This is a genomic window from Thioclava sp. F1Mire-8 (assembly GCF_002213165.1).
Taxonomy (GTDB): domain Bacteria; phylum Pseudomonadota; class Alphaproteobacteria; order Rhodobacterales; family Rhodobacteraceae; genus Thioclava; species Thioclava nitratireducens.
The window spans coordinates 56,486-110,293 of record NZ_NBNY01000004.1 but is presented as its reverse complement, the minus strand read 5'-3'; the positions used below and the strand labels follow the sequence as shown (position 1 = coordinate 110,293).

Genomic DNA, 53,808 nt, shown 5'->3' with positions numbered 1-53,808 from the left:
GAAGGTTTCGAAGTGCTGGGCGTCACCAGCTATGGCGACCTGTCGCAATTCGCCCAACAGCAGAGCCGCGCCTCGGCCTTCGTGCTGGCGATCGACGACGAGGAATTCTCCGCCGGTCCCGAACTCGACCCGGCGGTCGAGAAGCTGCGCGCCTTCATCGAGGAAGTGCGTTGGAAAAACGCCGATGTGCCGATCTTCCTGCATGGCGAGACGAAGACCTCGCGCCATCTGCCCAACGACATCCTGCGCGAACTGCACGGCTTCATCCATATGTTCGAGGACACGCCGGATTTCGTGGCCAAACACATCATCCGTGAGGCGAAAAGCTATCTCGAAAGCATCCAGCCGCCTTTCTTCAAGCAGCTTCTCGACTATGCCGAGGACGGCTCCTACTCGTGGCACTGCCCGGGGCACTCGGGGGGCGTGGCCTTCCTGAAATCGCCCATCGGGCAGATGTATCACCAGTTCTACGGTGAGAACATGCTGCGCGCCGATGTCTGCAACGCCGTAGAGGAGCTGGGCCAGCTGCTGGACCATAACGGCGCGATCGGCGCGTCCGAGCGCAACGCCGCGCGGATCTTCAACTCCGATCACTGCTTCTTTGTGACCAATGGCACCTCGACCTCGAACAAGATGGTCTGGCACCACACGGTGGCCCCGGGCGACGTGGTCGTGGTCGACCGCAACTGTCACAAGTCGATCCTGCATGCGATCATCATGACCGGTGCGATCCCGGTCTTCCTGAAACCCACGCGGAACCACTGGGGCATCATCGGCCCGATCCAGCGCTCGGAATTCGAGCCCGAGGCGATCAAGGCGAAGATGCGCGCGAACCCGCTTCTGGCCGATTACGACATCGACGCTGTGCAGCCGCGGATCATGACCCTGACGCAGTCGACCTATGACGGCGTGCTTTACAACACCGAGGTGATCAAGGGGCTCCTCGACGGCTGGGTAGACAACCTGCATTTCGACGAGGCGTGGATCCCCCATGCCGCCTTCCACCCGTTCTACGGCCAGTATCACGCGATGGGCCGCAAGCGTGAGCGCACGGCCAAGTCGATCACCTATGCGACGCAATCGGTGCACAAGCTGCTCGCCGGGATTTCCCAGGCGAGCCACGTGCTGGTGCAGGACAGTCAGGAGGAAAAACTCGACCGGCACCTCTTCAACGAGAGCTACCTGATGCACACCTCGACCAGCCCGCAATATTCGATCATCGCAAGCTGCGACGTGGCGGCGGCGATGATGGAGCCTCCGGGCGGCACCGCGCTGGTGGAGGAAAGCATCGTCGAAGCGCTCGATTTCCGCCGCGCCATGGTGAAGGTCGAAGAGGAATACGGCCCCGAGGACTGGTGGTTTCAGGTATGGGGCCCGACCGATTTCCGCGCGGATGGCGACGGGATGGCCGAGACCCGCGACTGGGTTCTCAAGAAGACCGATGCCGAGGGCGTCGAGACTACCGGGTCGGATAGCTGGCACGGCTTTGGCGACATGGCGCCGGGCTTCAACATGCTCGACCCGATCAAGGCCACGATCATCACCCCCGGCCTCGACATCGAAGGGCATTTCGACGACAGCGGCATCCCGGCCTCGATCGTGTCGAAATATCTCGCCGAGCATGGCGTCGTGGTCGAGAAGACCGGGCTTTACAGCTTCTTCATCCTGTTCACGATCGGCATCACCAAGGGCCGCTGGAACACGCTCCTGGCGGCTCTCCAGCAGTTCAAGGACGATTACGACAAGAACCAGCCGCTGTGGCGCGTGATGCCGGAGTTTTCCGCGAAATTCCCGCGCTACGAGCGCATGGGGCTGAAAGATCTAAGCCAGCACGTCCATTCGCTTTACGCGAAATACGATGTCGCGCGGCTCTCGACCGAGATCTACCTGACCGATCATCACCCCGAGATGACGCCGTCGGAGGCCTTCTCGCATATCGCGCGGCGCAAGACCGAACGTGTCTCGATCGACGAGCTGGAAGGTCGGATCACGACGAGCCTCGTGACCCCCTACCCGCCGGGCATCCCGCTGCTGATCCCGGGCGAGGTCTTCAATTCGAAGATCGTCGAATACCTTCGCTTCAATCGTGAATTCGCGCATGAATGCCCTGGCTTCGAGACCGACATCCACGGCCTCGTGACGGAGACCGGCGAGGACGGCAAGACGCATTACTTCGCGGATTGCGTGGCGCGCTGAGGCGGCACGCCTAAGGTCGAACGAACAAAGGGCGCGGCTCGGTTTATCCCGACCGCGCCCTAACTCATTTCACAGACGGATCGTTTTCGAGAGGAAAGCAGCATGAGCGACATCCCGAAGAACACGATGATGGCCGTGGTCACGACCGGCACGGGTGGCTACGAGCGGCTCGAATACCGCGAGGTTGCGATGCCGGAGCCGGGGTCCGGCGAGGTGCTGCTGCAGGTGCTGGCGGCGGGCATCAACAACACCGACATCAACACCCGACTGGGCTGGTATTCTTCTGAGGTCAAATCCGGCACGCGGGACTCGCGCGAGGATGCGGAACATACAGATGGCGGCTGGAGCGGGGCCACGCCTTTCCCGCTTATCCAAGGCACCGATTGTTGTGGGCGAGTCATCGCGGTGGGAGACGGTGGCGATGAAGCCCTGATCGGCACTCGCGTACTGGTGCGGTCCTGCATGCGCCAAAACGGTTTCTCCTCGATGGACACCGTCTGGCTCGGCTCGAATTTCGACGGGGCCTTCGCGCAATACGTCAAAGTGCCCGCAGGCGAGGTCTTCGCCATCGACAGCGACTGGAGCGACGCCGAACTCGCCACCCTGCCCTGCGCATATGGCACCGCCGAGAACATGATCCACCGCGCAGGCGTCACCGCGGGCGAGCGCGTGCTGGTGCCAGGCGCCTCGGGCGGCGTTGGCTCGGCGCTGATCCAGCTTCTCAAACGGCGCGGCGCGGAGGTGATCGCTGTCACCAGCGCCGCCAAGCGCGAGATGGTGCTGGAGATCGGAGCGGATCAGGTGCTCTGTCGCGAAGACGATCCCGTAGCGGCAATCGGCGAAAGCTGCGTGGATGTCGTGATCGACAACGTCGCCGGGCCGGGTTTCGGGACGATGCTGAAACTGCTCCGGCGCGGCGGGCGCTATGCCTCCTCCGGCGCGATTGCGGGACCAATCGTGGAGCTGGACATGCGCGACATGTATCTCAAGGACATCACCCTGATCGGCTGTACCGCATGGGACGAACCCGTCTTCGGCAACCTGATCTCCTATGTCGAGAAGGCCGAAATCCGCCCCTTGCTGGCGGCCACCTACCCGCTCGATCAGATCGCCGAGGCGCAGAAGGTGTTTCAGCAAAAGCGACACGCCGGGAAGATCGTGCTGATCCCGGGGCCGTAAAGTGTCGGAACCGCAGACCTAGGCCGGAATCGGCTGTTCAGATATTACCCGGTATCGGTCGTCACTTGCCGGGATCGGGCGGATCGGTGAACACCCGCACGAGCATCGTGCCGACGATCCACACTCCGAAGGTCAAGACGATGGTGGCGCCGGTGCTCAGGTAACCGCCGACAAAACCGGCCAGCGCGATCACGACGCCGATGGCGCCGACGAGCCCGACCAACTCATGTCTTTTCTGGCGAAAGCCCATCGGTCTGCCCCCGTCCTCATGCTCTGCCAGGCCGTCCGGTCCGGCCCCTACGCGTTCTTCTGATCGTCCTCATCGGGCTCCTTGACCCGCTCGATCTCCACCTTGACCCGGGTGACGAGCCCCGCGATCACGCCAAGGACGGCCAGCCAAGGCGCGGCGAGCACCACGACCCCGCTGACGGCGAGGCTGAGATTGAGGGGTGCCTCCACGAAGGGATCCCCGTCGGCGGAGCTGATACGCAGCTGGCGCACGCTCCCCTCTTTCGCCAATTCCTTGACGCGATCGACGAGTTGGCTTCCCGCGACCTCGATTTCTTCCCAGGCGGTACGGTCGGACTTCTTGTCGTCTTCCATCGAACTGTTCCTCTTCAAGGGGTAACATAGAGGCGATTGTAGCAGCGCACTTGCCACAGGTTGATGCGACAGCGCGATCACAGGTGACCGCTTCCCGCTGCGCAGATGGAGAGAAACACGATTTTGCGACTTCCGCCTTGATCTTCGTCAGGCAAGGCCGGAAAGGGCCACTCGCAGATCGGGAGATCGCAGTCACTCTCCCTCCGGAACGGCCCCGCTGCCCGGTCAGATTGCGGGTTTGCATGCAAGTGGCGGAGGAGGTGGGATTCGAACCCACGGTAGGCTTTCACCTACGTCGGTTTTCAAGACCGGTGCATTAAACCACTCTGCCACTCCTCCGACGGGTCTCGCTTAGACCGCTTCACGCGATTCTGAAAGTCTCGCGCGCCGATTTCCGCGCGTGGGCGTTGGGGCCGCTTTTCACGGGCTCTGCAAATCGCTAGGATCGCGCGCAAGGCATGGCGCAAGCGGTGCAGACGCGCAGGCAAGAGGCGGGCGAACCGCGCGAGAAGGGGCACAGGATGAGTGAGCAGACGGGAATGACGCGCAAGCGTGTAACGGGCTTTGCCCTTATGCTGGGCGCGGGGATCGCGCTGGCGGGCTGTCAGGAGAGCGGCGGCTCCCCGTTCGGGCTTTTCAAGAAGAAGCCGACCGATGAGACCGCGGCGCCCGGTGCGGCCGAGGCCGTCACCGAGAACGGCCAGAAGATGATCGAGCGAGATGTCGAAGCGCCGCAGGTCTTCTCGGTCGACGAGAAGGGCCTGTGGGACGGGCGTCCCTCGCTCGGCGGCGTCTGGGTCGCGCATCCGAACGTGAAGGATCCCGAGCGGGTGATCATCCGCAACCCGTCGAACGGCAAATTCGTGATCGGGGCCCTGTTCAAGCGCGAAAACGACAATCCGGGACCGAAACTGCAGGTCAGTTCCGACGCGGCCAATGCGCTGGGACTTCTGGCGGGCGCGCCGACCGAGCTGTCCGTGGTGGCGCTGCGCCGAGAGACGGTTCCGGTCAAGCAAGACAACCCCGCGCCGCTCGTCGACAAGCCGGTGATCGCGGCCCCCGAGGCGGTGGAACGGAAGTCGCTCGACGAGGTAACCTCGACTGCCGCGGCCGGGATCGCCAAGGCGCAGGGCACGCCGAAGCCCACGGCCAAGCCGGTCAAACCCGCGATCGGCGCGCCGCCTGCCCCGGCACCGGCCCCGGCGGCACCGGTGGCCGCAGCGGCTCCACAACCCAGCACGCCGAAGATGAGCACTGGCGCTGGTTATATCCAGATCGGTATCTTTTCCGCCGAGGCGAATGCGAAACGCGCCCAGAGCCAGATGGCGAAGGCCGGCGTGATCGCCGAGATCGTAAAGGAACAAAGCCATTCCAAGACCTTCTGGCGCGTGATCGCGGGCCCTGCGCCCACGAAATCCGACCTCGACGCGCTCAAGACCAAAATTCACGGGCTGGGCTACCCCGACGCCTATCCCGTCTCGAAATAGGACTACGCAGAAGATATGACCTTCATTCGCCTGATCGCCGCCACACTTGCAGCCTGCCTGTTCGCCCTGCCCGCCGCCGCTTTCGACACCAAGGCTCATGCCGCTTGGGTCTATGACCTCTCGACCAAGACCGTCTTGATGGCGAAGAACGCGGATATCCCGCTGCCGCCGGCCTCGATGTCGAAACTGATGACGCTCGATCTGCTGTTCGAGGCGCTGGAAGACGGTCGGGTGACGATGGACACAACCTTCCCGGTGTCCGAGCATGCGCAGTCGATGGGCGGCTCGACGATGTTCCTCAACACGACCGATCGCCCCACCGTGCGCGACCTGATCCAGGGCATCATCATCAACTCGGGCAACGACGCCTGCGTCGTGGTGGCCGAGGGGCTGGCGGGCTCGGAGTCCTCCTTCGCCGATCTGATGACCAAGCGCGCGCATGAACTGGGCATGAAGAACTCGATGTTCGCCAACTCGAATGGCTGGCCCGACCCCGGTCAGCGCATGTCGGTCCACGATCTCGGGATCGTCGCAAGCCGGATCATCACCCATTTCCCGCAATATTATCACTTCTTCAGCGAGACCCATTTCAACTACAAGGATCGCGCCCCGGCCAATGCCGAGAACCGCAATCCGCTTCTGGACATCCGCGCCGCCGACTGGAAGGCCGACGGCATGAAGACCGGTCACACGCAGGAAGCGGGCTACGGCCTCGTGGGCTCCGCCGTGATGGGCGAGCGTCGCATCGTCTTCGTCCTCGCGGGCATGGATTCCGAACAGGCGCGTCGCTCGGAAGGCGAAGCGGTCGCGAACTGGGCCTTCCGTCAGTTCGTGATGAAGGATGTTGCGAAAGCGGGCACCAAGCTCGCAGAAGCGCCGGTGTGGCTGGGCGGGAAGTCGACCGTCGGTCTCGCGCCGAAAACCGATCTGTCGCTGCTGATCCCCGCCGGCGCGAAGGACAAGGTCAGCGCCGAGGCCGTGTTCAAAGGCCCGCTGCAGGCGCCGATCAAGCAGGGTCAGGAGGTGGGCAAGCTGGTGATCACCGTGCCCGGCCTCGACAATGCCAACGAAATCCCGCTGGTCGCCACCGAGGACGTCAAGAAGGGCGGCTTCGTCGTGCGCGTGAAAGCGGCTCTGGCGCGGCTCTCGGGCAAGGCGTTCGAAGCGGCGATGGAACGGGTGAACAGCTAAACGCGCATGTTCATCAGCTTCGAGGGGATCGACGGATCGGGTAAATCCACACAGGCGCGGATGCTGGCCGAAACCCTGCGGGCTGCGGGGCGCGAAGTCGTTCTGACGCGCGAACCCGGTGGCTCCCCGGGGGCCGAGGAAATCCGTCGGCTGGTGCTCGAGGGCGATCCCGACCGCTGGTCGGCCGAGACCGAGATCCTTCTGTTCACTGCCGCGCGCCGCGACCATCTGGAGCGCGTGATCGAACCGGCACTGACCGCCGGAAAGGTCGTGATCTGCGACCGCTTCGCAGATTCGACCCGGATGTATCAGGGCCTCTCGCGCGGGGATCTGCGCGCGGTGGTCGATCAGCTGCACGCCCTGATGATCGGGCGCGAGCCGGACCTGACCGTGCTGATCGACATCGACCCCGCCACCGGCCTCGCCCGCGCCAAGGGGCGCCAGGGCACCGAAGAACGTTTCGAGGATTTCGGCGTCGGCTTGCAGGAAAAGATGCGCGCGGGGTTCCTGTCTCTGGCCGAGGAATTCGCGGACCGCTTCCGCGTGATCGACGGTGCGCGACAGGCGGATGAAATCGCCGCCGATGTGCTGAGCGCCGTGCAGGCGGAACTGCAAAACTAGGGGCCGAGGGGGTGCGACCCGGGGCTGCTCGCCCCGCGCCGATAGCCGAGCCCCCGAGCCTTACGCGAAAACCCCGCTGGAAACCGCCCGCGCGCGCATTTAGAGTGCCGCCATGAGCCTCGCCGATCTCCCCGATCCGACCCTTGCGCCCGGTGCGCGACACCCGCGCGACACGCTGCGTCTGGTGGGTCAGGCGCGGGCCGAAGAGGGCTTTCTCGACGCGTACAACATGGGACGGCTGCATCACGGCTGGCTGCTGACCGGACCGCGCGGCGTGGGCAAGGCGACGCTGGCCTGGCGGATCACCCGCTTTCTGATGACCCAACCCGAAGAGGATGGGCCGGGCCTGTTCGGCGAACCGGAACGCCCCACCAGCCTCGAGCCCGATCCGAACCACCCGGCGCTCAGTCGTATCCACGCCGGATCGGAGCCCGGTATCTTTGTGCTCAAACGCGGGCCCAACGCCACCGAATCCGCGCTGTCGCAGGACATCCGTGTCGACGAGGTGCGCAAGCTGCGTTCCTTCCTGCATCTGTCTGCCGCCGAGGGCGGGCGACGCGTGGTGATCGTCGATGCTGCCGACGAGATGAACACGCAGGCCGCTAACGCGCTCCTGAAACTACTCGAAGAGCCGCCGCCGCGGGTGACCTTCCTGTTGATCGCGCATCAGCCGGCGCGGCTGCTGCCAACGATCCGCTCCCGCTGTCGCGAATTGCGACTGGGCACGCTCTCGGCCGAGCAGATGGAAGCCGCGATTGCCGCCGCCGAGGAAGATGGCGAGCCGCCGGACCTCGACCACCACGCGCTGGCCGCGCTCTCGGGCGGCTCCGTCGGCACCGCGATCCGGCTGATCAATCAGGACGGCATGACGACCTACGCCAAGCTCGTCGACCTGATGGGCACCCTCCCCCGGCTCGACCGTCTGGGCGCGCTGGCGCTGGCCGAAAGCTGCGTGGGCAAGGCGAACGAGAACCGCTTCATCCTCGTCCTCAACCTGATCGACCTCTTTCTCTCGCGTGCCGCGCGCGCGGGCGTGATGGGACCGCCCCACCCCGAGGCCGCCCCCGGCGAGGCACAGCTTCTCGCACGATTGTCGCCCGACGATCAGGCAGCGATGAAATGGGCCGCCCTTCATCAGAGCATGGGCGCACGCGCCGCCCACGGTCGGGCGGTCAACCTTGACCCTGCCGCGCTCGTGATGGATATCGTCTTGGAGATCACAGCCGCCGCCTCCTGATGCGGCGCGAAAGGAGCCGATTTTGACCCTCCCGCCCGAGATCACAGACAGCCATTGCCATCTCGATTTCCCCGATTTCGACGGTGAGCGCGATGACATCATCGCCCGCGCGAACGCCGCCGGCGTGACCCGGATGGTGACGATCTGCACCAAGCTGAAGAACGAGCCCACCGTGCGCTCCATCGCCGAGGCGCATAAGGGCGTCTTCTACGCCGCGGGCACCCACCCGATGAGCGTGGCCGAAGAACCGATGGCAACCGTGAACGAGTTGGTGGCGCTGGCGAAGCACCCGAAATTCGTGGGTATCGGCGAGACCGGGCTCGACTATCACTACACCGCCGAGAGTGCCGAGGTGCAGAAAACCTCCCTGCGCCTGCATATTGAAGCCGCGCAGGAAACCGGCCTGCCGCTGATCATCCATTCGCGCGACGCCGATGAGGACATGGAAGCGATCCTGACCGAGGGGATGAAGGCCAAGCCCTATTCCTGTGTCATGCATTGCTATTCGTCGGGGCCGCGCCTCGCGCAGGTCTCGGTCGATCTGGGCTTTTACCTGTCGATGTCCGGCATCGCGACTTTCCCGAAAAGCCAGGAAGTGCGCGACATCTTCGCCGCCGCGCCGCTCGACCGGATCCTCGTGGAAACCGATAGCCCCTATCTCGCGCCGCCGCCCTATCGCGGCAAGCGCAACGAGCCCGCCTATACCGCCCACACCGCCAAGGTCGGCGCCGATGTATTCGGCCTGCCGCTGGAGGAATTCGCCGCCGCGACGCAGGCCAATTTCGACCGTTTGTTCTGGAAAGCCGCCGAACATGGCGAACGCGGGAGCGTCGCTGCATGAGCCGGATGCGCTTCACGATCCTCGGCTGTGGCTCCTCGGGGGGCGTGCCGCGCCTTGGCAACAACTGGGGCGAGTGCGACCCGGCGAACCCGAAGAACCACCGGCTGCGCTGTTCGATGCTGGTGGAGCGTGTGTCGCAATCGGGCACGACGCGGGTTCTGATCGACACCACGCCCGACATGCGCCAGCAGCTTCTGACCGCGGGCGTGGGCGAGCTGGACGCGGTGGTCTACACCCATAGCCATGCCGATCACGTCCACGGGCTCGACGATCTGCGCCAGATCGTCTTCAACATGCGCACCCGCCTGCCCGTCTGGGCCGATTCCGATACCGAGACCGCGCTTCTGGACCGCTTCGCCTATGCCTTCGTTCAGCCCTCGGACAGCAATTACAAACCAATCTGCGAGTTGAAATCGATCCATCGCGAGCGGCCTTTCCAGGTCACCGGCGCGGGCGGCTCGATCGAATTTCAGCCCTTCCGGGTCGAGCATGGCAATATCGACGCGCTCGGCTTCCGGATCGGCGGGCTGGCCTATCTGCCCGACGTCTCGGACATCCCCGAAGAGGCGTGGAAACATCTCGACGGTCTGGATTGCTGGGTGCTCGACGCGCTGCGCCGCAAGCCGCATCCGACGCACGCCCATCTGGCCCGCGCGCTGGAATGGATCGAACGAGCCCAACCCGCGAGCGCGGTGCTCACCAACATGCATATCGACCTCGACCACGATGCGGTCGCCAACGAGACGCCCGATCACATCCGCCCTGCCCATGACGGAATGGTTCTGGATTTCGGTCTCTAATGAGCGTCCTGATCAACGTCATCCTGCCGGTCTTCCTCGTGATCGGCTTCGGCTATGTCGTGGCCTTGCGCGGGCTGTTTTCCGAGGGCGCGGTCGACGGGCTGATGCGTTTCGCGCAGAATTTCGCGGTGCCCGTGCTTCTGGCGCGCTCGATCGCGAATCTGGACCTGACGCAGAGCTATAACTGGTCGATGATGGCCGCCTTCTACGCGGGGGCGCTGATCTCTTTCGCGATCGGCATCACTGGCGCGCGCGCGATGGGCCGCAACGGCCCCGAAAGCGTCGCGATCGGCTTCGCCTGCCTGTTCTCGAATTCTCTGCTGCTGGGCGTCCCGATCACCGAGCGCGCCTATGGTACCGATGCGCTGTCGGGCAACTTCGCGATCATCTCGGTCCATTCGCCCTTCCTCTACACGATCGGCATCCTCGCCATGGAGATGGTGCGGTCGTCCGGCACCGGCACGTCGCTCGGGCGCGTCGGCCTCAACGCGCTGATCGGGGTGATCCGGACGCCGCTGGTGATCGGCATCCTGACGGGCTTCGTGATCAAGATACTCACCACATTGACAGGTCAGCCCCTGCCCCATCCTCTGATGGAGGCGATGAACATGATGGCCCGCGCGGCCCTGCCAGCGGCCTTGTTCGGGCTGGGCGGCGTGCTCTATCGCTACCGCCCAGAAGGCGACGCGAAAGCCATCGCGATGATCACCGGCCTGTCGCTGGGTCTGCATCCGGCGATCACCTACGGCCTTGCTCATTTCGGCTTCGGCGTCGACACCGCGTCGCTTCGCTCGGCCACGCTGACAGCGGCGATGGCACCCGGTGTGAACGCCTATCTCTTCGCGAATATCTACGGGGTAGCGCGCAGAGTCGCGGCCTCGGCCGTGCTGATCGCGACGGCATTGTCGATCCTGACGATCTGGGGATGGCTCGCGATCCTGCCGTGAGGTTTAGGGCGACACAATACAGGGGCTCTGCCCCTCTGGCCTACGGCCATTCACCCCGGGATATTTTCGCCAAGAAGAAGCGGCAATCAGGCCTTGCGGACGCGGATCACGACGTCGACGCGGGTAATCTCGGCGCCTTCCGGGGCTTGCGGGATCGAGGCGAGTTTCAGTTCCTCGGCCGGCGCATCCGACAGGCGATTGTCGTCTTCCCAGAAGAAATGCGGGTGATCGTCCATGCGCGTATCGAAATAGCTGCGTGCGCCATCGACAGTGATCTCATGCATCAGCCCGGCATCGCAAAACGCCTTGAGCGTGTTGTAGACGGTCGCGAGCGAGACCTTTTCGCCAGCGTCGCACGCGGCCGCGTAGAGGCTTTCGGCGGTGACGTGACGATTTTCCCCATCGCCCACGAGCAATGTGGCCAGCGCCAGTCGCTGACGGGTGGGACGCAGCCCGCCACGGGTCAGCCATTCCTGTCCGCGGCGCTGTTCGGTCGAATTCGTCACAGCCATGTCATGTCTCCTCGGTACCTATATGAGACTTTTCCACTCAGGTTTCAATGCAACCGCGCGAGCGCGGGCCCGAGCGCGCGACCGACGACCGTCGCCCTTGCGCCGCGCGGCCACGCGGTGATAGAGGGATGCAAAAGCACGCCAAAACCGGGAAGGAGCGCCGATGGCTGGGTTTCCGACGAGCTTCGGGAAAGAAGATCTTCTGAAATGTGCACGCGGGGAGCTGTTCGGCCCCGGCAATGCGCAGCTACCGGCGCCGCCGATGCTGATGATGGATCGCATCACCGATATCTCGGGCGATGGCGGCAAGCACGGCAAGGGTCACGTTGTCGCCGAGTTCGACATCACCCCGGATCTGTGGTTCTTCGAATGCCACTTCCCCGGAAATCCGATCATGCCCGGTTGTCTCGGTCTCGATGGCCTTTGGCAGCTCACCGGTTTCAACCTGGGGTGGCGTGGCTGGCAGGGTCGCGGCTATGCTCTGGGCGTGGGCGAGGTCAAGCTCACCGGCATGGTCCGCCCGGATCGTAAAATGCTGACCTACAAGGTCGATTTCACCAAGGCCGTTCAGACGCGTCGCTTGACCATGGGTGTCGCCGACGGGATCGTCGAGGCCGACGGTGACGTGATCTACGAGGTCAAGGACATGAAGGTCGCGCTCTCCGACAGCTGACCCCCATAGACAGACAAGACAGGAGGCCCGCATGCGCCGCGTCGTCATCACCGGTTTGGGCATCGTCTCGCCCATCGGCAACAATGCCGAAGAAGTCACCGCCAGCCTGAAGGCCGGCAAATCCGGCATCGTATTCGCCGAGGATTATGCCGAGCGCGGCTTCCGCAGCCAGGTCAAAGGCCAGCCGAAGATCACGCTCGAGGACCATATCGACAAGCGCAACCTGCGCTTCATGGGTCCGGGCGCGGCCTATAACTTCATCGCGATGGAGCAGGCTCTGGCCGATAGCGGCCTCGAAGAGAGCGACATCTCGAATCCGCGCAGCGGCCTGATCATGGGCTCGGGCGGTCCGTCCACCTCGAACTTCTTCGAGGCGCATCGCATCGTCATGGAGAAGGGCTCGCCCAAGCGGATGGGGCCGTTCATGGTGACCCGCTGCATGAGTTCGACGAACTCGGCCTGTCTGGCCACGCCGTTCAAGATCAAGGGCGTGAACTACTCGATCACCTCGGCCTGCTCGACCTCGGCGCATTGCATCGGCAACGGCACCGAGCTGATCCAGATGGGCAAGCAGGACATCGTCTTCGCCGGCGGCGGCGAGGAGTTGGACTGGACGCTGAGCTGTCTGTTCGACGCGATGGGTGCGATGTCGTCGAAATATAACGACACGCCCGAGCTGGCCTCGCGCGCCTTCGACGCGACCCGTGACGGCTTCGTCATCGCGGGTGGCGGCGGCGTCGTCGTGCTTGAAGAACTCGAGCACGCCAAGGCACGCGGCGCGAAGATCTACGCGGAAGTCACCGGCTACGGAGCGACTTCGGACGGCCACGACATGGTGGCCCCCTCGGGCGAAGGCGGCGAGCGCTCGATGAAGCTCGCGGTCGGCACCCTGCCCGAAGGCCGCAAGATTTCCTATATCAACGCGCATGGCACCTCGACGCCCGCAGGCGACGTGACCGAGGTGCAGGCCGTGCGCCGCGTCTTCGGCGAGGAAAGCGTGCCGAAGATTTCTTCGACCAAATCGCTCACCGGGCACTCGCTCGGCGCGACCGGCGTGCATGAGGCGATCTATTCGCTGCTGATGATGGAAAACAACTTCATCGCGGCCTCGGCCAACATCACCGAACTCGACCCGGCGATCAAAGCCGAAGAGATCGCGATGGAGCGGATCGACAATGTCGAGTTCGACTCGGTCCTGTCGAACAGCTTCGGTTTCGGCGGCACCAACGCGTCGCTCGTGATGAGCAAATATTTGGACTAACGAATTTATAACGGCGGCAGGGACGGGAATGGCGGAACTGATGAAGGGTAAGCGCGGCCTCGTGATGGGGGTCGCCAACGAGCGTTCGATCGCTTGGGGGATCGCGAAGGCACTGGCCGAGCAAGGCGCGGAACTCGCGTTCTCCTACCAAGGAGAGGCTTTCGGCAAACGGGTCGAACCGCTGGCCGAGAGCGTGGGCTCGAAATTCCTGCTGGATGTGGACGTGAATGACGACGCCTCGATGGACGCCGCCTTCGCCAAGCTGAAAGAGGAATGGGGCTCGATCGATTTCGTCGTTCACGCCATCGCCTATTCCGACAAGTCCGAACTCGCGGGACGGTTCATCAACACCACCCGCGAGAACTTCAAGAACTCGCTGACGATCTCCTGCTACAGCTTCATCGACGTGGCCAAGCGTGCCTCGGAACTGATGAACGAGGGCGGCTCGATGATCACGCTGACCTATATGGGCTCGCAGCGCGTGACGCCCTATTACAACGTGATGGGCGTGGCGAAGGCGGCGCTGGAATCGGCGGTGCGCTATCTGGCGGCCGATCTGGGCCCCGACGGCATCCGCGTGAACGCGATCTCGCCCGGCCCGATGAAGACGCTGGCCGGGGCCGCAATCGGCGGCGCGCGCAAGACCTTCCGCCATACCGAGCACAATTCGCCCCTGCGCCACAACGCGACTCTGGAAGCGATCGGCGGTACGGCTGTCTATCTGCTCTCGGATTATGGTGCCTGCACCTCCGGGGAGATCATCTCGGTCGATAGCGGCTATCACGTCATGGGCATGCCCGCGGCGGAGAACCTGTAAGCTCAGCCAATCGCAAGCAGGGCGCGCGCCGGCCCGTGGGGTGGCGCGGCTCACACTCTGTGCGGCAGCGCTTTATCCAAGCCACATACCTTGAACATGGCTGCGTTTCGCGCGGTTGGCCAACGCGCCAGCCCGCGGGGACGGGCCGGCGCGCGCCCTGCGGCTTCGCCGCGTTCCGGGCGCAGTCTCGTGTTTGAAGCGGACCTCCCTCCCTTCCCCCATCCCCTGCCCCGCGCTAGGCTGCCGCGAACACGCAGGGAGGCGCGCATGGCACTCGATTTCTCCATCGGCATCATCGGTTCGGGCATGCTCGGCGCGGCAATCGCGGAGGCGCTTTGGCGCGCGGAACCCAGGTCGCTTCTGATGGCCAACCGCTCCGGCACCGTGCCTGGCATTGACGGCTTCCCACCCCAGAACGTGCTGACCGATCCGCAGGCACTGGCAGAGGCTTGCGACGTGGTGATCCTCTGCGTGCCGCCCGCCGCCGCCCGAGACCTCAGGATCGATGCGAAAGACAAGCTGGTGATCTCCGTCATGGCGGGCGTGCCTTTGGCCGACCTCACCCGCATCAGCGCCAGCCCCCGCGTGATCCGCGCCATGTCGAGCCCCGCCGCCGCAAAGGGCCTTGCCTATTCGCCGTGGTTCGCGAGCGACGCCGTGACCGAGGAAGACCGCACCCGCACCCGCGCCCTCTTCCAGGCCTGCGGGCAGACGGACGAACTGCACGACGAGGCACAGATCGACTTCTTTACCGCGATGACCGGCCCGGTGCCGGGATTCGTCGCCGCCTGCGCGGCTGCGATGGCGCGTCATGCCGAAGATCAGGGCGTCCCGCCCGAGATCGCAGACCGCGCGGTGCGCCAGCTATTTCTCTCGGCCGGAGAGATAATGGCCGAGGGTCCGCCCCCTCAGGCCCATGTGCAGGAGATGATCGACTACGCGGGCACGACCGCCAAGGGCCTCACCACGCTGCGCGACAATGGCTTGGCCGAGCGTCTCGCCGAAGGGCTCGTCGCCGCGACGCAAGCCTCGCGCGACATCTACTGACCCTTGCACCCGACCCCACCGACGCTAGGGTGAAGCTCGGGAGGAAATATCATGTCCATTCAGCTTTGCGTCTTCGACGCCTACGGCACGCTCTTCGACGTCGACGCCGCCGCGCGCAATCTGGCCGCCGAGGAACCACGCCTGACCGAGATCTGGCCGCGCCTCGCCGCCGATTGGCGCCGCAAACAGCTCGAATATAGCTGGCTGCGGGAGGTGATGGGCGATTACGTCGATTTCTGGCAGCTGACCCGCGACGGGCTCGATTGGGCGATGGCGGCGCAGGATCTCGACGATCCCGATCTGGCCGAGCGGCTGATGGCACTTTACCGCGAATTGCCCGCTTTCCCGGAAGTGCCCGAGATGCTCGATGCGCTGCACCATCGCGGTGTCGGGCGTGCGATCCTGTCGAATGGCGCGCCCGACATGCTGGGGGCTGCGGTTCATGCGGCGGGCGTGGGGCATCTGCTCGACGAGGTGCTCTCGATCAACGAGATCGGCCATTACAAACCGCGCGCCGCCGTCTACGACATGATCGCGCAGAAGATGGGCGTCGAACCGGAGAAGACCTGTTTCATCTCGTCGAATGGCTGGGACGCGGCGGGGGCGGCGAAGGCGGGCTTCCGGGTGCTGTGGGTCAACCGCGCAAACGCTCCGGTCGAACGGCTGCCCTATAAACCCGCGGCGATCCTGACGGACCTGCGCGCGGTGCCCGACCACCTTTGAGCCGCGCTCACTCCTCCATCTCGCGCAGCGCGCGCCGCAGGCGCATCGTCTGCGCCTGAAACCCTTCGGCATCCGTGTATTCCACGAAATCGCGGTAGCGCAGATGCGGCCCCTTCACCCGGTGCGCGTGCTTGATCGGGCACCAGTACTGCTCGGTCCGGCCGGCGATCTCGCGCACATAGCTCAGAAGCCCGTTGCAATAGCCGCAATAGACGCAGTTCAGCTTCTGCAGCGCGTTGAGATAGGCCAGATGCTGACGGTCGACCACGATATGATCGGAGCGCTTCACCTTGGCGATACGGTAGATCGGAAAACAGATTGCCTGATAGAGGCTCACGAAAAGATCGAGCAGCACGAAGGGCACGATCAGCGAATAGATCACCGGAGCCGTCAAAATGACCATCGGGCGCGCGTAGGACAGAAAGCGCAACAGGCCCACACGCGCCTGCCGGTGCGCATCGCGCACGCCCGCCTCGAACACCACCCGGTTATGATCGAGCCGGAACGCCATCGCCTCGCGGCGACGGTCCCATTCCGCTTCGATCTCGTCTTCGAGCGCGCTCAGTCTTTCGTGTAATCTTTCCAGCGTGTCAGCCATGGCGATCTCCCTCTGACGCACTATGATCGCGGACAGGTCAGCAATCCAGAGAGGAGCGGCGTAATGGATTTCTTTACCGCGGATGATGGTGCGAAGATCGCGTATCGCGACAGCGGCAGCGGCGTGCCGATCCTGGCTTTGTCCGGTCTGACGCGGAACACCCGAGATTTCGACTATGTCGCCCCGCATCTGAAGGACGTGCGGCTGATCTGCATGGATTATCGCGGCCGCGGCGAGAGCGACTGGACCGGACAGGAAACCTACACCGTGCCGCGCGAAGCGGCGGATGCGCTCCAGCTTCTCGATCATCTCGGGATCGAGAAGGCCGCGATCCTCGGCACCTCGCGCGGCGGGCTCGTAGGCATGTATCTCGCGCTGACCGCGAAAGAGCGGATGACCGGGCTTGCGCTGAACGACGTGGGCCCCGTTCTCGACGAGACGGGGCTGAACAAGATCTTCGACTATATCGGGCGCAACCCGGCGGCGAAGAGCTACGCGGAAATGGCCGAGAAGCTGCCCGAGGCGATGACCGGCTTCGCCGATGTCCCACCCAACCGCTGGGCGATGGAGGTCCGCCACCATTACGTCGAGACCGAGACGGGGCTGAAAATCAATTACGACCCCGCCCTGCGCGAGGCTTTCCTCGGCGCCTTCAAGGGGGGCGTGGAGCCCGCCTGGCCGCTCTTCGAGGCGACCGAGGGGCTGCCGCTCGTCCTGATCCACGGCGCGAATTCCGATCTGCTGAGCGACACCACCGTCGAAGAGATGCAGCGCCGCCGCCCGGACATGATCTATGCCCGCGTCGCCGACCGCGCCCATATCCCCTTCCTCGACGAGCCCGAGGCGCTGGCCGCGCTGGAAGCGTGGATCGAGCGGATCAAAGGGTGAGCGAGGCCCGCCTCACCCTCATCGCCAGCGCGATCACGCTGATCACGGGCGCGCTTTGGGGGCTTTACTGGCTGCCGGTGCGCGCGCTGGACGGCCATGGTCTGGCGGGCGCCTGGGGCACGGTCGCGATCACCGTGGTCGCCTGCGCGGCAATGGCGCCGGTCGCATGGGCCAAACGCGCCGAGCTTGCCACTGCGACGCCCGCAGCGCTGGCCTCGGTCGCGCTCGGCGGTGCGGCCTTCGCGCTCTATTCGATCGGTTTCCTCTATGGCCGCGTCGCGCTGGTGATCCTGCTGTGGTTTCTCACCCCGGTCTGGTCGGTGCTGATCGGACGGTTCGTGATGGGCTGGCCGGTCTCGCGGCTGCGGATGGCTGCGATCGTCGTGGGTCTCTCCGGGCTCGGTCTGATGCTGGGCGCGGGCGGCGGCCTGCCCCTGCCGAGCAGCCTCGGCGAATGGATGACCCTCGTCGGCGGCGTGATCTGGTCGGTCGCGACCACCGGGATGCGCACCAGATCGACGCTCTCGCCCGGCCCGGCCACCTTCACCTTCGCGGCTGGCGCGGCCCTCACCGCGCTTTGCCTCGCGCCGTTCCTCGCGCCCCTTCCCGCGAGCGGGGTCGATTGGGCCGCCGCACTCGGGCTCACCATCTCCGCCGGGGTGTTCTGGTGGGGCGCTGCGACGGCAGCTCTGATGTGGGCCACCGTCCGGCTCGAACCGGCGCGGATCGGAATCTTGCTGATGAGCGAGGTCCTGGTCGGCGCGGTCTCCGCCGCGCTGATCGCAGGAGAGCTGCTCTCCGCTATGGAGATCGCAGGCGGCGCGCTCGTACTCGCAGCCGGTCTGCTGGAAGTCTGGCCCGCCCGCCCCGCGCAACGCCCCGCCTGACCTACACTTCCCATCCGTAAACAAAAAAGGCGCCCGGAAGGGCGCCTTTTCTATCAGATCGCTGCGAGGATCAGTCCTTCGCGCGCTCCACATAGGTGGTGTCTTCGGTGTTGATCACGATGCGCGTACCGACTCCGATATGCGGCGGCACCATCACGCGGATCCCGCCGGTGCAGATCGAGGGCTTGTAGCTCGACGAGGCGGTCTGCCCCTTCACGACCGGCTCGGTCTCTTCGACCTCGACGGTGACTTTCTGCGGCAGGTCGATCGCGATCGCGTTTTCCTGGAAGGTCTTGAGATGAACGCGGATCCCGTCGCGCAGGAATACTTTCGCATCGCCGATCACGTCTTCCTGAACCGCGAGCTGCTCGTAGGTCTCGGGGTCCATGAAGTGGTAGCCTTCGCCATCCTCATAGAGGAAATCGTATTCACGCTCTTCGACATGGGCGCGCTCGACCTGCTCGGTCGTGCGCCAACGCTCCGACACCTTGGTGCCGTCCGAGATGCGGCGCATGTCGACCTGCGTCACGGGCGTGCCCTTGCCGGGATGGATGTTCTGCGCGGTGATCACGACGTAAAGCTTGTCGTCGATTTCTAGCACGTTGCCCTTGCGGACAGAGGAAGCGATGACTTTCGCCATGAAAGGACCCCTTTGAATTCGGATAAAACAGGCTCTGGCGCCCGGATTGCAGAGCGCCTAAACCATTTGCGCCCCGATTTCCAGCCTGAAAGGCCTTCCATGCCCCCGTTCTGGACGCCCGAGCGCCACGCCGACCGCCGCCCTGCCCTGCTCGCGCGCAACCGCATTCAGGCCGCGATCCGCGGCTGGCTGGCGGCAGAGGATTTCGTCGAAGTCGATCCCTGCGCTCTGCAGGTCTCCCCCGGCAACGAGGCGCATCTGCACGCCTTCGCCACCGACATGATCGGCAATGACGGCGCGGCGCGGCGGATGTATCTGCACACCTCGCCCGAATTCGCGATGAAGAAACTGCTGGCGGGGGGCGAGCCGCGCATCGCCGCCTTCGCCCATGTCTGGCGCAACCGCGAGGCGGGCAAGCGCCATTCGCCCGAATTCACCATGCTCGAATGGTATCGCGCGGGCGAAGACTACACCGCGCTGATGGCGGATTGCGCGGCGATGCTGCGGCTGGCCGCGGAGGCAGCGGGATCGCCCGTGCTGCGCTATGGCACCGCCGAGTGCGATCCCTTCGCCGAACCTGAGCGGTTGTCGGTGGCCGACGCGTTCGAACGCCATGCCGGGATCGACCTGCTCGGCACCTGCGACGGAGCGGAAACGGACGTGGCGGCCCTGCGCGGGCAATGCGAGGCGATCGGCTTTGCGGTTGCCGATGCGGATAGCTGGTCCGACATCGTCTCGAAACTGCTGGTCGCGAAGGTCGAACCGCATCTGGGCCATGGCCGCGCAATGATTCTGGACCGCTATCCACTGGCCGAGGCCGCGCTGGCCCGCCCTGCCCCGGATGACGCCCGCGTGGCCGAACGGTTCGAGCTTTACGCCTGCGGGGTAGAACTCGCCAACGGCTTCGGCGAGCTGACCGATCCGGTCGAGCAGCGCCGCCGCTTCGAGGCCGATATGGACCTGAAGGAACAGCTTTACGGCGAGCGTTACCCGATCGACGAAGACTTCCTCGCAGCGCTCGAGATCATGCCCGAAGCGTCGGGCATCGCGCTCGGCTTCGACCGCCTGGTGATGCTCGCGACCGGCGCGCCGAAGATCGAGGATGTGCTCTGGGTTCCGGTGGGCGGCGCGACGGGTTGAGCCTCAGCCCTTCCCGCCCTTCTTCTCGGCCGCATGATCGGCCAGCACCTTGAACGGCACCACCCGCAGCGCATCGCGATGGGTCGAGGCCAGCATCACCTCGGGCGCGCAGCCCTCCTGCACCGCCTGCAAAAAGCGCGAGGCGCACAGGCACCAGCGGTCGCCCGGCTTGAGCCCCGGAAAGTCGTATTCGGGGCGCGGCGTGCTCAGGTCGTTGCCGAGATATTTCGAGAAGGCGAGGAACTCCGACGTCATCACCGCGCAGACCGTATGCGAGCCGCTATCCTCCCAGCAGGTGTTGCAGCTGCCATCACGGAAAAACCCGGTCCGGGGCTTGAGCGAACAGGGTTGCAAGGGGCCGCCCAGAACGTTGATCGCCTCATACATCTGCATCGCGCGGCCCTCCCCTTTCAGGAAACCTCGGCGATGCGGCGCAACATGGCAAGGTTTTCCTCTTCGACGCCCTCCTCCTTGAAACGCCAGTCGGCGGCGTTAATCGCGATCACCGCGTCGGTCGCGGGGCTGACATAGATATGCTGGCCATAGATGCCGCGCGCGAAATAGTCGCCGCCGTGATCCGCCGTGTCGACGGGCACCCACCATTGATAGCCGTAGCCCTCGCCCTTCGGCGCCTGCAGCGCGGTCGATTTCGTAACCCAGTCCTCGGGCACGATCTGGCGGCCGTTCCAGAAGCCCTTTTGCAGGAACATCTGGCCGAAGCGCGCATAGTCGCGCGTCCGCAGGTTCAGCCCGCCAAGTACGAAGCTGACGCCCAGCCCGTCGGTCAGCATCACGGGCGCGGCCTCCAGCCCCATCGGCACGATCAGCAATTCGCCCATCACCTGCGCCGGGTCGGCCCCGGTCGCGCCCGCAATGACCATGCCCAGAACATGCGTGTCGATCGAGACATAGAGCATCCGCGCCCCCGGCTCCGCCTCGCGGATCTTGAGCGAGGCTGCGAAGGCGTCCATCGACCGCCCCATCGCCAGTACACGACCCATCTTGTTGATATCCGAATGGAAATCCAGATAGTCCTCGTTGAACGCCACGCCCGAGGACATCACCAGCGCATCTCGAATCGTGACGCCGTCATAGCCCGACCCCTTCAGCTGCGGTGCAAAGCGGGTGAGCGGCGCGTCGAGATCGGGGATGACACCCTGATGGTGCAGGATCCCCAGCGTGGCCGAGAGGAAGCTTTTCGCCATCGACCATGAGATCCGCAGATCCTCTGGCGCAGTGCCGCGGAAATAGCGCTCATGCGTGATCTGCCCATGGCGCAGCGTCACCAGCGCGGTGATCCAGCGCCGCTCGATCCAGTCGTCGACACCATCGGGCAGCGCATCCTCCGCCCCGCGGGGCAGGTCCGACACCGGCCCGTCGCCACGCGCAATCTCGCGCGAATGAAACAGCGCGGGCATGTTGGAGAAATTGCCGACGATCCGGTCGGGCTCGAACAGCCGGTTCACCGCGCGCAGCCGCGCGATCTCGTCGCGCTTCCACCAAGCGAGCCCCGCAATCGGCAGCGCCGCCGCCATGCCGACACGGATCGCTCCGCGCATCGCCTTTTGTCCAAGCTGTTTCATCGCACGTCCCCTCACCGCATGTCGTCACGGCAAGCAAGCACGCAGCACGCCGCCGCGGCAAGGAGAACCGGGCGTCATCGCGCAAACGCGACCTGCCCAAGGGTCAGTAGATATAGCGGATCTGGTCGGTCCAGTAGCGCTCCATCCGGCGCAGCGTGTGGTTCATTTCTTCCATCGCTTCGAAGGTGATGACGCCGCGCGTCTCCATCCCGCAGGCATGCCGCTCGAACAGGGCCGCGACATTGTCGCGCAAGCCCCGTCCTTTCGGCGTCAGGCGCACCCGGACCGAGCGGCGATCGATCTCGCTGCGCTGATGGTGCATATAGCCCGCCTCCACCAGTTTCTTGAGATTGTAGGAGACGTTCGAGCCCTGGTAATAGCCACGGGTCTTCAACTCTCCCGCGGTCACCTCGTTTTCGCCCACGTTGAACAGCAACAGCGCCTGCACCGGGTTGATCTCGAGGATGCCCAGCCGCTCGAACTCGTCCTTGATCACATCGAGCAGCAAGCGGTGCAGCCGCTCCAGCAGCGATAGGCTGTCCAGATATCCCGCCATCAGCCCCGGGCTCGCCGGGACGGACGTCATGTCGCTTGCAGATTTCTGCACGGTCATAGCACTCTCCGCCAGTTGCGCTGCCCCTCAGGCAGGACAGTGGCGGGAAATGGAAAAGATACCGTTAATCGGGCCGAAATCTCTGAAAATTCGCGGAAAACCCGATAAAACCCGGGGTTTCCGCGCGGTTTTCAGCTTTTGGTAATGTGGCGCTCGCGCGCGAATTGGCCGATTTCGGAGAGCAGATCGAGATATTGCGGCGGGCAAGGCTGCGCGCCGGACACCCACGGGTAGAGGTCCTGATCGTTCTCTTCGAGCAGCTGATCGTAGAGTTCGAGAGTGTCGGCATCCAGCTCGGGCAGCCGCGCATCCGCATAAGGCCCGAGGATCAGGTCCATTTCCTTGATCCCGCGCCGCCAGCTGCGCATCTTCATCCGTTTCAGCCGCGCCTCTCGCGTCTCTGCCATCAACTCTCTCCTGCCACCAAACGCTTCTCCAGCCGTGCCAGCCGAACGTCGAGTTCCTCGAGGCCGGACCGCACTTCCCGGATCTCGCGCACAAGGGCGCGTTCCGCCTTTGCGTCTTCTCCCTGTTCGGGCGGGCCGTCAAGCCCTTCGCCCGACCCGGTGAGCAGCCACATCAGCGTGACGTTGAGCATGCCCGACAGCATCTGCAGCCGGTTCGCGCGCGGCTCGAGCACATCCTCTTCCCAAGCCTGCAACGTCTCGAGCCGGACGCCGAGCTGCGTCGCCAGGTCCTCCTGGCTCAACCCGGCCGCTTCGCGCGCCCCCGCGAGCCGGTCGCCGAATGTTGCGCTCGCCTCGCCATACCAATCGTCGACCATGATCTCTCTCCCGCTTTCACTTGAACGCTCTTGGCCCCAAGCCTAGAAGTTTGCCGAACGAGTTACAAATCAAGGGCGACCCGATGGCATTCCTTTCCGACACGCTTGCGCGGGTGAAACCCTCTCCGACCGTCGCGATGACCGGGAAGGTGGCTGAACTGCGCGCTGCGGGCCGCGACGTGATCGGTTTGTCCGCCGGCGAACCCGACTTCGACACGCCCGAGTCGATCAAGCGTGCCGCGAAAGCCGCGATCGCGGCGGGCAAGACGAAATACACGGCAGTGGATGGCATCGCCGAGCTGAAACAGGCGATCTGCGCCAAGTTCGCCCGCGAGAACGGGCTTCGCTACACGCCCGAGCAGGTCTCGGTCTCCTCGGGCGGCAAACAGGTGCTGTTCAACGCGCTGATGGCGACGCTCAACCCCGGCGACGAGGTGGTGATCCCGACGCCCTACTGGGTCAGCTACCCGGATATGGTGCTGATCGGCGGCGGCACCCCCGTCTTCGTGCAAGGTGATCCCGCGATGGGCTACAAGATCAGCCCCGAGGCGCTGGACGCCGCGATCACGCCGAACACCAAGTGGTTCCTGTTCAACTCGCCCTCGAACCCCTCGGGGGCTGCCTATTCGCGCGACGAGCTGAAGGCGCTGACCGACGTGCTGCTGCGCCACCCCCATGTCTGGGTGATGACCGACGACATGTATGAGCACCTCACCTTCGACGGGTTCGAGTTCACCACGCCCGCGCAGGTCGAACCCGCGCTCTACGACCGTACTCTGACGGTCAACGGCGTCTCGAAAGCTTATGCGATGACCGGCTGGCGGATCGGCTATGCGGCCGGCCCGAAAGAGCTGATCGCGGCGATGCGCAAGGTGCAGAGCCAATCGACCTCGAACCCCTGCACGATCTCGCAATGGGCGGCAGTCGAGGCGCTCAACGGACCCCAGGATTTCATCGACACGTTCCGCGCCGCCTTCAAGCGGCGGCGCGATCTGGTGGTGGCCGGGCTCAACGCCTGCCCCGGCATCTCCTGCCCGACGCCCGAGGGCGCGTTCTACGTCTACCCCTCGATCAAGGATTGCATCGGCAAGACCTCCGCAGGCGGGTGCAAGATCGAGAGCGACGAGGATTTCGCCAACGCGCTGCTGGAGGAAAACGACGTCGCCGTGGTCTTCGGCGCGGCCTTCGGGCTTTCACCGAATTTCCGCATCAGCTACGCTACATCGGACGCGGCCCTGACCGAGGCCTGCGCCCGCATCAAGGCCTTCTGCGAAGGGCTGACATAAGGCGGACTATCCAAGGGAGATTGGCGAATGACTGACTTGCCCGAGTATTTTTTCCGGGTGAAGGAGAATGGCGCGACGGTGTTTCGCGTCGATACCGAGAACCGTCAGCGCCGGATCGAGATGGACCCGATCGCCAATATCAACATCCGCAACGGCGAGATCAAACCACAGGGCGACCGGGTTCTGACCGAGCAAGACCGCGCCGAGATCGAAGCATGGATGACGCATCGCCGCGAGGTGCTCGCCCAGCGCGATGTCGACGATATTCTGCGCGCGGTCGATCACCTCAATCTCGTAGCGCAATGGGCGCAGTCGAAGGCGACCGATGCTCAGCTCGAAGAGATCACGGATACGCTGTTGCTGACGATGCACGACCTGCGCAGCGTTCTGGTGAGAAAGAAGGCCGAGCGGCTGACGAGCGAGGGCTGAGCCCTGAGGCTCGGCCCCATCGACCTCAGCCTTTCGAGATGAACCCGGTGATCGGATAGACGCGGCCCAGCGCGCCGGGGTTGCTCATGACGCGCACGGCGCTCCAGTCATTCTTCTCGGAGACATCCACCACGACCATGTCGAGCGACACTTTGTTACGCTCCCAGTTCGCGTGATCGACCCGGATCTGACGCGGCGAGTCGACGCCCGAGACGACCGCGATATGGCCCAGCGGATTGCGACGGGTCGCCGAGAAGGCCATCACCGCGCCGACCTTCGGCTGGTGACCGCGCGCATAGAGCCCCTTCGCCTGCGACCACCACGTCTTGGCATTGCCGCGAATGTCGATACCGGAGGCATTGCGCGCGAACGGCACGCACCAGACCCGCTGGCGCTTGGCGCGCATCTGCTTGGCCACCTCGACCGCGTATGCACGGCGTTCGAGATTGACGGCGCCCGTCTCATCCCGTGCGCTTGCGAAGCCCATCCTGTCGCCGGTGGTCGGGGTACAGGCCGAGACGGTCAGCGCCGCGATCAGAACAAGCGAGAGAGGGGCTGCACGGCCCGCAAGGTCAGAGATGGAGAGCATGGGCGATCACTGTCGATGTCGAATTGTTGCGTCTTCGTTACCTCGTTGCATAGCCCTGAATCAGGCTTTGACCGAAGAAGAAATTCGGCGCAGATCAGCGGGTTGGCGAATATCCGCTTACAGAAATGTAATGTAGGGAACCTTTTCAAGCCTCGCGCGGCGCGACTTCAGCGCCGATGGTCCGAGGAACAACGCGCCCGCAGGTAAATCTCGGCCCACGCGAAGCCCGGATCGATCCCCCGTTCGGCGAGCCATGCCTCCTGCAGGCGATAGGCTTCCGGCTCGGCCGCCGCAGGACAGGGCCAGTCCTTGGCTCGAAACTGAGCGCGATGAATGAGCTCATGCAAAAGCGAGGAAAGCAGCATCGGATCGTCCTCCGACCAAGGCGCAACAAGGAAGATCCGGTCCTCGACAAAATCGTAGGCCGCGCGCAGATCGGCATCGACGAGGATATCTCGCCCTTCATAGGTGATGACCTCTCCGCTCTGGCAAAGGAAAATCGCAGGCGCGCCCTCCGGCGCGGCGTAGCCGCTATGCTCTGTGATCCACGCGGTGAGCGGCGCCATCACCGCCTTTGGCACAGCGATCGGCAGCGGCGCGGGACAGGCCCCGACTGCTGCCGGACATACCAGAGCAAGCCCTATGACGATGGCTCGGATCATCCCGCCTCCTCTGAGCACAGGATAGCAGGTACCGGATGCCCTCGGAAATGACGCCGGTCATTGGGCCGGATCGGTCGAGCCGGGCCCTAGTTCGGCATCATCGGCGGCGCCATCACGATATAGGGTGTCTTGGGCGCCTCCCCCGGCGGCAAGGCCTCTGGCATCGGATCCCCCGGCTCGCCGAGCGACTTGATATACTGGTAAAGCGAGCGCAGATCGCTCTCGGGCATGGCATGCACGTTGTAGAACGGCATCGGCGGCTTCGCGTCGAAGGTCTTCGCGAATTCCACGAAACCGTCCTCGTCCATATCCTTGATCTCGTCGCGCAAATTGACCGCATAGGTAGTGCCCCACGGACCCTGCCAGCCGAGCGGTACGCCCTTGAGCGCCGCCTCCGGATCGATCTTGCCGCCGGATTCGTTGTAACCGGCCGTGTGGCAGTCGTGACATCCCGACGTGATTGAGACCAGTCTGCCTCGTTCGACCGAGACCTCCTGCGCGAGCCCTGCCGAAGACCCGGCCAGCGCGGCGAGCGCGGCCAGAGTAATGACGCGTTTCATGGGTATCCCCCCTCTCCCTTTTGACAGACGACCCTCTCCCGGATCGTTTCTCCCTGTGGTCGGGGCTTTTGCGAAAGTCACCTGACCTAAGGGAAAGGATGCGCCCGGAGGGGCGAGTCGGGCAAGCGATGAAATGATACCCCCCTTCAGCGCCGCCATGGCGACCTGGCATCGACTGCCCCGGGGTCGCGCCCATCCTCCCCACGGGAGCGCGCGATTTAGATGCCGCGCGAGCATGACCAAAATGCAGGCATCAAAGCGAAAGCAGCAAGCGGCGAAGCTGTCAAAACGCCTATCCGACGCTCGGACGCCGCCCGCCGCCTCAGACGCTCACTACCTCGCGCAGCGCCTCGCGGGTGAGCGTCTCCTTCGTGCCCTCCATTGCGACCGCGCCGCGTTTGAGCACGTAGAAACTATCGCCCAGATCATGCGCGAAGTCGAAATACTGCTCTACCAGCACGATCGCCATATCCCCCTTTTCGCGCAGGTAGGAAATCACCCGCCCGATCTGCTGGATGATGTTGGGCTGGATGCCCTCGGTCGGCTCGTCCAGCAGCAGTAGCTTCGGCTTCATCAGCATCGCGCGGGCTATGGCGAGCTGCTGCTGCTGCCCGCCCGAGAGATCCCCGCCCCGGCGATTGAGGAAGTCCTTCAGGATCGGGAACAGCTCGTAAATCTCATCCGGGATGACATGCTCGGATTTCGGCAGACAGGCGAAAGCCGTCTCCATATTCTCGCGCACCGTCAACAGCGGGAAGATCATCCGGCCCTGCGGCACGTAACCCAGACCCGCCTTCGCCATCGCCTGTGGCGGCACACGCCCCATCTCCGCGCCATCCAGCGTAACAGACCCGCCCGAGCGCAGATGCGTCCCGGAGATCGCCTTCAGCAGCGAGGTCTTGCCCACCCCGTTGGTGCCCATGATGCAGGTCACCTCGCCCGCACGCGCCACCATGTCGATCCCGTGGAGGATCTGGCTGCCGCCGTAATGAAGCGTCAGCCCCTCGGTCTTCAGCATCGCGGGTTTTGTCAGATCAGCGGCCAAGATACACCTCGATCACGCGTTTGTCGGCGGTCACATGGTCGAGCGAGCCTTCCGCCAGAACCGCCCCCTCATGCAGCACCGTCACCTTGCAGTTCAGACGGCGCACGAATTCCATGTCATGCTCGACCACGACCACCGCATGATCGCGCGCCAGATCGACCAAAAGCGCGGTCGTCTGCTCGCGCTCGGCCAAGGTCATCCCGGCAGCGGGCTCGTCGACCAGCAACAGCTTCGGCTCCTGCGCCAGGAGCATCCCGATCTCCAACCATTGCTTCTGCCCGTGGCTCAGCTCGCCCGATTTGCGCGGCAGCTGATCGGCGAGGCCCACCTGCGCCGCGATCTCCTCGACGCGCGCCCGATCGGCAGCCCCCGCCTTCCAGCCCAGCACCGCGAAAGGGCTGCGATTGGCCTTGAGCGCCATCATCAAGTTCTCGGTGACGGTCTGATCCTCGAAGACGGTGGGCTTCTGAAACTTCCGCCCGATCCCGATCCGCGCGATCTTCGCCTCATTGAGCCGCAGCAGATTGGTCGAACTTTCGCCCCACAGCACCGAGCCCTCGTCGGGCCGCGTCTTGCCGGTCACGATATCCATGAATGTCGTCTTGCCTGCCCCGTTCGGCCCGATCACCGCGCGCAACTCGGACGGGCCGATATTGAAGCTCAGGTTGTTGATCGCCTTGAACCCGTCGAAGCTGACGGAGATGCCCGAGACCTCCAGCAGGGTCTGCGCTCCCGCCCCCGGTTTGACCGCGACATTCATTCCTGCGCCTCCTCTTCCCGGAACGAGCCCTTGTCGGGGCCAAGCGGCGCGCCATGGCGGTTCGGGCGGCGGATGCCTTCGAAGAGATCGATCAGTCCCGACAGCCCTTTCGGTGCGAACAAGGTCACCAGCACGAAGGCGAGCCCCAACAGCACCTGCCACCAATCGACCCAGTCGATCGTGTAGAAGCCCAGCGGCAGATCGGGGACGCGGCCGCCAGTGAACCAGCTCGAGACGATGGAGACGAAGGCCGCCCCCATTACCGCACCATAAAGCCGCCCGCGCCCGCCGATAGCGACCCAGACCGCGAGGTAGATCGAGGCGATGGGCGCCATCTCGCCCGGATTGATGATCCCCGCCTGCGGGTAATAGAGCGCGCCCGCGATGGCCGCGATCACCGCCGTCAGGGTGAAGACGAACAGCTTGTAGCCTTCGACCGAGTAACCAAGAAAGCGCACCCGCGCCTCGTCGTCGCGAATGCCGCGAATGACCGAGCCGAACTTGCCCGAAACGATCAGCGACGCCGCGATATAGCCAAGCGCGAGCGCAATCGCCGACGCCCAGAGGAACCAGATCGACAGATGATCCTGCCCCGCGCTCACGCCGGGAATGTTCTGCAACCCCGAAAGCCCGTTATTGCCGCGCAGCCCGCTCTCGTTCTGGAAGAGGTAAAGCGACAGCGCCAGCGTCATCGCCTGCGTCAGGATCGACAGATACACGCCCGTCACACGTGAGCGAAACGCGAGCCAGCCGAAGATCAGCGCCAAGAGCCCCGGCACCAGTACCACGAACAAAAGCTGCATCGGCAGGTTGCCCGCGAAGGTCCAGATCGCGAGTAGATCGGACCCGCCCACCACGCCGAAGATCTGCGTGCCGATCGCGTCATTCACCTCCTGCGGTGTCATCGGGAACTCGCCCGCCGATTTCAGGACGATGTCGCGGGTGCGCTCGTACATCAGCCACATGCCGATCATGTAGCCGCCCAGCCCGAAGAAGGCGAAATGGCCGAGCGACAGAATGCCCGTATAACCCCAGACCAGATCCATCGCGATGGCGATCAGGCACAGGCACAGCGTCTTGCCCAGCGTCTTGACCATCGAGGTCGAGATAGCGCCCGGCCCGTAGGCATGGGAAAGCAAAGTGACGCCCAGCGTGAAGACCGCGAGGATCAGCAGGAACCACAATACGGACGGGTTCTTGGCGAGAAATCCGGCTTTCATGCGCGAACCTCCGATGTTGCGGCGGGGGTTTCGTACCCCCGCGCCCCCGCGGGATATTTGGACCAAGAGGAAGGGAAAGCGGTCTGTCTCATGCTCAATCCCCCGCGGCCCGGCCCTTGAGCGCGATGATGCCGCGCGGGCGGAACTGGATGAAGATGATGATGAAGAGGATCATGTAGGTCTGCGCCGCGAGCGTATTCGACGGGTTCAGCCATTCGATGCCCTTCTGCAGCACGCCGATCAGGGTCGCGCCCGCGAGCGTGCCGAAGATCGAGCCGACGCCGCCGACCACGACCGTCATGAAGCTCTGAACGATATAGTCCTGCCCCATCTCGGAGGTGACTTTCGCGAAAAGCCCGATGGCCACGCCCGCGATCCCGGCAATACCTGACCCAAACCCGAAAGCCAGCATGTTGATCCGGTCCGGGTTTATCCCCATCGAAGCCGCCATCGAGGGGTTCTGCGTGACCGCGCGAACCTCCAGCCCGAGGCGCGTCTTGCGCATCACCCAGAGATAGAGGGCGAGGAATACCAGCGCGAGCACGAAGATCGCGATCCGGATATAGCTGATCGAGACGACATCGTTGAGTGTCCACGCCCCCTCCAGCCACGGCGGCGAAGTCAGAGGACGGGCCTGCGTCCCGAAGATATTCTTGAACAGCTGCTGCAGCGCGATGGAAATGCCGAAGGTGGCCAGCAGCGTCTCTAGCGGACGTTTGTAAAGATAACGGATCACCAGCCGCTCCATCGCGACGCCCGCGCCGAAGGTGATGGCGAAGGCCAGCGGCAGCGCGATCAGGATCGATAGCGTATAGTCGGGCACGAAGAGCTGCACGACATAGCCGGTATAAGCCCCCATCGTGATGAACTCGCCATGCGCCATGTTGATCACGCCCATTACCCCGAAGGTGATCGCCAACCCGATGGCCGCGAGGAAATAGATCGAGGCGAGCGATAGCGCATCGAGACCGAGATCGACCGTCTGCATCCCAGCCACCGTGCGGCTCACGCGGGTCAGCGCGGCCTCGGCGGCGGCGGTCACTTCCGGGTCAGGCTCGGCATAGATATCGGCGAATTGGTGATCGGCGACCAGTGCCTCGGCCTCGGCATCGGTCAGGCGCTGCGGCACCTCTCCGGCGGCGGCCAGCGTCGCATAGGCTTCTTCACGCTTGGCCGGATCGGCCATCGCGGCAAGCGGCAGCCCGCCCACCTGACCATCCTTCACATGCGCGGCCAAAGCCTGCTGCATCTCGGAGGCCGAAATCCGCGCCGGCGCCATATCAGCCGAGACCAGCATCGCATAGGCTTGGTCTTCGGAAATATCGCGGCCCGGCTTGAGCGTCTTGGCGACATTGCCCTCGGGCGCGCCTTCAAAGACCTTGCGGGTCGTCGCCACCAGAGGGTTCAGCGTGGCACGGAAATCCAGCCCCAGATCGGCCCCGAAACTGTCGATCGCGGCGACGCGCTCCCCGGCATCCTTGCCGAAGCGGATCGTCAGCAAACGCTCCAGACGCTGCTTCTCCGCCTTGATCGAAGGGTCGGGCTCGTCGGGGATCGAGGCGCGCAGGGGCTCCAGATGCGACGCCTCGCCGTTGCGGTCGATCGCGGTCAGCGCCTCGCGGCGTTTCTTCGGATCGGGATCGCTGAGCAGGAACCGCACCAGCGCCACGCCGATCTCGGCGCGGACGCCGGAATTGGGCTTCACCTCGTCGATATCGGATTTCGGCGCGGTGCCCGCAGGCTCTCCGGTGACCGGATCGCTCAGTTGGTATTCGCTGCCGGATTTCTTCACGATGAAGAAGGAGCCGTCGCTTTCGCGCAGCCCGACGCGCTTGTCGGCCCAGGCCTGCAGGAAGCGCGAGGCCCCCTCGCCCGAAGCAGCGATTGCCTCGATCACCGGGCCGATGGTGCGGCGCGACGGCTTGGCGACCTGCTTGGCATAGTCCTGAAGAACAGCGCGCAGCCCGAACGTCTCGCTTTGCGTGGCCTCCGCCTGCGGCGCGTCGCCCGCATCCTGCGCCAGCCCCGGCAGAGCCAATGCCAGAACAATCCCGAGCGCGATCAAAAACTTGCGCATCCCGTCCCCTTAGGATGAAACGGCCGGGAGAGGCGCACCCCTCCCGGCCAAGACACGATCAGTAGTTCGATTTCTTCTGAACGCAGGTTTCGGTCTCGGTGTTGTACATGCCGCAATCGAGCCCCGGCCAATCAGACTTGAGCACTGCCGATTCCGGCAGGAAGTCGGTCCAGGCGTCGCCCGGCACGGGGTCGGTCTGCGAGATGATGTCGAACTGACCGTCTTCCATGATCTCGCCGATGAGGACCGGCTTGGTCAGGTGGTGGTTCGGCAGCATCTTCGCGGTGGAGCCGGTGAGGTTCGGGAACTCCTGTCCCGGCATCGCAGCGATGACCTTGTCGACATCGGTGGAGTCGACCTGCTCGACCGCCTGCACCCACATGTTGAAGCCGATATAGGTGGCTTCCATCGGGTCGTTGGTCACGCGGCTGTCGTCGCCGGTAAATTCGTGCCACTGCTTGATGAAGGCCGCGTTCTCGGGCGTGTCGGCGCTCTCGAAGTAGTTCCAGGCGGCCAGCTGACCGACAAGGTTCTTGAGATCGGCGTCGCCGAGACCGGACAGCTCCTCTTCGCCGACCGAGAAGGCCACGACGGGGATATCCTCGGCGGTGATGCCGGAGGCTGCGAGTTCTTTGTAGAAGCCGATATTCGCGTCGCCGTTGATCGTCGAGATCACGCCGACCTTCTTGCCGTCCGCGCCGAGCGCCTTCACGTCGGAGACGATCTTCGACCAGTCCGACTGACCGAAGGGGGTGTAGTTCACGAAGATATCTTCCTTCGCGATGCCCTTGTCCTGCAGGTAGGCTTCGAGAATGTTGTTCGTGGTGCGCGGATAGACATAGTCCGTGCCCAGCAGCGCGAATTTCTCGACCCCAAGCTCTTCGAGGAAGTAATCGACCGCCGGGATCGCCTGCTGGTTCGGGGCAGCGCCGGTATAGAACACGTTGCGCGAGCTTTCCTCGCCCTCGTATTGCACCGGGTAGAACAGCAGGCCGTTGAGTTCCTCAAGGACCGGCAGCACCGATTTCCGCGACACGGACGTCCAGCAGCCGAAGATCACGTCGACCTTGTCCACGGTGATCAGCTCGCGCGCTTTTTCCGCAAACAGCGGCCAGTCGGAGGCCGGGTCCACCACGACCGCCTCAAGCATCTTGCCGTTGATGCCGCCTTTCTTGTTCTGCTCCTCGACCAGCATCAGGACCGTGTCCTTGAGCGTGGTTTCCGAGATCGCCATCGTGCCCGATAGCGAGTGCAGGACGCCCACCTTGATCTTGTCGTCTTCCTGCGCGAAGGCGAGGCCCCCGCTCATCGAGATGGCCCCGGCCAGCGCCGCGGACATCATCAGTTTACGCCGATTGATCATTTCATTTCCCTCGTTCACGTCAGCCCCGCGCGGCCCTTCAAGGGCTCATTCTGCGGGTGCCGAACCTCCACTATTGCCACCGGTCTCGGGACATCCCATCGACCCCGCGCCACACATCAAGGCGCCTCCGACATCCAAACCCTCACGCTGCAGCGCGGCAAAAAATTCCGGCACCGCGCAGCAAAAAACCCGCCGGTTGGGCGGGTCTGCCGAAGTTTTCGCACAAATTCTGACTTTTCGCCCAATAGATGGGCGAATGTTTCGCGGTCAGGCTGGAATCGGCTTCAACGCCAATCCGCCCTCACGCTCGAGAAACGCGACGACCTCGTCGATGCCCGCGCCTTGGCGCAGCCGCGCCATGACATAAGGCTTCGACCCGCGCGCGCTTTGCGTATCCGCCTCGAGCTGCGCCAGATCGACGCCCACATGCGGCGCGAGGTCCACCTTGTTCACCACCAGAAGATCAGACTTGGTCAGCCCCGGTCCGCGTTTGCGCGGGATATCCTGCCCCGCCGCCGTGTCGATCACGTAGATCGTCAGATCGGCCAGTTCCGGCGAGAAGGTCGCGGCCAGATTGTCGCCGCCGCTCTCAATCAGCACCAGTTCCAGATCGGGGAGCTTCGCGGTCAGATCGGCGATGGCCGCGAGGTTGATCGACGCATCCTCGCGGATCGCCGTATGCGGGCAGCCGCCCGTCTCGACGCCGCGAATACGCTCGCCCGGCAGCACCTGCGCGCGCATCAGTGCCTCTGCATCCTCGCGCGTATAAATATCGTTCGTCACCACCGCCATCGACACGCGCGCGGCCAAGGCTCGCGCCAGTTGCTCGGTCAGCGTGGTCTTGCCCACGCCCACCGGTCCGCCAATTCCCACGCGCAAAGGTCCGTTGCCCATATCTTCACCTCAAGTCTTGAAGAGACGCACATCGAGCGTCTCGTGTTTCATGGCCGAAACCTCGGCGCGAAAGGCGCTGAAGCTCAGGTCCGTCAGTTCCGCCTGCGCCGCGCGTGCCGCGATCTCGGCGATTTTTCCGTGCAGGTCGCTCAAGACCGTCTGCCCGGCGATTTGTCCCAAAGGAACAAGTCTGACCGCTGCAGAGACCAGGTTCGACGCGAAAGAATGTTGGAAAAGTGAAATCACCTGCTCCGCGGGAAGGTCCAGATCGCGCGCCGCCTCGGCCACGGCGACCGGCAGCACTCGCGGCGGCAGTTTGACGCCCCGCAACCCCGCCTGCGCCAACGTGAAGGCGGCGCCCTGCTCCGCCGTCTCGCGCAGCCGCTCGGCCGAGCCCGCCATCGCACGTCCCAGCGCATCCAGCTCGTCAAGATCGCAGCCGCGCAGCCCGCAGGCCAGCAGCACCGCATCCGACCAGCCCGCGCCATGCTCCAGCACATCGCCCAGCCAAATCGCGAACGCCGCCGCATCCCCGATCTCGTCCGCGGCCACTGCCTGCTCAAGTCCATGAGAATAGGCGAACGCCCCGGTCGGAAAGGCCGGGGAGAGCCATTGCATCAGCGACAGGGGCGCGGTCGGATCAGGCATGGTCGTGATGATGGTCGTGGCCGTGCGAATGCCCGTGTTCATGCCCCATCGTGCGCCCCATCCCGTAGGCGCCCCCCTCTGGCTGGAAGGTCTCGACCGCGGACGCGACCTCGGCCCCCAACTGCTTCAGCATCGCCTCCAGCACGTGATCGGCGCGGATCACCAGCCGGTCCGCCTCGATCTGGCACGGCGTGTGACGGTTGCCGATATGCCAGGCCAGCCGCGTCAGATCGCCCGTCACCACCAGCACCGGCTCCAGCGCCGGGCGCACCTCGATGAACCGCCCGTCTTCGAGCACGAAGGCCTCGCCGCCCGTGAGGTTCATCACCTCCGGCAGGTCCACAAGAAACCCCGCGCCCGAGCCTGCGACCAGCCGCTTGCGGCGCAGGAAACGCCCCTCGTAATCCAGCGCCACATGGTCCACCGCCGCCTGCCACGCACCCTTGGGCGCCACTTTTTCAGCCTTGGGATAATCACTCATTGTCTTGCACCCTTTAACGATTTCTCAAACCTCCCGCCGCAGCATGCTCGCAGCGAAGGAGATTTCGATGTTCCATCATTGCTTCGACCCACGCGCCCCCGCGGACGAGCTGGCCCAGATCCGCGCCCAGATCGCGCGATTGCGACGCCGCGAGGCCGAACTGCGGGAAGCTTACCTCACCCGGCCCGACATGCCCTGCCTCGGCCGCTGGACGAAGGTCGAGATCGTCACCAGCCGCCGCAAAGTGTTCGAACCGCGCCTCCTGCCCCCCGAAATCCGCAACGATACGGCCTTTCAGCGCGAGAAGGTCACCCGCAGATTGCAAACGTCGCCGCACGAACCGGCGAGTTGCCTGCTCCCGGAACTCGTCGCGGAAGCGCCTGCCGACGCCGGGCAGCGCCTCGTATCCAGCCGCTGACCCCATCCTCAGAACAGGAAATACCGCTGCGCCAGCGGCAGAACCTCCGCCGGTTCGCAGGTCAGCAATTCGCCATCCGCACGCACTTCGTAAGTCTCGGGATGGACGTCGATCTCGGGCGTCGCAGCGTTGTGGATCATCTGCGCCTTGCCGATGCTGCGCGTGCCCTCAACGGCCAGCGTCTGTTTCTGGAGCCCAAGGCTCGCAGCCAGCCCGTTGGCTTGCGCCGCCTGACTGATGAAAGTGACCGAGCTTGCGTACCGCGCCCCGCCAAGCGCCCCGAACATGTTGCGCGTGTAGAAAGGTTGCGCCGGGATCGAGCCGTTCGGGTCGCCCATCTGCGCCGAGGCGATCGAGCCGCCAATCAGCACCATGTCGGGCTTCGCGCCGAAGAAGGCCGGGTTCCACAGCACCAGATCGGCGCGCTTGCCGACCTCGACCGAGCCGATATGCTGACTCATACCGTGGGTAATCGCCGGGTTGATCGTGTATTTCGCGATGAACCGCTTCACCCGCACGTTGTCATTATCGCCCTGCTCTTCCGGCAGACGCCCGCGCTGCTTGCGCATCTTGTCCGCCGTCTGCCAGCAGCGGATGATCACCTCGCCCACGCGGCCCATCGCCTGACTGTCCGAGCTGATGATCGACATCGCGCCCATGTCATGAAGGATGTCTTCGGCCGCGATCGTCTCTTTCCGGATGCGGCTTTCCGCGAAGGCCACATCCTCGGGCACCTTGTTATCAAGGTGGTGGCACACCATCAGCATATCGAGGTGCTCTTCGATCGTGTTGCCCGTATAGGGCCGCGTCGGGTTGGTCGACGACGGGATCACGTTCGGCGCGCTCACCACCTTCAGGATGTCCGGCGCATGGCCGCCCCCCGCCCCTTCGGTGTGGAAGGCGTGGATCGTCCGGCCCTTGATCGCGGCCAGCGTATTCTCGACGAAGCCGCTCTCGTTGAGCGTGTCGGTGTGGATCATCACCTGCACGTCCATGTCGTCGGCCACCGACAGGCAGCAGTCAATCGCGCCCGGCGACGTGCCCCAATCCTCGTGCAGCTTCAGCGCCGCAGCACCGCCCTCGACCATCTCGACCAGCGCCTCGGGGCGCGAGGCATTACCTTTGCCTGACAGCGCGAGGTTGACCGGCAGCGCATCGAAGGCCTGCAACATCCGCGCGATATGCCACGGCCCCGGCGTACAGGTCGTGGCCAGAGTGCCATGCGCAGGCCCCGTGCCACCGCCCAGCATCGTCGTGATGCCGGAGGCCAGCGCATCCTCGATCTGCTGCGGGCAGATGAAGTGAATATGAGCGTCGAACCCGCCCGCAGTCAGGATTTTCCCTTCCCCGGCAATGACTTCCGTGCCCGGCCCGATGATGATGTCGACATTCGGCTGGGTATCCGGATTGCCAGCCTTGCCGATCGCCGCGATCTCCCCATCCTTCAGGCCGACATCCGCTTTGAAGATCCCCGAATGATCCACGATCAGCGCATTGGTGATCACCGTATCGACCGCGCCGCCCGCGCGGGAGACCTGGCTCTGCCCCATGCCGTCGCGGATCACCTTGCCGCCGCCGAACTTGACCTCCTCGCCATAGGTGGTCAGGTCGCGCTCGACCTCGATGATCAGATCGGTGTCGGCGAGCCGCACCCGGTCGCCGGTGGTGGGGCCGAACATATCGGCATAGGTGCTACGCGAGATCGAAGCCGGCATCAGAGCGCCCCCATAACTTTCTGATTGAATCCATAGACTTCGCGCGACCCGCGATAGGGCACCAGCCGCACTTCGCGACTCTGGCCCGGCTCGAACCGCACCGCCGTTCCGGCCGCGATGTCCAGCCGGTAACCGCGTGCGGCGTCCCGGTCGAACTCCAACCCCGGATTGGTCTCCGCGAAATGGTAATGCGAGCCAACCTGCACCGGGCGGTCGCCGGTATTGGCGACCATCAGCATGATCGCCTCGCAGCCCTCATTCAGCGTGATCTCGCCCAAAGCGGGCAGGATTTCTCCGGGGATCATCGGCTCACTCCTTGTTGCGGCGCAGCGCGCGCGCCAATTCCGGTCCGACATAGGCGACCACTGCGAGCGCAAGCAGCCCGATCAGCGGACCGTCGTGGAAAAACCATGTGCTTCCGGCGCCGTGGCCGGGATGGGCCAGTGCGGCGGCGGGGGCGAGGACGGCGAGTGCAGCTACAAATTTCATCGGACGGCCTTTCATTAGCAAAACTTATTTCGGATCGGTCTGTATAAGCTGAACTTATCTCAGCGGATCGGATGATGGACGGTGACCAGCTTCGTCCCGTCCGGGAAGGTCGCCTCGACCTGAATGGAATGGATCATCTCGGGGATGCCCTCCATGCATTGATCGGCCGAGATCACCCCTGCCCCCGCCTCCATCAGATCGGCGACGGAGCGGCCCTCGCGGGCTCCCTCGACGACGAAATCCGAAATGATTGCAATGGCTTCCGGGTGATTGAGCTTCACGCCGCGTTCCAGCCGGTTGCGCGCGACCATCGCGGCAACGCTGATCAGCAGCTTGTCCTTTTCCCTCGGTGTCAGGTTCATCGTATTTCCTCAGATCTGCCACACGCGCGGCGCCGCTTGATTGCGCCGCAACGCATTGAAAAGTCGTAGAGTTTGTCGCCGCATCGGCCAGCCGTCCTGCGCGAGCAGGCGAATGACGCATTTGCCGTCGAAGCCCGAGGCCGCTCCCTCGACGCCCGGCTCATCGAGCACCGCGCGCAGGGGCTCCACCGCGTCTTCCGCGCCTTGCCGACACAGAACGAGCGTCGCAAAAGCACGGGCCTCTCCCAGAACAGTACTTCGGGGCCCCTTTGCCAAAATGTCGGAATTCAACAAGAAGGGCTCGAAAAACACTGGTTTTCCGGCGCGTTCGATCCGACGCATGTCGAAAAACTGTAAGTCCCGCACCTGCTCGCCCATCGCGGCCCGGCCGAGCACCACTGCCTCGAGCATCAGGCAGGACGCATTGGAGGCCAGTGAGATCGTCGTGTCGCGGGCCAGCTTCGCGCGGTCGAAGAGGATCGTCTCCTGCGGCAGCCAATCCAGATGGCAGCCGGAGCCGACACTGTGCCGCACCTCAACCTGCGCAGGCCCATCGTCGGCGCGATAGGCACGCTCGGCGGCTTGTGTCGTCGCGACGAGCATTGCGCCCGCGTCCAGTTCGGTTTCGTAGGACAGCGTATCGCCAGAGGTCAAACCACCGGAAGTATTCAGGAAAACCACCTCCGGCGAACCGGGAACGCGCGGCAGAATGGCCTTGGCAGACCCGCTTTGGTGCAATCCGGTCAGCCGCGCGCCGGAAAAGCCGGCCCGCGCCGCGCCGCGCGAACGCTGCATCCGGACGGCAGATTTGGTCTGAAGCTTCGCGTCGAACATCGGTCCCTCCGCTTCGATCCAAGACCGCAGCAACGGGGCGGTCCATGCCCTGCACGCGCAGATCCGGCTTTGATCGATGCGGAACGACGGCCGTGCCTATTTGGCGCGCAGTTCGCCCCTTTTTTAAGCCAATATGAATCAGCCCAAGGGACCGGGGCGGCGTTCCTCGCTGAGGAGCACATTCGCCTCGACCTGACCGACCCCGGGCAAGGTCATGATGCGACGCCGCAGGACCCGCTCAAAGTCAGGCAGATCACGGGCGGTGACGCGTAGCCGGTAATCAAAAAGCCCGAGGACGTGTTGCACGAGCTGCACCTCTGGGATCGCGGTGACCGCGCGCTCGAAATCCTCTAGGCTGACGCGGCCCTTCGCCGCGAGTTTCACGCCCAGAAACACCGTCACCCCGAAGCCAAGCGCCTCGGGATCGACGATCACGCGCCGGCCGGCGATGACTCCCGCCTCCTGCATGCGACGGATTCGCCGCCATGTCGCGGGCTGCGAGAGGCCAAGCTTGCGGCCCAGAGCGCCCGCACTTTGCGTGGAATCGCGACTCAGCGCGCGCAGCAACTGGCGGTCCAGATCGTCGAGATCGAGGCTCATATCGGCAGCTCCGCGCTGGACTTGATCGTCGCGATGAGCATCAGCGCGTCGAGTTCGGAGATATGCGGCAGGGTCAGGATGCGATTGCGGTAAATCTCCTGATAATGCGCCATGTCGCGGGCGATCACCTGCAGGCGCATATCGGTGGAACCGAGGAAGCTCTGGATTTCAATGACTTCGGGAACCTCGCGCGCGGCGGCGATGAATTCGTCGAAGGCGCGCGGATTGGTTTTGTCCAAGGTGAAGCGCAGAGACACCTCGACCGCCCAGCCGAGAGCGTGCCAGTCGATCAGCGCCTCTTCGCCACGGATCACGCCCCCTTCGCGAAGCTTCTCGATCCGGCGCCAACAGGTCGCGGGCGTCACGCCGGCGCGTTCGGCCAGTTCGGCAGAAGGAAGCCCCGGCTCCGCCATCATCTGACGCAATATCCGGCGGTCCGTATCGTCAATCTGCATGAATTTTCCGATATTGCCTAATAGTGCGAATGATTTTTACTCGCTTTAGCGAATATTCTCAACTTCTGCACGCATATTCGCGAAGAACCTCCTATTCTCACACTCAGACAAGAAGGAGGAACGCCATGCGCGTCTATTATGATCGCGATTGCGATGTGAACCTGATCAAGGACAAGAAAGTCGCCATTCTCGGCTACGGCTCGCAGGGCCACGCACACGCGCTGAACCTGCGCGACTCGGGCGCGAAGAACGTGGCCGTTGCGCTGCGTGACGGCTCGCCCTCGAAAGCGAAAGCCGAAGCCGAAGGCCTGCAGGTTATGGGCATCGCCGAAGCGGCTGCTTGGTGCGATGTGATCATGTTCACCATGCCCGACGAACTTCAGGCCGAGACCTACAAGAAGTATGTCCATGAGAACCTGAAAGAAGGCTCGGCGATCGCGTTCGCCCACGGCCTGAACGTTCATTTCGGCCTGATCGAGCCGAAGCCCGGCATCGACGTGATCATGATGGCGCCGAAAGGCCCGGGTCACACCGTGCGCGGCGAATACACCAAGGGCGGCGGCGTGCCCTGCCTCTTCGCGGTTGAAAACGACGCGACCGGCAAGGCGCAGGACATCGCGCTGAGCTACTGCTCGGCCATCGGTGGCGGCCGCTCGGGCATCATCGAGACCAACTTCCGTCAGGAATGCGAAACCGACCTGTTCGGCGAGCAAGCGGTTCTCTGCGGCGGCCTCGTCGAGCTGATCCGCATGGGCTTCGAGACCCTCGTGGAAGCCGGTTACGAGCCGGAAATGGCCTATTTCGAGTGCCTCCACGAAGTGAAGCTGATCGTCGACCTGATCTATGAAGGCGGCATCGCGAACATGAACTACTCGATCTCGAACACCGCCGAATACGGCGAGTATGTCTCGGGTCCGCGCATCCTCCCCTACGAGGAAACCAAGAAGCGCATGAAGGAGGTCCTGACCGACATCCAGACCGGCAAGTTCGTGCGTGACTTCATGCAGGAAAACGCGGTCGGCCAGCCCTTCTTCAAGGCGACCCGTCGCATCAACGACGAGCACGAGATCGAGCAAGTCGGCGAGAAGCTTCGCGCCATGATGCCCTGGATCTCCAAGGGCAAGATGGTCGACAAGTCGCGCAACTGATCTGCACGGCTTCCACGAAGTCGAACCCCCGGCCTAAGTGCCGGGGGTTCTTTTTTGGTCGAGTTACACCCAGTAGCTCGCGCCATTGGCCATGTTCATCGTCACGCCCCAGGCGAGGTAGAAGAGCCACGCGCCGGTCAGGAGCTGGAACACGCCGCCGGTTTTCTCCGCCGCCTCGCTATTGGTCCAGCGGGCGCCCAGCTCGGCGAGATAGATCAGCATCAGGCCGATGAAGAGGATCGCGGCCGGGATGTCGCCATTGCCCCAGAACGAGATGGTGCCCATCGCGCTCAGCCCGAACAGCGGAATCGCCATCCACGCCTCCGGCCCGGGATCGGAATGGGTGTAGCGTCGCAGGCCAATGACGAACCAGTGGATGCCGTAAAGAGAGAACGCGACCGCCGCCATGTAAAGCGGGGCCGCGTTGGCGAAGACCGGGAACCAGGTCAGGCCGATCATCAGATAGATGCCGGTCAGAAGCTGCCCGAAGCCACCGAGGAAGATGCCCCAGAGGCCCAGGGTTCGTTCCTGCGCCAGCGGGTCACCCGACCAGCTCGGCCCATTGGCGACGGCCGCACCGCCCTGAACGAAATAGTTGATCGAGAGGGACAGGAAGCCGACTGCGAGCGGCCAGAAATCGGATGTGGGAAATAAGGACGATTGGTCCATGACGCGCCTCCATAAATTTCGTCCCTCCACTGCCCCAAGGCGGCGGAAAGCCTTGAAGTTCAGTCACGTTTTGGTCACTTCAGGCGCGACCGCGGCAGCGCGCCGCCTTGCGGGGCCACGGCGTTCTTGTCACAGTTCCGCGAATTGAAAGGGAAGCAGATGGCCGGACCCGACCACGACGAACTCGAAGCGATCTTCGAGGAGCGCGCAAAATTCTTCACCCCGAAATGGTTCGGCGATCTCTTCGCCGGACGGCTCGCGCCGGGAGATACGTTCTGGGCTGGCAATTACGGACCCGCGCTGGTGGTGGTGCCGCTGATCGTGATCATGGCATTGTTCACCGCACTGATCTCGCCGGGCCATCTTGGCGGGTTCTTCGGAAGCTTCGCCGTGGCGGCCGGGATCTACCGGATCGCGGTGCTGGTCGGGCTCATCCGTTCGGTCTGGCGCGCGGAGGCGGGTCCGACATTCTGGCGGTGGGCGGGCGTGCTCTGGACCGTGTTCGAAGCGGTTGCCCTGATCTGGCTGGGGCTGGACCTCTTCGGCCAGTAAGCAAATGGGGGCGCGACGCCCCCCCCCTAATTCGCTCTTCCAATATATCCCCGGGGGGCGGTCGCAGGCCGGGGGCAGCCCCCCCTTAGGCGGTTTCGGCCTCGACGGCGGCGACGATGCTGTCGACCGTCGCTTCCAGAAGCGTTTCGTCCTCGCATTCCGCCATCACGCGGATCAGCGGTTCGGTCCCCGACTTCCGGATCAGCAACCGGCCCTGACCGTTCAGGCGGGTCTCCGCATCCAATATCGCTTTTGCAACATTATCGGCGCTCAAAGGCTCCTGCCCCGCCTGATACCTTACGTTTTTCAACATTTGCGGCACGGTCTCGAATTGCCGCACAAGGTCGGAGGCGCGCTGACCTGTCTCGACCATCGCGGCGAGGAATTGCAGCCCTGCCATCAGCCCGTCGCCTGTCGTGGCGTAGTCGGTCATCACGATATGGCCCGACTGCTCGCCGCCCAGGTTGAAGCCACCCTCACGCATCCGCTCGACCACGTAGCGGTCGCCGACCTTGGTGCGCTCGAGCCGCAGCCCCTCGGCCTCTAGGAAGCGCTCCAGCCCGAGATTGGACATGACGGTCGCCACCAGCGCGCCGCCCGAAAGCTGCCCCGACTGCGCCCAGCGTTTCGCGAAGAGCGCCATGATCTGATCGCCATCCGCGACATGGCCGGTTTCGTCGATGATCATTACCCGGTCGGCATCGCCGTCGAGCGAGATCCCGAGATCGGCGCCATGCGCCACCACGGCCTCGGCGCAGGTGCTGACATGGGTCGAGCCGCATCCGTCATTGATGTTGCGCCCGTCGGGCGAGACGCCCACGGGGATCACCTCGCAACCCAATTCCCAAAGCACGTCCGGCGCCGCACGATAGGCCGCCCCGTTGGCGCAATCGACGACCACTTTGAGGTCGGGTTTGCGCAGTTTCGGGAAGGTGGTCTTGGCATATTCGACATAGCGCCCAAGACCATCGTCGATCCGCTTGGCGCGACCGATATTCTCGGGGCGCGCGAGCCGGATCTCGGTGTCGAGCATCGCCTCGATCTCGGTCTCGGCCTCGTCGCTGAGCTTGAACCCGTCGGGGCCGAAGAACTTGATCCCGTTATCCTTGGCCGGGTTGTGGCTGGCGGAGATCATGATCCCCATATCCGCGCGCATCGAGCGGGTCAGGTAGCCCACGGCGGGCGTCGGCACCGGGCCGAGCAGCAGCACGTTCATCCCCGTCGAGGTCAGGCCCGCGGTCAGTGCGTTCTCGAACATGTAGCCCGAGAGCCGCGTGTCCTTGCCGATCACGACGCGGTGGCCGCGTGAGTCGTCCTGCCGGAAATAGCGGCCCGCCGCAGCGCCCAGTTTCAGCGCCATCTCCGCGGTCATGTGCCCGGAATTGGCCTCGCCGCGCACACCATCGGTACCGAAAAGCTTCCTGCTCATTCCTCGAATCCTCTCTTGATCGCGTCCCAGAGACGGATGCCTTGGGCGATCTCGGCCACATCGTGGACGCGGTGAATCTGGATGCCTTGATCGAGCCCGGCGAGTGTCACGGCCAGCGTACCGGGGGCGCGCTGGTCGGCCTCTTCCGCGCCGCCCACGGCCCCGATGAAGCGTTTGCGCGACACGCCGAGCAGGACAGGGCAGCCCAGCCCGTGAAACAGGCTGAGGCCACGGATCAGGGCAAGGTTGTGCTGCGCGGTCTTGCCGAAGCCGATGCCGGGATCGGCGATGATCGCCTCGCGTGCGATGCCGTAATCCTCGGCCAGCGCGATGCGGTCCTCGAGATAGTCGTAGACGTCGAGCAGCACATCCGTGTAGCGCGGATCGTCCTGCATCGTCTCGGGCAGGCCCTGCGCGTGCATCAGGCAGATCGGCGCGCCGGAGCCCTGCGCGACCTCGACCATCGCCGGATCGAATTCCATCGCGGAGACGTCGTTGAGCATCGCGGCCCCGGCCTCCAGCGCCTGATCGGCAACCAACGATTTGCGGGTGTCGATGGATATCGGCGCGTCGAAATCTGCATCGCGCAGCGCGGCGATCACGGGTGCGGTGCGGGCGATCTCTTCGTCCTCCTCCACCTCGGTCGCGCCGGGACGTGTCGACTCGCCGCCGATATCGAGAATGTCCGCGCCCGACTTGCGCAAGTCGAAGGCGCGTTCGATCGCGGCGTCCTCGACGTCGAAGTGCCCGCCATCGGAGAAGCTGTCAGGCGTGACGTTCAGGATGCCCATGATCCGCGGCGCATCGAGCGTGATCCCGGCGACCGAGGTGCGCGGATTGCACAGCCGCTCCCTCACCTCTTCGGGCAGATGGGCCGCGGGAATAATCTCGGGCTCGCCGTCGCGGCGCAGAAGCTCCACCTCGTCGAACCAGCACCACCCCCCCGCGAGGGTCAGTGCCGTGTCGGGACGGGCGGAGTCGGTTCGGGCGATCGGGCGATAGTAGAGCTTCTCCATGCGCTCCATTCACCCGATTGCGCGCGAGAGTTCAAGACGTTCAGAGCGGGCGCGTCTCCACCGGCACGCGGCTTCCTGCCGGGGCTGAAACAGTCCCGTGAAGTTCCAGCCGGGTCGCGGCCATCTGCTCGGCCAGCCAGAGCGCCAGCGCCATCGCGTCGCGGGCGGGGCTTTTCGGACCGTCGGTTGCGTCCAGCACGATCTTGGAGGGCGCCCAGACGACCATCTGGCCGTGGCGCATCGCCCAGTCGATCTCGGTGCGCGTCGCCACCACGACGCAGCGCGGATCGCGCGCAGCAAGACGCCAGGCGTTCTGCTCGATCGCGAGAAGGTCGATGCGGCGCTGCGTTGGTCCCTGCCCGCTTTCGGGAACCTCTCCGTCAGGGAGCCCCACCGCGAGGATGACCGGGTGGCCCGCCTCCTGCAGCACGTCGAGCCGCGCCGACAGGTCCGGCGAGTCGATGACCGCGTTCGAGAGATAGGCGACGATCGGGTGCAGGCTTTCCTCCACCCCGCTCGCGTCGATGCTTTTCACCGGGACGGAGGCGCGGGAGCGCACGATCTCGACGCCGAGCGCGCCGGGGCCGCGGTCGAGCTTCTCGATCCGCACGAAGACGCGCATCGCCTGCGGGCTCGCGAGGATGCGCTCTGCCACGCCGGCGGCGAGCGTCTCCAGAAGGTTCACCCGCTCTTCGGCCAGCTCCGCCGCGATCGCCTCGGTGATACGGTCGTAGGACAGGATGCGGTCCACATCGTCCTCGAGCGGCTCCGGCGTCGGCCGCACCTCCACCACGACATTGAATTGCAGACGTTGCGTATGGCCGCGCTCCTGCTGGAAGGCGCCGATATCGGCCTCCACAACATGGTCGCGCAGCGAGATGCGATCCCGGGGATCGGTGGGCGCAGATGCGGCCGCCCGCGCTTCGGGATGCGAGAAGGCGAGGGAAATGTCGGAACTCATGCGCGCCTCGGGAATTTTTCAGTCATGTCGAGCAAGTCGAGCATAGGAAAAGGGCGGACCGAAGCCCACCCTCAACCGTCGTTTCATCGCCTGCCCGCGACTCGGGCCTCCGAAGACGCGGCCTCAGTTCGAGGCGGTGCGCACCGGGTTGGCGTAGAAGATGTGATGGCCGATCGACGCGGTCTTCGCAAAGCGGCGCGACCAGCTCGGGCGTACCGCGCGGGTATGGAAGTACGTCGCCCCTTCGGTCAGCGAGCGCGGCGCGCCGTCGATCATCGCCCGGGCGACTTTCGCGACCTCGGCGAAGGCCCCCTTGTTGTGGACCGTATCGGCGCGACCGTCGCAGTACCAGCTGAACTGGCACGCGCGCGAGTTGCCCTGATGGACGACGCCGCAAATCGAGCCGGGGAAGCGCGGATCGTCGACACGGTTCAGGATGACCTCGGCGACGGCCTGCTGGCCCTTCACGCTTTCTCCACGCGCCTCGAAGTAAAGCGCCTGCGAGAGACATTCGAATTGTTTGTCGCCCTTCGCAGCGGGTTGCTCGGACAGCCATTTGGCAGAAAGGACATCCGGCAGAGTAGCATGCTTCTTGGACCGGGCCGGCGCCATCGTGAGCGCGGTGACCCGTCGTTTGTCGATCGCGCTCATCGCGGAGCGCTCCGTCCAAAGGACCGACATCAGTCCTTGTTCGGCGACCTCAGTGGGGTCGTTCGACTGGCTTACCGTGACTTCGGCACGCAAGCCTCCGGCGAGGGCGAGGAGGATGACAGCACCCCCCGTCCAGCTTTTCAGCAGTGACATGGTTTTCTTCCGATAAGAACAATCGCCGCGCACCCCCCATTGAGCCGCGACGGCGCATCGCTTACCCGAGCGAGCTACCCATGTCTAGGTTTTCACGCAAATATGCGCAGCCCCCTGCGGAGCCACGGCGGATTCTTGCCAAAATGCACGGTGATTTGCGTGCTATGTCCCTCGTCAGTCGCATACCGCGATGAGCGCCGATTTGCCAATGGTATTTGAGAAAAACCGCCGAAATTCCGCCTCTGTGACATTACCTTTACGGAAAGGATCGTCCGCGCGGCGCCAAGAGTGCGAAATGGGCAGCGGCGAGACGGGCGACCGGCACCCGGAAGGGCGAACAGGAGACATAATCGAATCCCGCGGCCCGGCAGAAGGCGATTGATTCGGGGTTTCCGCCATGCTCTCCGCAGACCGAGATCGTGACATCGGGCCGGGCCGAGCGTCCGCGCGCGGCCCCGATCAGCAGCAACTCCCCCACCCCTTCGACGTCGAGAATGTGGAACGGGTCTTCCGCGTAGACCTGCTGGTTGACGTAGGTCGACATGAAGCGCCCCGCGTCGTCGCGTGAGAGGCCGTAGGTCATCTGTGTGAGGTCATTGGTCCCGAAGGACAGGAAAGCCGCGTGCTCGGCGATTTCGCCAGCGCGGAGCGCCGCCCGGGGCGTCTCCACCATCACGCCGAGGCGGTAGGTGAAGTCTGCCTTGGTCTCGGTGCGCACGGCGGCCGCCACGGCGTCGATGCGAGTCTTCACGATCTCCACCTCGCGCGAGGCGGAAACGAGCGGAATCATGATCTCCGGCACCACCTCGGCGCCCCGGCGGAGCGCCTCCACGGTCGCCTCGAAGATGGCGCGAGCCTGCATGTCGTAAATCTCGGGCACGGTCACGCCCAGACGCACGCCGCGCATCCCCAGCATCGGGTTGAACTCGGACAATGCCTCCACCCGGCGCGTGACCTCCGACAGCGGGCGATCCAACGCCTCGGCCAGTTCGCGCATCCCCTCGCGGTCATGCGGCAGGAATTCGTGCAGAGGCGGGTCGAAGAGGCGGATACAGACCGGCTCGCCCTTCATCAGCTCGAACAGCGCCCCGAAATCGGCCCGCTGCATCGGTAGCAGCCGTTCGAGAGCGGCGCGGCGATCCTCCGGCCCGTCGGCGAAGATCATCTCGCGCATCACCGTCAGGCGGTCTTCGTCGAAGAACATATGCTCGGTCCGGCACAGCCCGATCCCGTCGGCCTCGAACATCAGCGCGGTGCGCGCATCCTCGGGCGTGTCGGCATTGGCGCGGATACCGATGTCGCGCACCAGATCGGCCCAACTGAGAAGCGTGCGGAACCCGTCGTCGAGCGCCGGCGCCAGCATCTCCGCCGCACCCACCAGCACCTCGCCATTGGTTCCGTCGAGCGTGATCGTGTCGCCCTCGCGGAACAACCGTCCCTTGGGGCCGCGGAACTGGCGCTCGCGGCTGTTGATCTCGATCTCGGCGCCGACAATGCAGGGCAGCCCCAGGCCGCGCGCGATCACCGCCGCGTGCGAGGTCATCCCGCCGCGCTCGGTCAGCACGGCGACGGCCGCATGCATCCCGCGAATATCCTCGGGTGAGGTTTCGCGGCGCACGAGGATACAGGGCTCGTCGCGCGCAGCAGAGGCCTGCGCAGCCGCCGCAGAGAACACGATCTTGCCGGTCGCCGCCCCCGGAGAGGCCGCGATCCCGCGCGCGAGCACGTCACGCGGCGCGCGCGGATCGACCTGATAGTGCAGAAGCTCGGTGATGGCGCGCGGCTCGACGCGCAGCAGCGCATCCTCGCGCGAGATCACGTCGTCATTGGCCAAGGCCACCGCGATGCGCACGGCGGCGCGCGACGAGCGCGGCACCCGCACCGCGTCGATCACATGGACCTTGCCGCTCTCGATGGTGAACTCGATCTGCATCTCCTCGCGCAGCTTCACCCGGCAGCGCGCGCCGTAATCCTTCAGCGTGTCGAACACGCCGCTATCTGCCTCTTCCAGCGAGGCGCCGCGCGGGTCGCGCGTGAGATAGAGCGTCTCCACCGCGCTGGTACGGCCCTGGCTCTGGCCGCGGAACCGCCCGGTGATCTGCGGCGCGCCGGTCACGCTGTCGACGAATTGCATCGTGCCCGAGCCCGACAGGCCCGGCCCGATCCCCAGCGCCATCTCTTGCACCAGAAGGCCCAGCACGGCGTCGGGCGGCGCGCCCTTGGCCTGCCGCAGGAGCCGCGCCGTCGTGCCTTCCCAGGCCCGCGCCATGGAGCGCAGCACCTCGGCCAGTTGCCGCGCGCCCGATTGCGGAAACCGCTCGTCGGTTTCTTCCTCATAGGCGTCCAGCGCCGCTTCCAGTGCGCCCGGCCCCGGCTCCTGCTGGAACATGTCCGGGTCGAGCCGCGCGACATGGATCGAGTAGAGCTGCACGAAGCGAAGATAGAGCGCGTCGGCGGCCTCGGAGCCGTGCGTATTCGACAGCACCGCATGCATGTCGTCATTCATGCCGACATTGAGCACCGTGCCCGGCCCGCCCCATTCGGGATTTTCGGGGCTCGGTCGGACCGAGACCAGCATCTCCGGCCCGAAGCACTCCGCGATCGCGGTCATGTCGAAAACCTGCCCCGACGCGATCGCGCGCACCGTCTCGGCGGGTAGCGCGACGGTTTTCGGGACGGGAAGATCGAGCCGGATCAGCCGCTGAAGGCATTTCGCGCGCCAGCCGTGGCGTGCCTTATCGACCGACGCCGACGGCGCAAGGGTCACAAAATCAGCGTTTTCAACGGGTTTCTGCATCGCAGCGCGCCTTCTCTCTCGACGCAGGATAGGCTGATTCCCGCCTCTCGCAAGTGTGACATTCGGACAGAGGACGCGGCGTCACAGGACCACCCTGTTTCGGCCTTGCGACAGGAGGCGCCGTGCGGGCGCCTCCGGCGGGGATATTTACATCAAGAGGAAGGATCAGCCTTCGATCTTGGTGAGGTCGGCCACATCGAGACAGATCTGCCGGATGCGCGAAAGAAGGTTGAGACGGTTGCGCCGCAGGATCGGATTGTCGGCGTTGATCTGCACCGCCTCGAAGAAGGCGTCGATCGGCGCCCGCAAATCGGCCATGGCGGACATCGCAGCGGCGAAATCCTCTGCCTGCATTGCGGGGGCGATCTTGGCTTCGGCGGCGTCGAGCGCGGCGAAGAGGGCTTTTTCCTCGTCGGTTTCCGCGAATTTCGGATCGGCGCCGAAGCTGTATTCCACCCCGTCCTTTTCCTCGGCCTGCGTGAGGATGTTGTTCGCGCGCTTGAAGCCCTGGATCAGGTTCTCGCCGTCGTCGGTCTTGAAGAAGTCCGACAGCGCCTCGGCGCGCTTCACGACGAGGGTGAGATCGTCAGAGCCCGGCATGGCGAGCACGGCGTCGATCACGTCGTGGCGGATGCCCGCATCGCGCAGGTGGACCTTCAGGCGGTCGTGGAAGAAGGACATGAGGTCTGCGGTATCGGCCTCCGGATTACCCTTGGCAAAGACCGACTGAAGGCTCAGACGCAGATCATTCGCCAGCACCAACCGGATCACCCCCAGCGCGGCGCGACGCAACGCGAAGGGATCCTTCGAGCCGGTCGGCTTCTCGTCGATCGCCCAGAAGCCGGTCAGCGTGTCGATCTTGTCGGCGAGCGCGACGGCGACGGAGACGGGCTCGGAGGGCACGTCGTCGGACGGGCCAAGCGGCGCGTAATGGTCGCGACAGGCATCGGCAACGGCGTCCGACAGCCCCGCCTTTTGCGCGTAGTAGCGCCCCATCACGCCCTGCAGCTCCGGGAATTCATAGACCATTTCCGAGCGCAGATCGGATTTGGCGACCCGGGCGGCCTCGGCGGCAAGGTCCGGCTTCGCGCCGACCAAGGGCGCGATTTCGCGCGCGAGGTTTTCGATCCGGCGGATACGGTCGCCTTGGCTCCCCAGCTTGTTGTGGAAGGTCACGGCGTCGAGCCCCGCGCCCATCCCTTCGAGCCCGTGCGCCTGAACGGTGCGCAGGTCGTTTTCCCAGAAGAACTTGGCGTCCGACAGACGCGCCGAGAGCACCTTCTGGTTGCCCGCGAGGATCGTCGCGCCGTGATCGGCGGTCTCGCGGTTGGCGACGGTCACGAAGCCCTCGATCCGACCGGTCTTGGGGTTCTTCACCGAGAAGAATTTCTGATGCTCTTTCATCGAGGTCTGCAGCACCTCGGGCGGCAGGTCGAGGAATTCGCCGTCGATCTCGCCCATCAGGGTGACAGGCCATTCGACGAGGCCCGAGACCTCGGCCAGAAGGCCCTTGTCCGGCACCACTTCCCAGCCCTTGGCGAAGGCCATTTGCGCGGCGTCGTGGTCGATCGCCTCAGCACGCTCATTGGGGTCGAGCATGACCTTGGCGGCTTTCAACTGCTTGGCGTAGCTCTCGTAGCCCGAGACCTGAAGCACATCGGGCGCCATGAAGCGGTGACCGCGCGTGGTGTCGCCGGCCTTGATGCCGTCCACGTCGAGCGGCACGACGGTCGCGCCGGCCTCGTCGGTCAGGATCGCGAGGATTGAATGCAACGGGCGGACCCAGCGCAGGTTGCCCTCGCCCCAGCGCATTGATTTCGGCCAGGGGAAGTTGCGGATCGTCTTCTCCAGCACCTCGGCCACGATCTCGGTCGCGGGACGGCCGGGCTTTTCGATCACCGCGAAATAGACCTGCCCCTTCTTGTCGTCGCGCGCCTCGAGCTGATCCATCGTCAGCCCGGTCGAGCGCAGGAAGCCCTCGATCGCCTTCTCCGGCGCGTCGGTGCGCGGGCCCTTGCGCTCTTCGCGCAGGGTCGGCGAGTTGGCGGTCAGCCCCTCGACGGTCAGCGTCAGGCGGCGCGGGGTCGAGAAAGCGCCGGCGGAGGCATAGGTCAGACCCGCCTCGACGACGCCATCGGTGATCAGTTTCTTCAGATCCTCGCGGGCCTTGGGCTGCATCCGCGCAGGGATTTCTTCGGAGAACAGTTCAATCAGAAGATCGGGCATGTCATTTCTCCGCTTCGTCGTTCAGTTGGTGCCAGACATAGGCCCGGCCATCGGGATAAAGAGCCACGACCCGGTCGACGCCGGGGTGGATGTTGTGTTGCGACAGGAAGGCCACCGCGCGGCCTGCCTCGAGGTCGGTGCCGATGGTTTTCGCATCGTAGCAGTCGAACCATTTCGGGCCGATCAGCGGGGTCGGTCGGTCATAGACCTCATAGGTCTCGGTCGCCGTTGCGATCGACAGATCGGTGTCGAAGCAGGCGCGGTAGCGCAGGGGCGAGCTGTCCGCGTCGATCCCTTTGTAGCCTTCGGCGTCCAGCGGATCCTGCGTCGTGCCGTCCAGCTCCATCAGCGAGACTTTCGCCGCGTCGGAGCCCGGCGCGATCTCATCGTAATAACCGTATTCCTGCGAATAATAGACCACCGCGCCGAAGACGAGCGCGATCACCACGATGCCGCCTCCGATGAGTTTACCATTCACGCGACGGCCTCGCCGGTTTCGGTTTGGGAGGCCCCGCCTGCTTCGGTGAGCACGAAAGCGTCGGCGCACGCCTTCGCCAGCGCACGGACGCGGCCAATATAGGCCTGACGTTCGGTAACCGAGATCACGCCGCGCGCGTCAAGCAGGTTAAAGAGGTGGGACGCCTTGATGCACTGGTCATAGGCCGGGTGCGCCATGATGATCTTTCGGCCTGCGTCGTCGGTCTCAGGCGAGGCGAGGATGCGTTCGCATTCGGCCTCGGCATCCTCGAAATGGCGCAGCAGCGTGTCGGTGTCGGCCACGTCGAAATTCCAGCGCGAATATTCCTGCTCGGTCTGGCGGAACACGTCGCCGTATTTCAGCGCGATCGGCGCGGACGGGTCGTTATAGGGCATGTCCATGACGTGATCGATGCCCAGCACATACATCGCCAGACGCTCGAGCCCGTAGGTCAGCTCGCCCGAGACCGGCTTGCAGTCATGGCCGCCGACCTGCTGGAAATAGGTGAACTGGCTAACTTCCATACCGTCGCACCAGACCTCCCAGCCAAGCCCCCACGCACCGAGCGTCGGGCTTTCCCAGTCGTCTTCCACGAAGCGGATATCGTGCAGTTCGGTGTCGATCCCGATCGCGCGGAGCGAGCCGAGATAGAGCTCCTGCAGGTCCGGCGGGCTCGGTTTGATGAGCACCTGATACTGATAGTAGTGCTGCAGGCGGTTCGGGTTCTCGCCATAGCGGCCATCGGTCGGACGGCGCGAGGGCTGGACATAGGCGGCCGCCCACGGCTTGGAGCCGAGCGCGCGCAGCGTCGTCGCCGGGTGGAAGGTGCCTGCCCCCACTTCCATGTCATAGGGCTGCATCACCGCGCAGCCTTTCGAGGCCCAATAGCTCATCAGGCGCAGGATGATTTCCTGAAAGGATTTCGGGGCGTCCGGGTTTGCCATATTTCGCACCTTCCGTTGAAGCGCCTTCTCTCTAGGCAAGGGGCGCGGGGGCGTCAACGCCCTGCAAGAGTTCGGGCAGGCGATCCGCGACATGCGGCGCGCAAAGCTGCGGCCCCTGCCCCACACCGGCGGATTTCGTGACCCGAACGGGGGCGTTTGGGGGGTGACCTCGGCTCGCGTTGCGCTAAGTTCGAGGGAAAAGCTTATATCATCGGGGAGTGGCAATGCGGGCAATTTCACGGACAGTTTCGATCGTCGTCGGGGCCAGCCTGACCGGCATGGTCTGGACCGGCGCGGCCTGGGCCGAAGCCTGGGTACAGATCGAGGCGAAAAGCTCGCTTGCCCAAGCCGAAGCGCGCGCCCGCGACTGGGCGGGCATGTTCCCCGACACGACCGGGTTCCGGCTCGACTCCGGCTGGTATGCGATCGCGCTTGGCCCCTTTGCCGACGATGCGGAGGCGAATGCGCGGCGCCGGGTTCTGCGCCGCGAGGGTCTGATCCCGCGCGACAGTTTCGTGGCCGATGGCAACAACTTCCGCCAGCAATTCTGGCCGGTGGGCGCGACATTGAACACAGCCCCGCAGGCGACCCAGCCCGCCCCGCAAGCCGACACGCAAAGCGACGTGCGC

Annotated in this window: 60 protein-coding genes and 1 tRNA gene (2 of these 61 only partly in view); 23 read left to right on the top strand and 38 right to left on the bottom strand. The window is 64.6% G+C overall.

What is annotated here, in order from left to right; all coding sequences use genetic code 11:
- Both B6V75_RS14150 and B6V75_RS14145 read left to right on the top strand, forming a co-directional pair.
- Window positions 1-2,196: the 3' portion of an arginine/lysine/ornithine decarboxylase gene (locus tag B6V75_RS14150; protein ID WP_075776905.1), read on the top strand. 99 nt of this gene lie to the left of the window's left edge; 2,196 of the gene's 2,295 nt are visible here — the last part of the coding sequence; its start codon lies beyond the left edge, outside the window; its stop codon occupies window positions 2,194-2,196.
- A gap of 102 nt (window positions 2,197-2,298) precedes the next feature.
- The gene (locus tag B6V75_RS14145) at window positions 2,299-3,375 is read left to right on the top strand and encodes an alcohol dehydrogenase family protein (RefSeq protein WP_240496972.1); all 1,077 of its coding nucleotides are present in this window, start codon (window positions 2,299-2,301) and stop codon (window positions 3,373-3,375) included.
- A gap of 61 nt (window positions 3,376-3,436) precedes the next feature.
- Here the strand turns inward: B6V75_RS14145 and B6V75_RS14140 are convergent, their stop codons facing one another.
- The 3 genes from B6V75_RS14140 to B6V75_RS14130 all read right to left on the bottom strand — a co-directional run bounded on the left by B6V75_RS14140 (window position 3,437) and on the right by B6V75_RS14130 (window position 4,317).
- Entirely contained in the window at window positions 3,437-3,625 is a 189-nt protein-coding gene (locus B6V75_RS14140; protein WP_075776906.1) for a hypothetical protein, read from the bottom strand.
- A gap of 47 nt (window positions 3,626-3,672) precedes the next feature.
- Window positions 3,673-3,978, bottom strand: coding sequence for a DUF4342 domain-containing protein (locus B6V75_RS14135; RefSeq protein WP_088720126.1), 306 nt, complete (start codon window positions 3,976-3,978; stop codon window positions 3,673-3,675).
- Window positions 3,979-4,227: 249 nt separating this feature from the next.
- Window positions 4,228-4,317, bottom strand: a tRNA-Ser gene (locus B6V75_RS14130).
- Window positions 4,318-4,499: 182 nt separating this feature from the next.
- Here B6V75_RS14130 and B6V75_RS14125 point away from each other — a divergent pair.
- The 7 genes from B6V75_RS14125 to B6V75_RS14095 all read left to right on the top strand — a co-directional run bounded on the left by B6V75_RS14125 (window position 4,500) and on the right by B6V75_RS14095 (window position 11,102).
- Entirely contained in the window at window positions 4,500-5,465 is a 966-nt protein-coding gene (locus B6V75_RS14125) for an SPOR domain-containing protein (protein ID WP_240496971.1), read from the top strand.
- Window positions 5,466-5,480: 15 nt separating this feature from the next.
- Window positions 5,481-6,656 carry a D-alanyl-D-alanine carboxypeptidase family protein gene (locus tag B6V75_RS14120; protein ID WP_077701284.1) on the top strand — a complete coding sequence of 392 codons (1,176 nt, stop codon included), beginning with the start codon at window positions 5,481-5,483 and terminating at the stop codon, window positions 6,654-6,656.
- Window positions 6,657-6,662: 6 nt separating this feature from the next.
- Window positions 6,663-7,277: a dTMP kinase gene (gene tmk, locus B6V75_RS14115; RefSeq protein WP_088720124.1), complete on the top strand. Its 615-nt coding sequence runs from the start codon at window positions 6,663-6,665 to the stop codon at window positions 7,275-7,277.
- Between the two features lie 112 nt (window positions 7,278-7,389).
- Complete coding sequence (locus tag B6V75_RS14110) at window positions 7,390-8,514, top strand: DNA polymerase III subunit delta' (protein ID WP_088720123.1); 1,125 nt, start codon at window positions 7,390-7,392, stop codon at window positions 8,512-8,514.
- 22 nt (window positions 8,515-8,536) lie between these two features.
- The gene (locus B6V75_RS14105; RefSeq protein WP_088720122.1) at window positions 8,537-9,355 is read left to right on the top strand and encodes a TatD family hydrolase; all 819 of its coding nucleotides are present in this window, start codon (window positions 8,537-8,539) and stop codon (window positions 9,353-9,355) included.
- A complete protein-coding gene (locus tag B6V75_RS14100; protein ID WP_075776911.1) occupies window positions 9,352-10,155 on the top strand; it encodes an MBL fold metallo-hydrolase in 804 nt (267 codons plus the stop codon). The genes B6V75_RS14105 and B6V75_RS14100 overlap by 4 nt, the downstream gene beginning before the upstream one ends.
- Window positions 10,155-11,102: an AEC family transporter gene (locus B6V75_RS14095; protein WP_088720121.1), complete on the top strand. Its 948-nt coding sequence runs from the start codon at window positions 10,155-10,157 to the stop codon at window positions 11,100-11,102. The genes B6V75_RS14100 and B6V75_RS14095 overlap by 1 nt, the downstream gene beginning before the upstream one ends.
- Before the next feature lie 86 nt (window positions 11,103-11,188).
- On the opposite strand, the gene irrA is transcribed toward B6V75_RS14095, so the two are convergent.
- Window positions 11,189-11,614: an iron response transcriptional regulator IrrA gene (gene irrA, locus B6V75_RS14090; RefSeq protein ID WP_075776913.1), complete on the bottom strand. Its 426-nt coding sequence runs from the start codon at window positions 11,612-11,614 to the stop codon at window positions 11,189-11,191.
- Window positions 11,615-11,777: 163 nt separating this feature from the next.
- On the opposite strand from irrA, the gene fabA reads away from it, so the two are divergent.
- The 5 genes from fabA (at window position 11,778) to B6V75_RS14065 (ending at window position 16,135) form a co-directional block, all read left to right on the top strand.
- The gene (gene fabA, locus B6V75_RS14085; protein ID WP_088720120.1) at window positions 11,778-12,287 is read left to right on the top strand and encodes a bifunctional 3-hydroxydecanoyl-ACP dehydratase/trans-2-decenoyl-ACP isomerase; all 510 of its coding nucleotides are present in this window, start codon (window positions 11,778-11,780) and stop codon (window positions 12,285-12,287) included.
- Window positions 12,288-12,318: 31 nt separating this feature from the next.
- The gene (gene fabB / locus B6V75_RS14080) at window positions 12,319-13,548 is read left to right on the top strand and encodes a beta-ketoacyl-ACP synthase I (RefSeq protein ID WP_088720119.1); all 1,230 of its coding nucleotides are present in this window, start codon (window positions 12,319-12,321) and stop codon (window positions 13,546-13,548) included.
- Window positions 13,549-13,576: 28 nt separating this feature from the next.
- A complete protein-coding gene (locus tag B6V75_RS14075; RefSeq protein ID WP_075776916.1) occupies window positions 13,577-14,365 on the top strand; it encodes an SDR family oxidoreductase in 789 nt (262 codons plus the stop codon).
- A gap of 267 nt (window positions 14,366-14,632) precedes the next feature.
- The gene (locus B6V75_RS14070) at window positions 14,633-15,412 is read left to right on the top strand and encodes a pyrroline-5-carboxylate reductase dimerization domain-containing protein (RefSeq protein WP_088720118.1); all 780 of its coding nucleotides are present in this window, start codon (window positions 14,633-14,635) and stop codon (window positions 15,410-15,412) included.
- Between the two features lie 51 nt (window positions 15,413-15,463).
- Window positions 15,464-16,135 carry a haloacid dehalogenase type II gene (locus B6V75_RS14065; protein WP_088720117.1) on the top strand — a complete coding sequence of 224 codons (672 nt, stop codon included), beginning with the start codon at window positions 15,464-15,466 and terminating at the stop codon, window positions 16,133-16,135.
- A gap of 7 nt (window positions 16,136-16,142) precedes the next feature.
- On the opposite strand, the gene B6V75_RS14060 is transcribed toward B6V75_RS14065, so the two are convergent.
- Window positions 16,143-16,733 (bottom strand): hypothetical protein, encoded by a 591-nt coding sequence (locus tag B6V75_RS14060; protein WP_075776919.1) that lies wholly within the window; start codon window positions 16,731-16,733, stop codon window positions 16,143-16,145.
- 63 nt (window positions 16,734-16,796) lie between these two features.
- Between B6V75_RS14060 and B6V75_RS14055 the strand changes: the two genes are divergently transcribed.
- Together B6V75_RS14055 and B6V75_RS14050 are read left to right on the top strand one after the other, a co-directional pair.
- On the top strand, window positions 16,797-17,621 hold the full coding sequence (locus tag B6V75_RS14055) for an alpha/beta hydrolase (protein WP_088720116.1): 825 nt from the start codon (window positions 16,797-16,799) through the stop codon (window positions 17,619-17,621).
- Window positions 17,618-18,508, top strand: coding sequence for a DMT family transporter (locus B6V75_RS14050; RefSeq protein ID WP_088720115.1), 891 nt, complete (start codon window positions 17,618-17,620; stop codon window positions 18,506-18,508). Before B6V75_RS14055 ends, B6V75_RS14050 begins: the two co-directional genes overlap by 4 nt.
- A 70-nt stretch (window positions 18,509-18,578) precedes the next feature.
- Here B6V75_RS14050 and efp read toward each other — a convergent pair whose 3' ends face one another.
- Window positions 18,579-19,148 (bottom strand): elongation factor P, encoded by a 570-nt coding sequence (efp, locus tag B6V75_RS14045; RefSeq protein WP_075776922.1) that lies wholly within the window; start codon window positions 19,146-19,148, stop codon window positions 18,579-18,581.
- Between the two features lie 99 nt (window positions 19,149-19,247).
- Here efp and epmA point away from each other — a divergent pair, with 99 nt between their 5' ends.
- On the top strand, window positions 19,248-20,288 hold the full coding sequence (gene epmA / locus B6V75_RS14040) for an EF-P lysine aminoacylase EpmA (protein WP_088720114.1): 1,041 nt from the start codon (window positions 19,248-19,250) through the stop codon (window positions 20,286-20,288).
- Window positions 20,289-20,291: 3 nt separating this feature from the next.
- On the opposite strand, the gene B6V75_RS14035 is transcribed toward epmA, so the two are convergent.
- The 5 genes from B6V75_RS14035 to B6V75_RS14015 all read right to left on the bottom strand — a co-directional run bounded on the left by B6V75_RS14035 (window position 20,292) and on the right by B6V75_RS14015 (window position 23,268).
- Window positions 20,292-20,681 carry a DUF2237 domain-containing protein gene (locus B6V75_RS14035; RefSeq protein WP_088720113.1) on the bottom strand — a complete coding sequence of 130 codons (390 nt, stop codon included), beginning with the start codon at window positions 20,679-20,681 and terminating at the stop codon, window positions 20,292-20,294.
- A 17-nt stretch (window positions 20,682-20,698) separates the two neighbouring features.
- Window positions 20,699-21,871 (bottom strand): serine hydrolase, encoded by a 1,173-nt coding sequence (locus B6V75_RS14030; protein WP_088720112.1) that lies wholly within the window; start codon window positions 21,869-21,871, stop codon window positions 20,699-20,701.
- 103 nt (window positions 21,872-21,974) lie between these two features.
- Window positions 21,975-22,457, bottom strand: coding sequence for a MarR family transcriptional regulator (locus B6V75_RS14025; RefSeq protein WP_088720294.1), 483 nt, complete (start codon window positions 22,455-22,457; stop codon window positions 21,975-21,977).
- Between the two features lie 158 nt (window positions 22,458-22,615).
- Window positions 22,616-22,891: a succinate dehydrogenase assembly factor 2 gene (locus tag B6V75_RS14020; protein ID WP_075776927.1), complete on the bottom strand. Its 276-nt coding sequence runs from the start codon at window positions 22,889-22,891 to the stop codon at window positions 22,616-22,618.
- A complete protein-coding gene (locus B6V75_RS14015; RefSeq protein ID WP_088720111.1) occupies window positions 22,891-23,268 on the bottom strand; it encodes a helix-turn-helix transcriptional regulator in 378 nt (125 codons plus the stop codon). The genes B6V75_RS14020 and B6V75_RS14015 overlap by 1 nt, the downstream gene beginning before the upstream one ends.
- 83 nt (window positions 23,269-23,351) lie before the next feature.
- Here B6V75_RS14015 and B6V75_RS14010 point away from each other — a divergent pair, with 83 nt between their 5' ends.
- Window positions 23,352-24,554, top strand: coding sequence for a pyridoxal phosphate-dependent aminotransferase (locus B6V75_RS14010; RefSeq protein ID WP_088720110.1), 1,203 nt, complete (start codon window positions 23,352-23,354; stop codon window positions 24,552-24,554).
- Window positions 24,555-24,581: 27 nt separating this feature from the next.
- Window positions 24,582-24,983, top strand: a complete 402-nt coding sequence (locus B6V75_RS14005) for a hypothetical protein (RefSeq protein WP_088720109.1) — start codon at window positions 24,582-24,584, stop codon at window positions 24,981-24,983.
- A gap of 25 nt (window positions 24,984-25,008) precedes the next feature.
- Here the strand turns inward: B6V75_RS14005 and B6V75_RS14000 are convergent, their stop codons facing one another.
- The 11 genes from B6V75_RS14000 to B6V75_RS13950 form a co-directional block, all read right to left on the bottom strand.
- Window positions 25,009-25,572 (bottom strand): CHAP domain-containing protein, encoded by a 564-nt coding sequence (locus B6V75_RS14000; RefSeq protein ID WP_088720108.1) that lies wholly within the window; start codon window positions 25,570-25,572, stop codon window positions 25,009-25,011.
- Window positions 25,573-25,739: 167 nt separating this feature from the next.
- Entirely contained in the window at window positions 25,740-26,234 is a 495-nt protein-coding gene (locus B6V75_RS13995; RefSeq protein ID WP_088720107.1) for a DUF6647 family protein, read from the bottom strand.
- Window positions 26,235-26,320: 86 nt separating this feature from the next.
- On the bottom strand, window positions 26,321-26,794 hold the full coding sequence (locus B6V75_RS13990; RefSeq protein WP_088720106.1) for a cytochrome C: 474 nt from the start codon (window positions 26,792-26,794) through the stop codon (window positions 26,321-26,323).
- 322 nt (window positions 26,795-27,116) lie between these two features.
- Entirely contained in the window at window positions 27,117-27,812 is a 696-nt protein-coding gene (gene urtE, locus B6V75_RS13985) for an urea ABC transporter ATP-binding subunit UrtE (protein ID WP_075776995.1), read from the bottom strand.
- 16 nt (window positions 27,813-27,828) lie between these two features.
- Window positions 27,829-28,599, bottom strand: a complete 771-nt coding sequence (urtD, locus tag B6V75_RS13980; protein WP_088720105.1) for an urea ABC transporter ATP-binding protein UrtD — start codon at window positions 28,597-28,599, stop codon at window positions 27,829-27,831.
- Window positions 28,596-29,819 (bottom strand): urea ABC transporter permease subunit UrtC, encoded by a 1,224-nt coding sequence (gene urtC, locus B6V75_RS13975; RefSeq protein ID WP_088720104.1) that lies wholly within the window; start codon window positions 29,817-29,819, stop codon window positions 28,596-28,598. Before urtC ends, urtD begins: the two co-directional genes overlap by 4 nt.
- A 94-nt stretch (window positions 29,820-29,913) precedes the next feature.
- Complete coding sequence (gene urtB / locus B6V75_RS13970) at window positions 29,914-31,896, bottom strand: urea ABC transporter permease subunit UrtB (RefSeq protein WP_088720103.1); 1,983 nt, start codon at window positions 31,894-31,896, stop codon at window positions 29,914-29,916.
- A 58-nt stretch (window positions 31,897-31,954) separates the two neighbouring features.
- Window positions 31,955-33,235 carry an urea ABC transporter substrate-binding protein gene (gene urtA / locus B6V75_RS13965; RefSeq protein ID WP_168174493.1) on the bottom strand — a complete coding sequence of 427 codons (1,281 nt, stop codon included), beginning with the start codon at window positions 33,233-33,235 and terminating at the stop codon, window positions 31,955-31,957.
- 291 nt (window positions 33,236-33,526) lie between these two features.
- Window positions 33,527-34,153 (bottom strand): urease accessory protein UreG, encoded by a 627-nt coding sequence (gene ureG, locus B6V75_RS13960; RefSeq protein ID WP_075776938.1) that lies wholly within the window; start codon window positions 34,151-34,153, stop codon window positions 33,527-33,529.
- Window positions 34,154-34,162: 9 nt separating this feature from the next.
- Window positions 34,163-34,801 carry an urease accessory UreF family protein gene (locus B6V75_RS13955; protein ID WP_088720292.1) on the bottom strand — a complete coding sequence of 213 codons (639 nt, stop codon included), beginning with the start codon at window positions 34,799-34,801 and terminating at the stop codon, window positions 34,163-34,165.
- Window positions 34,794-35,282 (bottom strand): urease accessory protein UreE, encoded by a 489-nt coding sequence (locus B6V75_RS13950; protein WP_088720102.1) that lies wholly within the window; start codon window positions 35,280-35,282, stop codon window positions 34,794-34,796. Before B6V75_RS13950 ends, B6V75_RS13955 begins: the two co-directional genes overlap by 8 nt.
- 67 nt (window positions 35,283-35,349) lie before the next feature.
- On the opposite strand from B6V75_RS13950, the gene B6V75_RS13945 reads away from it, so the two are divergent.
- The gene (locus B6V75_RS13945) at window positions 35,350-35,700 is read left to right on the top strand and encodes a hypothetical protein (protein ID WP_088720101.1); all 351 of its coding nucleotides are present in this window, start codon (window positions 35,350-35,352) and stop codon (window positions 35,698-35,700) included.
- Between the two features lie 8 nt (window positions 35,701-35,708).
- Here the strand turns inward: B6V75_RS13945 and ureC are convergent, their stop codons facing one another.
- The 7 genes from ureC to B6V75_RS13910 all read right to left on the bottom strand — a co-directional run bounded on the left by ureC (window position 35,709) and on the right by B6V75_RS13910 (window position 40,155).
- Window positions 35,709-37,415, bottom strand: coding sequence for an urease subunit alpha (ureC, locus tag B6V75_RS13940; protein ID WP_088720100.1), 1,707 nt, complete (start codon window positions 37,413-37,415; stop codon window positions 35,709-35,711).
- Window positions 37,415-37,720: an urease subunit beta gene (locus B6V75_RS13935; RefSeq protein WP_088720099.1), complete on the bottom strand. Its 306-nt coding sequence runs from the start codon at window positions 37,718-37,720 to the stop codon at window positions 37,415-37,417. The genes ureC and B6V75_RS13935 overlap by 1 nt, the downstream gene beginning before the upstream one ends.
- Window positions 37,721-37,724: 4 nt before the next feature.
- Window positions 37,725-37,904 (bottom strand): hypothetical protein, encoded by a 180-nt coding sequence (locus tag B6V75_RS13930; RefSeq protein ID WP_088724809.1) that lies wholly within the window; start codon window positions 37,902-37,904, stop codon window positions 37,725-37,727.
- A gap of 59 nt (window positions 37,905-37,963) precedes the next feature.
- Complete coding sequence (locus B6V75_RS13925) at window positions 37,964-38,266, bottom strand: urease subunit gamma (protein ID WP_075776945.1); 303 nt, start codon at window positions 38,264-38,266, stop codon at window positions 37,964-37,966.
- A 9-nt stretch (window positions 38,267-38,275) separates the two neighbouring features.
- Window positions 38,276-39,061, bottom strand: a complete 786-nt coding sequence (locus B6V75_RS13920; RefSeq protein ID WP_346393648.1) for an urease accessory protein UreD — start codon at window positions 39,059-39,061, stop codon at window positions 38,276-38,278.
- Window positions 39,062-39,238: 177 nt separating this feature from the next.
- A complete protein-coding gene (locus tag B6V75_RS13915; RefSeq protein WP_075776947.1) occupies window positions 39,239-39,700 on the bottom strand; it encodes an Lrp/AsnC family transcriptional regulator in 462 nt (153 codons plus the stop codon).
- Complete coding sequence (locus B6V75_RS13910) at window positions 39,697-40,155, bottom strand: Lrp/AsnC family transcriptional regulator (RefSeq protein ID WP_075776948.1); 459 nt, start codon at window positions 40,153-40,155, stop codon at window positions 39,697-39,699. The genes B6V75_RS13915 and B6V75_RS13910 overlap by 4 nt, the downstream gene beginning before the upstream one ends.
- Before the next feature lie 29 nt (window positions 40,156-40,184).
- Here B6V75_RS13910 and ilvC point away from each other — a divergent pair, with 29 nt between their 5' ends.
- Window positions 40,185-41,303: a ketol-acid reductoisomerase gene (ilvC, locus tag B6V75_RS13905; protein ID WP_088720096.1), complete on the top strand. Its 1,119-nt coding sequence runs from the start codon at window positions 40,185-40,187 to the stop codon at window positions 41,301-41,303.
- 63 nt (window positions 41,304-41,366) lie between these two features.
- Here ilvC and B6V75_RS13900 read toward each other — a convergent pair whose 3' ends face one another.
- Window positions 41,367-41,972: a hypothetical protein gene (locus tag B6V75_RS13900; RefSeq protein WP_088720095.1), complete on the bottom strand. Its 606-nt coding sequence runs from the start codon at window positions 41,970-41,972 to the stop codon at window positions 41,367-41,369.
- A gap of 159 nt (window positions 41,973-42,131) precedes the next feature.
- On the opposite strand from B6V75_RS13900, the gene B6V75_RS13895 reads away from it, so the two are divergent.
- Window positions 42,132-42,524 (top strand): hypothetical protein, encoded by a 393-nt coding sequence (locus B6V75_RS13895; RefSeq protein WP_088720094.1) that lies wholly within the window; start codon window positions 42,132-42,134, stop codon window positions 42,522-42,524.
- A gap of 85 nt (window positions 42,525-42,609) precedes the next feature.
- Here B6V75_RS13895 and glmM read toward each other — a convergent pair whose 3' ends face one another.
- The 8 genes from glmM to B6V75_RS13855 all read right to left on the bottom strand — a co-directional run bounded on the left by glmM (window position 42,610) and on the right by B6V75_RS13855 (window position 53,179).
- A complete protein-coding gene (gene glmM, locus B6V75_RS13890; RefSeq protein ID WP_088720093.1) occupies window positions 42,610-43,953 on the bottom strand; it encodes a phosphoglucosamine mutase in 1,344 nt (447 codons plus the stop codon).
- A complete protein-coding gene (gene folP / locus B6V75_RS13885) occupies window positions 43,950-44,969 on the bottom strand; it encodes a dihydropteroate synthase (protein WP_088720291.1) in 1,020 nt (339 codons plus the stop codon). Before folP ends, glmM begins: the two co-directional genes overlap by 4 nt.
- A 40-nt stretch (window positions 44,970-45,009) precedes the next feature.
- Window positions 45,010-45,930 (bottom strand): dihydroneopterin aldolase, encoded by a 921-nt coding sequence (locus B6V75_RS13880; protein WP_088720092.1) that lies wholly within the window; start codon window positions 45,928-45,930, stop codon window positions 45,010-45,012.
- 123 nt (window positions 45,931-46,053) lie between these two features.
- On the bottom strand, window positions 46,054-46,734 hold the full coding sequence (locus B6V75_RS13875) for a cell wall hydrolase (protein ID WP_075776954.1): 681 nt from the start codon (window positions 46,732-46,734) through the stop codon (window positions 46,054-46,056).
- 256 nt (window positions 46,735-46,990) lie between these two features.
- On the bottom strand, window positions 46,991-49,531 hold the full coding sequence (locus B6V75_RS13870; protein ID WP_088720091.1) for a putative PEP-binding protein: 2,541 nt from the start codon (window positions 49,529-49,531) through the stop codon (window positions 46,991-46,993).
- A 165-nt stretch (window positions 49,532-49,696) separates the two neighbouring features.
- Window positions 49,697-51,757 (bottom strand): glycine--tRNA ligase subunit beta, encoded by a 2,061-nt coding sequence (gene glyS / locus B6V75_RS13865; RefSeq protein WP_088720090.1) that lies wholly within the window; start codon window positions 51,755-51,757, stop codon window positions 49,697-49,699.
- Window position 51,758: 1 nt separating this feature from the next.
- Window positions 51,759-52,235 (bottom strand): DUF6446 family protein, encoded by a 477-nt coding sequence (locus B6V75_RS13860; RefSeq protein ID WP_075776957.1) that lies wholly within the window; start codon window positions 52,233-52,235, stop codon window positions 51,759-51,761.
- Complete coding sequence (locus B6V75_RS13855) at window positions 52,232-53,179, bottom strand: glycine--tRNA ligase subunit alpha (RefSeq protein ID WP_088720089.1); 948 nt, start codon at window positions 53,177-53,179, stop codon at window positions 52,232-52,234. Before B6V75_RS13855 ends, B6V75_RS13860 begins: the two co-directional genes overlap by 4 nt.
- 224 nt (window positions 53,180-53,403) lie before the next feature.
- Here B6V75_RS13855 and B6V75_RS13850 point away from each other — a divergent pair, with 224 nt between their 5' ends.
- Window positions 53,404-53,808: the start of a trypsin-like peptidase domain-containing protein gene (locus B6V75_RS13850; protein WP_088720088.1), read on the top strand. Its footprint extends 1,563 nt past the window's final position; the window shows 405 of its 1,968 coding nt (coding positions 1-405); its start codon is at window positions 53,404-53,406; its stop codon lies beyond the right edge, outside the window.

Excerpts from the sequence above, each read along its gene's own strand:
- B6V75_RS14055 (WP_088720116.1), top strand. The coding sequence starts at position 16,797 with ATGGATTTCTTTACCGCGGATGATGGTGCGAAGATCGCGTATCGCGAC.
- B6V75_RS13875 (WP_075776954.1), bottom strand. The coding sequence starts at position 46,734 with ATGTCACTGCTGAAAAGCTGGACGGGGGGTGCTGTCATCCTCCTCGCC.
- urtD (WP_088720105.1), bottom strand. The coding sequence starts at position 28,599 with ATGAATGTCGCGGTCAAACCGGGGGCGGGAGCGCAGACCCTGCTGGAG.
- B6V75_RS13895 (WP_088720094.1), top strand. The coding sequence starts at position 42,132 with ATGGCCGGACCCGACCACGACGAACTCGAAGCGATCTTCGAGGAGCGC.
- B6V75_RS14075 (WP_075776916.1), top strand. The coding sequence starts at position 13,577 with ATGGCGGAACTGATGAAGGGTAAGCGCGGCCTCGTGATGGGGGTCGCC.
- ilvC (WP_088720096.1), top strand. The coding sequence starts at position 40,185 with ATGATTTTTACTCGCTTTAGCGAATATTCTCAACTTCTGCACGCATAT.
- B6V75_RS13930 (WP_088724809.1), bottom strand. The coding sequence starts at position 37,904 with ATGAAATTTGTAGCTGCACTCGCCGTCCTCGCCCCCGCCGCCGCACTG.
- B6V75_RS14140 (WP_075776906.1), bottom strand. The coding sequence starts at position 3,625 with ATGGGCTTTCGCCAGAAAAGACATGAGTTGGTCGGGCTCGTCGGCGCC.
- B6V75_RS14015 (WP_088720111.1), bottom strand. The coding sequence starts at position 23,268 with ATGGTCGACGATTGGTATGGCGAGGCGAGCGCAACATTCGGCGACCGG.
- ureC (WP_088720100.1), bottom strand. The coding sequence starts at position 37,415 with ATGCCGGCTTCGATCTCGCGTAGCACCTATGCCGATATGTTCGGCCCC.
- urtE (WP_075776995.1), bottom strand. The coding sequence starts at position 27,812 with ATGCTGAAGACCGAGGGGCTGACGCTTCATTACGGCGGCAGCCAGATC.
- B6V75_RS13920 (WP_346393648.1), bottom strand. The coding sequence starts at position 39,061 with ATGCAGCGTTCGCGCGGCGCGGCGCGGGCCGGCTTTTCCGGCGCGCGG.
- B6V75_RS13855 (WP_088720089.1), bottom strand. The coding sequence starts at position 53,179 with ATGGCAAACCCGGACGCCCCGAAATCCTTTCAGGAAATCATCCTGCGC.
- B6V75_RS14010 (WP_088720110.1), top strand. The coding sequence starts at position 23,352 with ATGGCATTCCTTTCCGACACGCTTGCGCGGGTGAAACCCTCTCCGACC.
- urtB (WP_088720103.1), bottom strand. The coding sequence starts at position 31,896 with ATGCGCAAGTTTTTGATCGCGCTCGGGATTGTTCTGGCATTGGCTCTG.
- B6V75_RS14125 (WP_240496971.1), top strand. The coding sequence starts at position 4,500 with ATGAGTGAGCAGACGGGAATGACGCGCAAGCGTGTAACGGGCTTTGCC.
- B6V75_RS14025 (WP_088720294.1), bottom strand. The coding sequence starts at position 22,457 with ATGACGTCCGTCCCGGCGAGCCCGGGGCTGATGGCGGGATATCTGGAC.
- fabA (WP_088720120.1), top strand. The coding sequence starts at position 11,778 with ATGGCTGGGTTTCCGACGAGCTTCGGGAAAGAAGATCTTCTGAAATGT.
- ureG (WP_075776938.1), bottom strand. The coding sequence starts at position 34,153 with ATGGGCAACGGACCTTTGCGCGTGGGAATTGGCGGACCGGTGGGCGTG.
- B6V75_RS14110 (WP_088720123.1), top strand. The coding sequence starts at position 7,390 with ATGAGCCTCGCCGATCTCCCCGATCCGACCCTTGCGCCCGGTGCGCGA.
- B6V75_RS13995 (WP_088720107.1), bottom strand. The coding sequence starts at position 26,234 with ATGATCCGAGCCATCGTCATAGGGCTTGCTCTGGTATGTCCGGCAGCA.
- glmM (WP_088720093.1), bottom strand. The coding sequence starts at position 43,953 with ATGAGCAGGAAGCTTTTCGGTACCGATGGTGTGCGCGGCGAGGCCAAT.
- B6V75_RS13935 (WP_088720099.1), bottom strand. The coding sequence starts at position 37,720 with ATGATCCCCGGAGAAATCCTGCCCGCTTTGGGCGAGATCACGCTGAAT.
- folP (WP_088720291.1), bottom strand. The coding sequence starts at position 44,969 with ATGGAGAAGCTCTACTATCGCCCGATCGCCCGAACCGACTCCGCCCGT.
- B6V75_RS14135 (WP_088720126.1), bottom strand. The coding sequence starts at position 3,978 with ATGGAAGACGACAAGAAGTCCGACCGTACCGCCTGGGAAGAAATCGAG.
- glyS (WP_088720090.1), bottom strand. The coding sequence starts at position 51,757 with ATGCCCGATCTTCTGATTGAACTGTTCTCCGAAGAAATCCCTGCGCGG.
- B6V75_RS14020 (WP_075776927.1), bottom strand. The coding sequence starts at position 22,891 with ATGGCAGAGACGCGAGAGGCGCGGCTGAAACGGATGAAGATGCGCAGC.
- B6V75_RS14000 (WP_088720108.1), bottom strand. The coding sequence starts at position 25,572 with ATGCTCTCCATCTCTGACCTTGCGGGCCGTGCAGCCCCTCTCTCGCTT.
- irrA (WP_075776913.1), bottom strand. The coding sequence starts at position 11,614 with ATGGCTGTGACGAATTCGACCGAACAGCGCCGCGGACAGGAATGGCTG.
- B6V75_RS13950 (WP_088720102.1), bottom strand. The coding sequence starts at position 35,282 with ATGAGTGATTATCCCAAGGCTGAAAAAGTGGCGCCCAAGGGTGCGTGG.
- B6V75_RS13925 (WP_075776945.1), bottom strand. The coding sequence starts at position 38,266 with ATGAACCTGACACCGAGGGAAAAGGACAAGCTGCTGATCAGCGTTGCC.
- B6V75_RS13955 (WP_088720292.1), bottom strand. The coding sequence starts at position 34,801 with ATGCCTGATCCGACCGCGCCCCTGTCGCTGATGCAATGGCTCTCCCCG.
- urtC (WP_088720104.1), bottom strand. The coding sequence starts at position 29,819 with ATGAAAGCCGGATTTCTCGCCAAGAACCCGTCCGTATTGTGGTTCCTG.
- B6V75_RS14005 (WP_088720109.1), top strand. The coding sequence starts at position 24,582 with ATGACTGACTTGCCCGAGTATTTTTTCCGGGTGAAGGAGAATGGCGCG.
- B6V75_RS13880 (WP_088720092.1), bottom strand. The coding sequence starts at position 45,930 with ATGAGTTCCGACATTTCCCTCGCCTTCTCGCATCCCGAAGCGCGGGCG.
- fabB (WP_088720119.1), top strand. The coding sequence starts at position 12,319 with ATGCGCCGCGTCGTCATCACCGGTTTGGGCATCGTCTCGCCCATCGGC.
- B6V75_RS14145 (WP_240496972.1), top strand. The coding sequence starts at position 2,299 with ATGAGCGACATCCCGAAGAACACGATGATGGCCGTGGTCACGACCGGC.
- B6V75_RS14095 (WP_088720121.1), top strand. The coding sequence starts at position 10,155 with ATGAGCGTCCTGATCAACGTCATCCTGCCGGTCTTCCTCGTGATCGGC.
- B6V75_RS13910 (WP_075776948.1), bottom strand. The coding sequence starts at position 40,155 with ATGCAGATTGACGATACGGACCGCCGGATATTGCGTCAGATGATGGCG.
- B6V75_RS13870 (WP_088720091.1), bottom strand. The coding sequence starts at position 49,531 with ATGCAGAAACCCGTTGAAAACGCTGATTTTGTGACCCTTGCGCCGTCG.
- B6V75_RS13990 (WP_088720106.1), bottom strand. The coding sequence starts at position 26,794 with ATGAAACGCGTCATTACTCTGGCCGCGCTCGCCGCGCTGGCCGGGTCT.
- B6V75_RS14100 (WP_075776911.1), top strand. The coding sequence starts at position 9,352 with ATGAGCCGGATGCGCTTCACGATCCTCGGCTGTGGCTCCTCGGGGGGC.
- B6V75_RS13915 (WP_075776947.1), bottom strand. The coding sequence starts at position 39,700 with ATGAGCCTCGATCTCGACGATCTGGACCGCCAGTTGCTGCGCGCGCTG.
- B6V75_RS14065 (WP_088720117.1), top strand. The coding sequence starts at position 15,464 with ATGTCCATTCAGCTTTGCGTCTTCGACGCCTACGGCACGCTCTTCGAC.
- epmA (WP_088720114.1), top strand. The coding sequence starts at position 19,248 with ATGCCCCCGTTCTGGACGCCCGAGCGCCACGCCGACCGCCGCCCTGCC.
- urtA (WP_168174493.1), bottom strand. The coding sequence starts at position 33,235 with ATGTCCGCGGCGCTGGCCGGGGCCATCTCGATGAGCGGGGGCCTCGCC.
- B6V75_RS13900 (WP_088720095.1), bottom strand. The coding sequence starts at position 41,972 with ATGGACCAATCGTCCTTATTTCCCACATCCGATTTCTGGCCGCTCGCA.
- B6V75_RS14060 (WP_075776919.1), bottom strand. The coding sequence starts at position 16,733 with ATGGCTGACACGCTGGAAAGATTACACGAAAGACTGAGCGCGCTCGAA.
- B6V75_RS13945 (WP_088720101.1), top strand. The coding sequence starts at position 35,350 with ATGTTCCATCATTGCTTCGACCCACGCGCCCCCGCGGACGAGCTGGCC.
- B6V75_RS14035 (WP_088720113.1), bottom strand. The coding sequence starts at position 20,681 with ATGCAGATGTATGAGGCGATCAACGTTCTGGGCGGCCCCTTGCAACCC.
- B6V75_RS14070 (WP_088720118.1), top strand. The coding sequence starts at position 14,633 with ATGGCACTCGATTTCTCCATCGGCATCATCGGTTCGGGCATGCTCGGC.
- tmk (WP_088720124.1), top strand. The coding sequence starts at position 6,663 with ATGTTCATCAGCTTCGAGGGGATCGACGGATCGGGTAAATCCACACAG.
- efp (WP_075776922.1), bottom strand. The coding sequence starts at position 19,148 with ATGGCGAAAGTCATCGCTTCCTCTGTCCGCAAGGGCAACGTGCTAGAA.
- B6V75_RS14120 (WP_077701284.1), top strand. The coding sequence starts at position 5,481 with ATGACCTTCATTCGCCTGATCGCCGCCACACTTGCAGCCTGCCTGTTC.
- B6V75_RS14030 (WP_088720112.1), bottom strand. The coding sequence starts at position 21,871 with ATGAAACAGCTTGGACAAAAGGCGATGCGCGGAGCGATCCGTGTCGGC.